The organism is Streptomyces aurantiaciflavus (assembly GCF_049808595.1).
GTDB lineage: Bacteria > Actinomycetota > Actinomycetes > Streptomycetales > Streptomycetaceae > Streptomyces.
The window spans coordinates 230,959-288,629 of the sequence record NZ_JBNCAQ010000006.1 but is presented as its reverse complement, the minus strand read 5'-3'; the positions used below and the strand labels follow the sequence as shown (position 1 = coordinate 288,629).

Genomic DNA, 57,671 nt, shown 5'->3' with positions numbered 1-57,671 from the left:
TCGAAGAACCAGCCGGCGGGCGTGTCCGAGCTGCCGCCCCTCACGTCCCTGAGGCCCACGCAACCGTGGGTGAGGTTGCGCCGCCCGAAGGCGTCCGCCGACAGCCAGTAGTTGCCGTGCAGGAAGGTGCCCGAGTCGGTCAGCCGCATGGCGTGCGGCACGTCCGGGACGTCGTACTCGGCCTTGCCGTCCTTCTTGGTGAAGCCGACCGTGGCGCCGTTCATCCGGGTCAGCTCGTGCATCTCGGTCATCACCATCTTCCCGTTGTACGTCGTCGTCTTGGGCGCACCGGCGGTGATGGGCAAGGTGGCGATCAGCTCACTGCCGCGCCACACCTTCATCGTGTGCTGGGCGACGTCGACGAGGGAGACCTGGTGACGGCCGACGGTGAAGGAGAACGTCTTGTACTGCAGGCCGTACACACCGGGCGCGCCCTCGACGTCCCGCAACCGCAGGGCGACGGTGACCACGGTGCCGGGCCGCCAGTACTCCGCGGGGCGGAAGTCGAGGCGGTCGTCGCCGAACCAGTGCGGCCGGACCTCGACGGCCGGCCTGGACGTCACCTGGATCGCGCGCTCCACGGCCGCGCGGTTCTCGATCTCCCGGTTGAACTCCAGGGAAACGATCATCCCGGTGCCGACGGTGGACCGGTTCTCGGGCGAGACGTATCCGATGAAGCGCTGCTCGGGGACGTCCGTGGTGAAGGTGGCGTGGCGGGCCGAGCGCCGGCCGTCACCGTCGAGGGCCACCACGTCGATCGTGTAACGGGCGGCGAGCGCGAGCCGCTTGTCGTCCGGACTCCAGCTCCGCCCGTCCGCGGAGATCCGGCCCCGCACCACGCTGTCCTGCGCGTCCTGCGACTTGACGACCTTCACCGACTCCAGCCGCCCGTCGGGCACCCGCACCGTGAGCCCCTTCTCCGGCCGCACCTCCTTCGTACCGTCCTCCGGCGTGATGCGGATGACGTCCTCGGGCGCCGGCGGTTTCCCGAGCACCCGGTCCAGCCCACCGCGTCCGTCCCCGGTGCAGCCGGCGGCTCCCGCCAGCAGCCCTGCCCATGTCAGTACGGCGGCCAACACGGCCCCCGCGCGCCGTGCGCGCCGTTGTACGTGCCTCACACGGTGCCCAACGACGGCCCCGCTCCGGGGAAACGTGAGTGCGAGGCACGCTCTGGGCAGAACAGGGGGGAGGACGACGCTACGGGGAGCCGCGGCCGGGACGCCGTTTGCCCTTGGCCGGCGTCGTGCCATGAGCCGCGGGAGGCGGAACGGTGTCCAGCGCAGCCGAGCAGGAGACGGTGGCCAAGGAGCGCACGGCTGCCTCCGCCGTCGTGAACGGGGCACAGCGCAGGACGCCGGGCGTGCCCGTGTGGCCGGGCGCGCCCACACCGCTCGGCGCCCGCTTCCGGGTCGGCCCGGACGGCGTCGCGGGCACCAACTTCGCGCTGTGGGCGGGCGGCGCGGAGGCGGTCGAGCTGTGCCTCTTCGACGAGCACGGCCGGGAGACCCGCGCCCGGCTCACCGAGCTCACCCACGAGATCTGGCACGGCTTCATCCCCGGCGTGATGCCCGGCCAGCGCTACGGCTACCGGGTGCACGGCCGCTGGGACCCCTGGACCGGCAGCCGCTGGAACCCGGCGAAGCTGCTCCTCGACCCGTACGCCCGTGCCGTCGACGGCGCCAAAGGGAATGACTACAGCACCCTGCCGCCCGAGGTGTACGGGCACGTCCGTGACTGGCCCCAGCAGCAGGTCGCGGACACCGTGCGCGACGAACGGGACTCGGCGCCGTACGTCCCGAAGGGCGTCGTCGTCCACGACGACGACGACTGGGCGGACGACCGCCGCCCCAAGACGCCGTGGGCGGACTCGGTCATCTACGAGCTGCACGTGCGCGGCTTCACCCGGCTCCACCCGGGGATCCCGGAGGAACTGCGGGGCACCTACGCCGGTCTGGCGCACCCGGCGGCGATCGAGCACCTGGTGAAGCTGGGCGTCACGGCGGTGGAGCTGCTGCCGGTGCACCAGTTCGCCCACGAGGACCACCTGCTGCGCAAGGGGCTGCGCAACTACTGGGGCTACAACTCCATCGGCTACTTCGCCCCGCACGCCGCCTACGCCTCCTCCGGGACGACCGGCCAGCAGGTCGGCGAGTTCAAACGGATGGTGCGCGCGCTGCACGCCGCCGGGATCGAGGTCATCCTCGACGTGGTCTACAACCACACGGCGGAGGCCGGCGAGCTCGGGCCCATGCTGTCGCTGAAGGGCATCGACAACCGGGGGTACTACCGGCTGCAGCCGGACGCCCGCAGGTACGCCGACTACACGGGCTGCGGCAACACCCTGCACGTGGTCCAGCCGCACGTCCTGCGCCTGATCACCGACTCACTGCGGTACTGGGTGACGGAGATGGGGGTGGACGGCTTCCGCTTCGACCTGGCGGCGGCGCTGGCGCGCTCGATGCACGACGTGGACATGCTGTCCCCGTTCCTCGCGGTCATCGCGCAGGACCCGGTCCTGCGACGGGTGAAGCTGATCGCCGAGCCGTGGGACGTGGGCTCCGGCGGTTACCAGGTGGGCGCCTTCCCACCCCTGTGGACGGAGTGGAACGACCGCTACCGCAACGCCGTACGGGACTTCTGGCGCCACGCGCTGCCCGACGTCCGGGAGATGGGGTACCGGCTGTCGGGTTCGAGCGACCTGTACGCGTGGGGCGGGCGGCGGCCGTACGCGTCGGTCAATTTCGTCACGGCGCACGACGGTTTCACCCTGCGCGACCTGGTGTCCTACGAGCGCAAGCACAACGAGGCCAACGGCGAGGGCAACCGGGACGGCACGGACGACAACCGGTCCTGGAACTGCGGCGCGGAGGGGGAGACGGACGACGAGCGGGTCGGGGCGCTGCGCCGACGCCAGCTGCGCAACCTCATGACGACGTTGTTGCTGTCGACGGGGGTGCCGATGCTGGTCGCGGGGGACGAGATGGGGCGGACCCAGCGGGGGAACAACAACGCGTACTGCCAGGACAACGAGATCGGGTGGGTGGACTGGGGGCTGCTGGAGGAACCGGGCTGGAAGGCCCTGTTCGATCTGACGTCCCGTCTCATAGCCCTGCGTCACCGCCACCCCGTGCTCCGCCGCCGGGCGTTCTTCTCCGGGCGGGCGCACTCGGCGGACGGGCTGCGGGACCTGGCCTGGTTCACGGCGCGGGGCACCGAGATGACGGAAGGGGACTGGTACGCGCCCGCCGCGACGCTGGGGATGTACCTGTCCGGGCGGGACATCCCGGGGCGGGACGAGCGGGGGGCGCCGATCACGGACGACAGCTTCCTGGCCGTCCTGCACGCGGGGGACCGTCCGGTGAGCTTCGTGCTGCCGGGGCCGCCGTGGGCGGAGCGGTACGAGGTGGTCGTCGACACGTCGAGGGAGGAGCAGGGGGAGGCGCCGGGGGTGACGCATCGGGCGGGGGCGGCGGTGACGGTGCCGGCTCGGGCGGTGGTGCTGCTTCGGGTGGCGGGGTAGGGGCGGCGGGGGCGAAAACCCCTCTGTTCTCGACGCCCCTGTCGGCGTCAACCGAGTGAATGGCCTGTTTTTCCACCTATTGCCCCTTAAATGGTGCGGGTGACCTCAACCGACCGCCGTGCCGCGCTACGGGCGGCAGCCGGGATCGTCGCGGGGAGCGCGTTCACGGCCGCGTGCACCCCGGCCGGTCCCGCTCCCGACACCCCCGCCCGCCCCGTCCCCGCTTCCGAGGAGCCCACCGCCCACGAGCCCACCTCCCACGCCCCCACCTCCGCTTCCCGAACCCCGCCCGCCGCCGTCCCCCGGCCCGCCGCCACCCCCCGCGCCTACCCCCACCAGCCCACCCACATCACCCACGGCCCCCGCGACCACCCCCGCGTCGCCCTCACCTTCCACGGCCAGGGTGACCCCGCCCTCGCCCGCGCCCTCCTCGACGAGGCCGAGCGGCACGGCGCCCGCGTCACCGTGCTGGCCGTCGGCACCTGGCTCGAGGCGCACCCGGGCATGGCCCGCCGCATCCTCGACGGCGGCCACGACCTCGGCAACCACACCCACCGCCACGTCGACATCAACGCCCTGCCCGAGGCGGAGGCGGAGCGGGAGATCGTCGCCTGCGCACAGCGGCTGCGCGGGCTCACCGGCTCCATCGGCACCTGGTTCCGTCCCTCCCGAGCGGTCCGGGCCTCGCCGGCCGTCGCGGCCCTGGCCCGCCGTACCGGCTACCCGCACGTCCTCTCGTACGACGTCGACTCGCTCGACTTCACGTCGCCCGGCGGCCCCGCCGTCGCCCGCACGGTCCTCGGCGGGATCCGCAACGGGTCCGTCGTGAGCCTGCACTTCGGGTACGCGGACACGGTCGCCGCGCTCCCCGCCGTCCTGGCCGAACTCCACCGCCGCGGACTGCGCGCGGTCACCACCACGGAGCTGCTCAGCTGATGCACCGCTACCCGCACCGCAACCTCGTGACAGGCACCCTGCTCGCCGGTGCCGCCCTCGCCGTCCTCGCCGCCTGCGGCACCGGGCCCAGGGGCGGCACGGCCAAGGACACCGAGGCCACGGGGGCCACCGCGGCCACCAAGGGCGCGGCCCCGGCCCCGGCGAAGAAGCCGACCGTCCCGGGCCTGCCCGGCATGCCCCCCGTCCTCGACCCCAAGGACGTCTACGCCGCCGACCGACCGGGCCGGCTCTCCCCGGTGGTCAAGGACTTCCCGTCGCGGGTCTACGTCCCCAACACCGAGTCCGACACGGTCACCGTCATCGACCCGAAGACGTACAAGGTGATCGAGACCCTCCAGGTCGGCCGCCAGCCCCAGCACGTCGTCCCGTCCTGGGACCTGAAGACCCTCTGGGTCAACAACAACCGCGGCCACACCCTCACCCCGATCGACCCCAGGACCGGCAGGGCGGGCGAGGAGGTGGAGGTGCACGACCCGTACAACCTCTACTTCACGCCCAACGGCAAGTACGCCGTCGTCATGGCCTCCCTCGACCGCGAACTCGTCTTCCGCGATCCGCACACCATGAAGCGGCTCAGGACCGAACCGGTCACCTGCTACGGCGTCAACCACGCCGACTTCTCCCCGGACGGCCGGTACTTCATCGTCTCCTGCGAGTTCAGCGGCGAACTGCTCAAGGTCGACACCGAGAAGATGAAGGTCGTCGGCCAGCAGAAGCTCCCCTTCGAGGGCGCCATGCCGCAGGACGTGAAGATCTCGCCGGACGGGAAGCGGTTCTACATCGCGGACATGATGGCCGACGGCATGTGGGTCCTGGACGGCGACAAGTTCACCGAGCCCGCCTTCCTGCCCACCGGCAAGGGCTGCCACGGCCTCTACGTCAGCCGCGACTCCCGCGAGATGTACGTCTCCAACCGCGGCGAGGGCTCCGTGTCCGTCTTCGACTTCACCCAGAACAAGCTCACCAAGAAGTGGCACCTCCCCGACGGCGGCAGCCCCGACATGGGCGGCGTCTCGGCCGACGGCAAGGTCCTGTGGCTGTCGGGGCGCTACGACGCCGAGGTGTACGCCATCGACACCCGCACCGGCGAGCAGATCGCCCGCATCCCGGTCGGCAGCGGACCGCACGGCCTCGCCGTCTACCCGCAGCCGGGCCGCTACTCGCTCGGCCACACGGGCATCTTCCGCTGATCCCCCGGCGCACAGGCGCCGATCCGGCTCACGGGCGGGCGGTCAGCAGCGCCTCCGCCCCCACCGGGACGTACCCCGCCGCCTGGAACGCCCGCATGCTGCGGGCGTTCCCCGGTGTGACCTGCGCCCACAGCGGCTCGGCGACGAGATGCCGGGCCGCGGTCACCAGCGACCGCCCCAGCCCCCGGTGCCGTACGCTCTCGTCCACCTCGACCGACACCTCCAGCCGGCCGGCGATGCCGCGCCCCAGCGTCAGCACCCCGCCCTCCGCCTTCCAGACCCGCACGTCGTCGCGTCGCCGGCGGGCGTAGACCACGCGGGGATGCCCGGCGTCCTCGATCTCCTCCAGCGCGAGCGGCGGCTCACCCGGCAGCGGGGAGCCGACCAGGACGGCGTCGACGGTCTCGCAGGTGCGCCCCGTGCGCTCCAGGAAGGCCGCCAGGAACAGCGGGTTCATGGTCGCGGCCAGCGCGTCGCACCGCATCGACGCCAGCGTCTCGTGCACCCACCGCGGGTCCTCGTCGGTGAAGACGACGGAGTGCGCGGTGAACGAGAGCACGCCCGCGTCACGGAAGGACGCCTGGGGCACCACCGTCGTACCGCCGTCCGCCGGCGGGAAGACGCCCCGCGCCGCCGCGTCGAGAATGTCCCGCAAGGTCTCCGCCACGACGGGCTCCCCCCGCTCCTTGAGTCTCCACCCACTGGAAGGCCCAGACTCACACACATGATCGATCACGGCACCGGACTTTTCACCATCGGCGAGCTGGCGCGGGCCACCGGACTGACCGTGCGCACCATCCGCTACTGGTCCGACGAGGGTGTCCTGCACCCGGTGACCCGCTCGGCCGGCGGCTACCGGCTCTACGACGCCGAGTCCGTCGCCCGCCTGGAGCTGATCCGCACGCTGCGCGAGCTGGGCCTCGGTCTGGAGGACGTACGCAAGGTGCTGGCGGGGGAGCGGACGGTGGCCGAGGTCGCGGCCACGCACGTGGCGGCCCTGGACGCGCGGATCCGATCGCTGAAGGTGACGAGGGCGGTGCTGTCGACCGTGGCGAAACGTGGTTCCGGCGCAGAGGAGACGACGCTCATGAACAGACTGGCGCGACTGTCCGCCGCCGAACGGCAGCGGATCATGGAGGAGTTCGTGGAGGAGACGCTGCACGGGCTCGACACCGTTGACCCGGAGATCCGGGAGCGGATGCGGCGTACCGCGATCGACCTCTCGGACGACCCGACGCCGGAGCAGGCCGACGCCTGGCTGGAGCTGGCCGAGATGCTCCAGGATCCGGAGTTCCGGGCGCAGATGCGCAGGGCGGCCGAGTTCAACGCCGCCGACCGGACGCCCGAGGCTTCGCGCGGGCAGGCACAGTGGTTCGCCAGGCGCCTGGTGGACCTGGTGGGCCCGGCGCGCGAGCGGGGCATCGCCCCGGAGGCGCCCGAGGCGGAGGAGGTGCTGCGGGAACTGTTCGGGGACGCCGACCGGGCCGCCGTGCTGGAGCGCATGACGGCGGGGTTCAACGACCGCGTCGCCCGCTACCGCGAACTGCTCGCCGTCGTGAACCGGCAGGCCGCGCCCCCGCACGCCGAGGACTTCGCCTGGGTGGTCACCGCACTGAGGGCTCGAGCGGGCAGCTAATCTGACCCCCGTCAGTTAGGCGCCAAAGCAGGAAAAGCACGAGATGAGGGGCGGATCGGTGGCGGACATCGAAGAAGCACGCAAGCAGTTCCAGCGGATCGACACGGACGGTGACGGCTTCATCACCGCCGCCGAGTTCAAGACCGCCCTCGCCCAGGAGGGCGACTGGAACGTCACCGAGTCGGTCGCCGAGGCCGTCATCAAGACCCGCGACCTGAACGGGGACAAGGTCCTGTCGTTCGACGAGTTCTGGTCGTACCTGAACAAGTGACGCACGCGGAAGGGGCGCCCGGCGTGTGCCGCCGGGCGCCCCTTCCGGCTCACGCACGGGCGGGATCGTCGTACGGATCCGACGGGTCTGAAGCCCACCTATGAGGGGAACCGGTCAGGAACAACCCGCGGGGGCGCCGGGTTGAAGGTGACGAAAGCATGCGTGTGCATGGATCTGAACCGGAAGGACAGGGGCCTGTCATGAAGATCGGCATCATCGGCGCGGGCAACATCGGCGGCAACCTCACCCGACGGCTCACCGCCCTCGGCCACGAGGTCTCCGTCGCCAACTCCCGCGGCCCGCACACCCTCACGGCCCTGGCCGAGGAGACGGGCGCGACCCCGGTCAGGGTGGAGGAGGCGGCACGCGGGGCGGAGATCGTCGTCGTCACGGTCCCCCTGAAGGCGGTCCCGGACCTGCCTTCGGGCCTCCTGGACGGCGCGGCCGAGGATGTGGCCGTCATCGACACGGGCAACTACTACCCCCGTCAGCGCGACGGCAGGATCGCCGCGATCGAGGACGAGGGCCTCACCGAGAGCCGCTGGACGGAACGCCACATCGGTCACCCGGTGGTCAAGGCCTTCAACGGCACCTACGCCCAGGACATCCTGGACCGCCCCCGCCCGGCCGACGCCCCCGACCGCATCGCCCTGCCCGTGGCCGGCGACGACGAGGCCGCGAAGGCGAAGGTCCGCGCCCTCATCGACGAGCTCGGCTTCGACACCGTCGACGCGGGCGGCATCGACGACTCCTGGCGCCAGCAGCCCGACACCCCCGTCTACGGCCTGCGCGCCGGCGCCGCCGAAGTCACCAAGGCCCTCGCGGAGGCAAGCCCGGAGCGCACGGCGGACTTCCGCGGCTAGGGCCTGTCGCGAAAGTGGCGCCTGCCGCGCGACGCCCGGCACGCTCCCCCACTGCCTGAAGGGCGTGGGCGGTGCCCCCACTCGCCGCACCGCCCGAAAGCCCGAGTACGCCCAGTACGAGGGCTTCCGGGCGGCACGCCGAGAGCACGCACCCACGGCGACATCAGCCGCTCCGCGGCGGGCGCGCGGCCGCCCTTCGGGCGACGACGCCACTTTCGCAACCGGCCCTAGACGATCCGCAGAGGCTGGTGCGCCCCGGTCGGCAGTTCGACGGTGATCGGGTCACCGGGCCGCACCACGCCCCCGGTCAGTACGACGCTCATGATCCCGGACCTGAACGCCGGCCGGCCGGCCGCGTCACGCCCGACGACCTCCTTCATCAGCCCCTTCTGGAAACGGTCGATCTGCGCACAGGGATTGCGCAGCCCGGTCACCTCGACCACGGCCCGGTCCCCCAGCCTGAGCCGGGCGCCCACCGGCAGCCCCAGCAGATCGACTCCCCGGGTCGTCACGTTCTCCCCGAGCTCCCCGGCCCGCACCTCGAACCCGGCCTCCCGCACCTCGTCGAACAACTCCTCGTGGATGAGGTGCACCTGCCGAAGATTCGGCTGTGAGGGATCCTTCTCCATCCGGAACCGGTGCTTCACCGTCGCCCCGGCGTGCACGTCCCCCTCCACGCCGAGCCCGGCGATCAGGGTGATGCTGTCGCGGTTGGGCTTGGTGAAGCTGTAGGTGCCGTTACTGCTGACGGCGGTGACCGAGCCACCCATGGGAAAGCCCCCTCTTCCTGTCGCTCGCGACCCGGCGCTCGATGATGTGACCGTCGGCCCGCCCCGGCCGTCTCCTTGTGTTCCACACTCAAGGGGTCGGCTTGATCATGACGCTGACATGGTATTTCCTGTAGATGATCATGTTTGTTCCGTGGCTGGTCCACTGCCGGCGGCGAGGGAGGCGCCGGAGGTCGGCGGCGCTGTTGCTGTGAGCTATGTCACAGAACCCGTTTGTCCCGTCCTGCGGCATCCGGATGTTTTCACCCCCCTAAATCCGCCCGGCGAATCGGCTGATTGCGCTCTACGCTCGCCCTCACTCGAACCACACGACTTGTTCACATTTCCCGGTCTGACCAACCGGGGACGGGGGAGTGGTAGATGACGATCCGTCATGCCTGGAGACGATCGAGAGCGCGCGCCGTCGCGCTGGTGCTCGGGCCGGCGCTGATGCTCGGCGCGATGTCGAGCGGTGCTGTCGCGGAGGAGGGGCAGCCGTCCGGCGCGGTGCCGGACGCCGCGGCGAACGCCTCGGAGCAGGCCCGGGAGACCGGGAAGGTCGTCGAGGTGGCCGAGGAGCGCGGCGTCGCGGAGCGGGTGTTCGCGCTGCCCGACGGGGGTTTCCGCAGTGAGCTGTCGGCCGCGCCCAGGTGGGCGCCGCAACCGGACGGTTCCTGGAAGGACATCGACACCTCGCTGGAGTTCAAGCCCGACGGCTCGGTCGGGCCGAAGACCGCGCTGATCGACGTCGAGTTCTCCGGCGGCGGCGCCGATCCGCTGGTCGCCGTGAAGGACTCCGGGCGTTCCGCGGCGCTCAGCTGGCCCGGGCGGCTGCCCGAGCCGGTGCTGGTCGGCGACACCGCGGAGTACCGTTCCGTTTTGCCTGGCATTGACCTGCACATGACAGCAAGCGCGCAGGGATTCCGGCAGGTGCTGGTCGTACGGACCAAGTCCGCGGCCCAGGACCCGGCCCTCACGCAGATCGAGCTGAAGCAGTCCGTCGACGGACTGCGCGTCAAGGAGAACACCGACGGCGGGATGGCGGTCGTGGACGCCACGACGGGCGCCTCCGTCTTCTCCGGCAACACCCCGCTGATGTGGGACTCCGGCAGCGAGGCCAACGCCAACTCCTCGGCCGATCCCGTCAAGGACGCCCTCCAGGAGGACCCGGCCGCCGCCCCCATGCCGGGCGACAGCCACGCCCAGGTGGACCTGAAGGTCGACGACGACACCGTCACCCTCACCCCGGACCCGGCGCTCCTGGACTCCGTGACCGCCGCCAACCTCCCGCTCTACATCGACCCGCCGCTCAGCGTCGACAAGCCCGACAAGTCCGCGTCCCGCTCCTTCTACACCTGGGCCAACAGCGGTTCGCCGTCGACGACGTACGACAACTTCGACGACGACAAGGGCATCGGCCGCTGCACCAGCGGCGGCTGCGGCACCAACTACGTCGGCCGGATGTACTTCGAGTACAACCTGGACGGCTGGGAGAACCGCAAGATCTACGACGCCACCTTCCACGTCTACGAGACCTTCTCCTACAACTGCACCCCGAGCTGGGTGAACCTGCACCTGGTCGACGCGTCGAAGCTCTCCAAGGACACCACCTGGAACAACAAGCCCTCCGACGGCGACCTGATGGGCGACCGCCACGTCGCCTACGGCAACGAGGAGTACGGCTGCGAGAACGGCGACGTCGCCTTCAACGACAACCCGGACGAGAACAACGAGAACCTGACCAAGACCGTCCGCGCCAAGGCCGGCTCGGGCTCGGCCGTCGCCTTCTCGCTGCGCGCCGCCGACGAGGACGCGGCCGGCGGCTGGAAGCGCTTCAAGGGCAGCACCGGCACGCTGCAGATCTTCTACAACACCCTGCCCAGCAAGCCCGGCAACGAGCGCACCACCAGCCCCACCACCAGCTGTGTCACGGGCTCCGGCCGGCCCTTCATCCGCGACGACACGCCCGTCCTGACCGTCAACGTCACCGACCCCGACCCGCACAACATCCGCACCCTCTACCGGGTCTGGGACATGCTGCCCGGCGCCGACGACGTCCAGGTCGGCGGCGACCTGTGGACCGCGTACAAGGCGGACGGCACCTTCGAGAAGGGCATCCCGGACAACAAGCTCAGGCACGGGCACACCTACCACTGGCACGCGCAGGCCAGCGACGGCATCGACGAGGGCCCGTGGTCGGACTGGTGCGAGTTCTCCTACGACAGCCAGCGGCCCAGCACCAAGCCCAAGGTGACCCTGGAGTCCACCGGTGACATCGTCTCGGGCACGACGGCCAAGTTCACCTTCGCGCCCAACGGCTCGATGGACACCGCCTACGGCAACGACGTGGACCGCTACGTCTACGGCCTGAACACCGACACCCTGGCGGCCTCGGTCGACCCGGCCACCCGTGGCGCCTCCGCCACCGGCGTCTCCGTCCCCGTACCGAAGTTCGGCCTCAACGTGCTCTCCGTCGCCAGCGTGGACGACGCCGGCAACGTCGGACCGGTCCAGGAGTACGTCTTCCAGTCCGGCCGCGCCTGCGACGACCCGCCCGCCGAGAGCTGCGCGGTGGCCTCCTACCGGCTGGACGAGAACAGCGGCACCACGGGCAACGACTCGGCCTCCTCCTCCGGCACCGACAAGGACGCGCTGACCATCTCCGGCGGCACCTGGGTCGCGGGCAGCAACGCCTCCGTCGCCACCGACCGCGCGATCCGCTTCGACGGCGTGGCCACGGACTTCGCCACCGCGGCGAACCTGGTCGACACCCGCCAGGGCTTCACGGTCATGGCCCGCGCCAAGGTCTCCGACATCTCGGCCAACCGGGCGGTCATCAGCCAGGTCGGCGACCACGGCAACGGCTTCGCCCTGTACTGGTCCACCACGTACGGCTGGGTGTTCGGCCGGCACCGCGACGCCGCCACCGGCACCGAGGCGGCCCGCGCCAGGGCCTCCGAGCCGGGGGCGAGCCCGGTGGGCAAGTGGGTCCACCTCGCCGGCGTCTTCGACCCGTCCCGGAACCAGATCACGCTCTACGTCAACGGCGTCGAGCAGGGCAGCGACCAGGTGATCCCCTCCAACGAGGACGGCACCAGCTACGACCCGACGAAGGTCTGGCACGCGGACGGCGGCTTCCAGGTCGGCCGCGCGCGCTGGAACAGCGCCTTCGCCGACCCCTTCAAGGGCGACATCGACGACGTGCGGGTCTACCCGACCGTGCTCGGCGCCCGTGACATCGACAAGGCCGCGAACACCGACTGACGGTGAGGCACCGCCCGCACGGCCGACGCGCCGTGCGGGCCCGCCGTGCGACGGCCCCTTCCCACCTTTTCCCCGACGACTGCTCGCCGAGCAGGGCGTGTGCCGCGCGTTGCCCTGCCCTGCCCCGCGCCGCCCTGCAGAGCCCTAGAGAGAGGTCGCGCCATGCGCATCAGCCGGGGGGCACCCCCCACACCACGAACACGCCGAAGACTGCGGACCGCGGGCCGCTCCCTCGCCGCCGGCCTGGTGAGCGTCCTCGCCCTCACCCTTCTCCAGGGGCCCCCGGCCCACGCGGACGACGTCGACGAGGCGGCCCGCGAGAAGCGCCGGCCGAAGACCCAGACGATGGAGTCCGTCCCGGTCCGGGAGATCCCCTGGGACACCTCCGCCGTGCCACCGGACGACGCGGCCAAGGCCGCCCGCAAGGCCGTACCCGCACCGGTGTGGCCCACGCCCGGCGCGGCCGTGGCCCAACTCCCCGTCGCCGATCTGAAGAAGCAGGCACTCAGCGGAAAGCTCACCGCGCCCCAAGCCGCCGTGGAGGGCCGCGCGGGGACGCTGCCGGTCCGGGTGTCCGCTCCGGCGGCGGTCCGCGCCGGACTGGTCTCGGCCAAGAGCGCGACCCGTGACAGCACGGCCGGCACCCTCGACGCCCGCGTGCCCGGCAAGGTCTCCGTCCGCGTCCTGGACCGCGCGTCCGCACGCCGCGCCGGGATCGACGGCCCGGTGCTGACCCTCGCCCGCGCCGACGGCGGCGCGACGGCCGGCAAGGTCGCCGTCGAGGTCGACTACCAGAAGTTCGCCAAGGCCTACGGCGGAGACTGGGCCACCCGGCTGCGGCTCGTCCAGCTCCCCGCCTGCGCCCTGACCACTCCGCAGGCGGCCGGCTGCACCGCCGGAACGGTTCTGCCGACCGGCAACGACGTCAAGAGCGGCACCCTGACCGCCGAAGTGGCCGTCCCGGCCGCGCCCAGGACGACCGGCGGGGCCAGGACCTCCCTGGCCGCCGCGTCCGCCGCCGCCTCGGTCGTGGCGGTCTCCGCCGGGGCCTCGGGCCCGAACGGCAGCTTCGCCGCGACCCCGCTCACCCCGGCCGGCACCTGGCAGATGGCCGGAAACTCCGGCTCGTTCTCCTGGCAGTACCCGCTGCGGGTGCCGCCGGCGGTCGCCGGTCCCTCACCGCAGCTGCAGCTGTCGTACAACTCGGGTGCCGTGGACGGCCGTACGTCCTCCACCAGCGCGCAGACCAGCTGGGTCGGCGAGGGCTTCGACCTCTCCCAGGGCTACATCGAGCGTTCCTACCGTTCCTGCAAGGACGACGGGCACGACACCAAGGGCGAGGAGAAGTACGACCAGTGCTGGGTCTCCGACAACGCCACCATGTCCTTCGGCGGCCGCAACGGGGAGCTGGTCAAGAAGTCCGGCGCGGACGCGTCGAAGACCCTCGACGGCAACCCGGACATGAAGCTGGAGGGCACCTGGCGGCTGAAGACGGACGACGGCACGAAGATCGAGCGCTGGTCGGGCGGCTACAACTCCGGTGACAGCAAGGAGTTCTGGCTGGTCACCACGACCGACGGGACCCGCTACTACTTCGGCCGCAACAAGCGCTCCGCCGACGACCCCGGCGGTGTGCAGGACTCCGCCTGGCAGACGCCGGTCTACGGCGACGACTCCGGCGAGCCCTGCCACGAGGACACCTTCAAGGAGTCCCGCTGCAACCAGACCTGGCGCTGGAACCTCGACTACGTCCTCGACACCCACGACAACTCCATGACCCTGTACTGGGAGAAGGAGACCAACCGCTACGGCGCCAACCGTGACGACGTCTCCGTCTCCTACGACCGGGGCGGCTACCTCAAGCGCATCGAGTACGGCGAGCGCAAGGGCAGCGACCTGACCACCGAGGCCCCCGCCCGGGTCGTCTTCGGCGTCGCCGAGCGCTGCAAGGCCGCGGCCGAGAACTGCGAGCCCGGCGACCTCAAGGAGTCCACCGCCGCCAACTGGCCGGACGTCCCGTTCGACCAGATCTGCACCGACGACGAGTCCTGCAAGGAGCAGTGGTCGCCGTCGTTCTTCTCCCGCAAGCGGCTGACCTCCGTCACCACCGAGGTCCGCAAGTCCGGCGGCTACACCCCCGTCGACACCTGGAGCCTCGACCAGAGCTACCCCGACACGGGCGACGGCTCCACGGCGTCCCTGTGGCTGCAGTCCATCACCCACACCGGCAAGGCGAACGGCGCGAACAGCGAGCCGCTGAAGACCGTCTTCTACGGCGTCAAGAACAACAACCGCGTCTACGCCAACACCGACGGCCGGCTGCCCATGGGCAAGTGGCGCATCCGGGCCATCCGCTCCGAGACCGGCGGCGTCACCTCGGTCACCTACAAGGACACCGAGTGCAAGTCCGGTGAGAAGCGGACCCCGTGGAACAACACCAAGCTGTGCTTCCCGTCCTTCTGGTCCGAGGAAGGCAGCATCGGGGAGGACGAGGACTGGTTCCACAAGTACGTGGTGGACACCGTCGCCGAGGACGACGCGACCGTCCCCGGCGTCGACAAGATCACCACGTACACCTACTACGGCGGCGCGGCCTGGCGCTACGACGACAGCGAGATCGCCAAGGCCAAGAAGAAGACCTGGTCGCAGTTCCGGGGCTTCGGCACGGTCCGCACCGTCACCGGTGACTCCTCCACCAAGCAGCTGAGTGCCGAGAGCACCTTCCTGCGCGGCATGGACGGCGACCGGGCCGACGAGGACGGCGGCACCGAGGACGTCTGGGTCACCGCCTCCGACGGCACGCGCGTCCAGGACGCCGACCGGCTCCAGGGCTACCTCCTGGAGACCCGCACCTACTCCTCGGTACCGGACCCCACCGCCGCCGACCGCGCGGCCAAGGAGGTCACCGGCTCGGTCAACACCCCCTGGCTGTCGGCGGCGACCGCCACCGAGGGGTCGGACAAGGCACAGCTGACCAGCACCGCACGGGTGGACACCCGCACCGCTCTCGACGGCTCGGCCGTCCGCCGCACCGCGATCGTCCACGAGTACGACTCCTACGGCATGCTCAAGCAGTCCTCGGACCTCGGCGACATCGGCGCGAACAAGGCGAACGCCGACACGTCCGACGACTCCTGCACCCGCTACGAGTACGCCCGCAACGACGACAGGACCCTGCTCACCCTGGTGAAGCGGGTCTCGACGGTCGCCGTCAACTGCGACACCACCGCCTCCCTCCCCGGCGACGCGATCTCCGACGTACGCACCCTGTACGACGGCCTGGCCTACGGCGCCGAGCCCACCCAGGGCGAGGTCTCCGCCTCCCAGCGCGTCACCGGCTACACCGACGGCAAGCCCGTCCTGCAGACGGTCAGCCGCACCGAGTACGACGTCCACGGCCGCGTGACGGCGAGCTACGACACCAAGGACAACAAGACCGTCACCTCGTACACGCCCACCACGGGCGGTCCGGTGACGGGCATGAAGGTCACCACCCCGCCGCCCGCGAGCGGCGGCACGGGCCAGAGCACCACGTCCGCGGTCGACCCGGCCTGGGGCCTGGTCACCAGCACCCTCGACGCCAACTCCCAACGCACCGACCTGGCGTACGACGCACTCGGCCGGCTCACCAAGGTCTGGCTGCCCGGCCACGCGAAGGCCACGGACACGCCCGACACCGAGTACGTCTACGACATCCGCGCCGACGGCCCGACCTCGGTCACCACGAAGACACTGCGCGCCAACGGCAACATCACGGTCGGCCACGCGCTGTACGACGGCCTGCTGCGCGAACGCCAGACCCAGTCCCCGACCCCGAACACCGGCCGCGTCCTGACGCTGACCGAGTACGACTCGCGGGGTCTGGCGATCATCCAGCACGGGCCGTTCTACAACCTGAACGACCCGGACACGAAGCTGGTCGACTCGTCGGCTGCGGTCGGGGGTACGCCTGCGGCCTCTGAGACCGTGTACGACGGCTCGGGCCGGGCGACCGGTGTCGTGTTCAAGGTCGCCGGCGCGGTGAAGTGGCAGAGCAAGACCGTCTTCCACGGGGACCACGTCACCACCATCCCCCCGCCGGGCGGTACGCCGGCCGACGTGTGGAACGACGCGCAGGGCCGCACCACCAAGGTCGTCGAGTACGAGTCCGCCGACACCTCCGGCGTGGCGCGCACCACGAACTACGACTACGACAAGGCCGGCCGTCTCTCCCAGGTCATGGACACCACTGGCAAGAACGTCTGGAAGTGGACGTACGACCTGTTGGGCCGTCAGAAGACCGCCGTGGACCCCGACAAGGGAACCACCACGTCGACCTACGACGAGTTCGACCGGGTCAGGACCACGACCGACGCGCTCGGCCAGACCCTGACCCACAGCTACGACAACCTCGGCCGGACCACCAAGATCGTCAATGGTGCGACCGTGCTCAGCTCCTGGGTCTACGACACCGCGTCCGGCGGCATAGGCCGACTGGGCTCCGCGAGCAGCTTCAGCGGCGGCAACGAGTACAAGTCGACCGTCGAGGCGTACGACGCGGGCGGCAATCCGACCAAGACCACGGTGACCGTGCCGAGCGCCGAGACGGGTCTGGGCGGCTCCTACACCAGCACCGCCGAGTACCGGGCGGACGGCAGTCCGAAGTCCCTCACCGTTCCGGCGGCGGGCAACCTGGCCTCCGAGAAGATCACCTACGGCTACAACCTCACAGGGCAGCCGGTCTTCTCCTACGGCACCACGGACTACGTCCGTGACACGACCTACTCCGACTTCGGTGAGGCGCTCCAGTACACGCTCGGCACCAGCAGCGCCGCCAAGCAGACCTGGCTCACCAACTTCTACGAGGAAGGCACCCGCAGGCTCTCCCGGACCCGGCTCGACCGCGAGTCCGTCACCACGCCCGACTCCGACCTCAACTACGTGTATGACGCCTCCGGCAACGTCACGAAACTCGCGGACACCCCCGAGGGCAAGGCGCCGGACGTCCAGTGCTTCCAGTACGACTACCTGCGCAGGCTCACCGACGCGTGGACGCAGACCTCCACCACCTGTGCGAAGCCGACCCCCGGCAGCACCATCGGCGGGCCGGCCCCGTACTGGCACCAGTACACCTACGACGCGGCGGGCAACCGCACCACGGAGGTCCGCAACCCCGTCAACCCGGCGGCCGGAGGCACCTCCGCACTCCGGATCACCAGCACCTACAAGCCGAACGACCCCGGGGCCTTCCCCGTCCACGCGCTGCGCAGCACCGCGGTCAAGTCGGAGACGGTCAACGCCTCTGGAGCGGTGACGGCGACCACCGACACCACCGACAGCTACGGCTACGACGCGGCCGGGAACACCGTCAGCCGCACCAAGCAGGCCACCGCCGCCGGCCCGGCCGTCAACCAGGTACTGCGCTACGACACCCAGGGCAGGCTCGCCTCCACCTCCAAGGTGGGCGACGAGGGCCACGTCACCGGCCTGTCGGGCAAGTGCCTCGACGTCCAGGGTTCGGCCACCGCCGTCGGCACCCCGGTGCAGATCTACACCTGTGGCACCACCGACGCGCAGAACTGGGAGCTCACCAAGGACGGACAGCTCAAGGCCCTCGGTGTCTGCGCCGAACCCGCGAGCTCTGCCCAGTCGGCGGCCGTCCAGGTCCAGCCCTGCGACACCACCGACGCGGCCCAGAAGTGGAGCATCCGCGACGACGGCAGCCTGAAGCACAACGCCTCCGGCCGCTGCCTGGACATCCCGTCCTCGGCCACGGCCGACGGCACCGACCTGAAGCTCTACGACTGCAACGGCACCGCCGCACAGCGCTGGGTCTTCACCAAGCACACGTCGTACGTCTACGACGCCGCGGGCAGCCGCCTGATCCGGCGCGAGTACGGCAAGTCCACGCTCTACCTGGGCAGCACCGAGCTCACGGTCGACACCAAGAACACCGCTGCCACCACGGACGACGTCAAGGCCGCGGTCCGCTACTACGCGTTCGGGGGCGCGAACGTCGCCATCCGTACCTCGCCCACCCAGGTGTACTGGCTCGGCGGCGGCTACAACGGCACCACCGAGATCTCCGTCGACGCCTCCACGCAGGCGATCGCGCAGCGCCGCACGGCCCCCTTCGGGCAGGTGCGCGGCACCGCCGGCGCCATCCCTGGCCAGAAGGGCTTCGTCGGAGCCACCAACGACCCGGGCTCCGGCCTGGTGCACATGGGGGCTCGTCAGTACGACCCGTCCACCGGACGCTTCCTGTCGGTCGACCCGATGCTCGACCTGACCGACCCCCAGCACCTCAACGCCTACGCCTACGGACGCAACAACCCGATCGCGTTTCCCGACCCGTCGGGCCTGTGGTGGGGCTGGTCCGACATCGGTCACGCCGCACTCGACGTCGTTGGTCTGGTGCCGGTCTTCGGTGAGGCCGCGGACGTCATCAACGGCGCCTGGTACCTCGCCGAAGGCAACTACGTCGATGCCGGGCTCTCCTTCTCCTCGGCCATCCCGCTCGCCGGGTACGCGGCCACGGCGGCCAAGGGCGCGAAGTACGCGGACGAGGCGATCGACGCGGTCAAGACTGTCGACAAGGCAGCCGACGCGGCGTCCGATGCCAAGGCGGCCACCAAGGCCGCGGACGAGGTCGTGCCTCCGGCGGCGCCCAAGCCCAAGGAGGCCCCCAAGCCCGACAAGCCCGCCAAGCCCAAGGAGAACGCCGGCTCCGGTGCCCCGACCAAGGGTGACGGCGCGGGCGGCAAGAAGAGTGGTGGTGACGGCGGCGCCGGCGGCGGAAGCCGTGCCGGCGGTGGCGGTGGCGGTGCGAAGAAGCCCAACATCGTCTTCCGCGCGCTCAAGGAAGGAGAAGGGCCGTCGGGCATCTCGCGGGCCGGATCCGATCCGGACGTGAAGCCGTGGCAGCACGTGATGGGAACGCCGGACGGGACGACGCCCTGGATCTCCACCACCCGGGATCCCAGCGTCATGGTCAACCGCTACGGCGAGGGACATCCCTCGGGGACCCGTGGAGGCTACGGTTACGTGGCGATCGATTTGAATCGGGTCACGGACGAGGTCGCCGACATCGGACGGCATCTCGAGGTCCCGGACTTCGTGAGAGAGATGGGAATGGACCTGGGAGAGACGGCGTTCCGCGACCGGGAAGTGCTCATCAAGAACATGGTGGGCGGGGACGCGATCGTCAAATACTGGGGCCCGGGAACCCCCTTGCAGAGCATCATGGACGACATCGCGGGTGGCCTGTGAAAGGAGGGGAGATGAATTCCGAGAACGACGGTCCTTCCTGGGCCGTGAGCTGCGCCGGTGAGACCGTCGGCAGGCTGACTCTCGAATCGGTGGACCAGCCATGGTTCCTCTGCTCCTTCACCCCTGGCACCTCATGGGAGAGATGGCGCCCCCTCTTCGACGCCCAGGACGAAGCCAGGGAAGCCCTGTTCCCGCCGGACAAGATCGGTGCCGTGGCCGCCGTCCGCGCCCAGGGTTTCACCCTGGTCCCTGAGGCGGAGGGTCCCGTCATCACGCCCGCCTTCCTCTACATCCACGAGGGGAAGGCGAGCTTCCGCTACTGAGGGAGGAGGAGGTGGGGCCCCGCCGGCCCCGGCCGGGGGGGGCCCCCCCCCCGGGCCCCACCCCCCCGGGGGGGGCCCCCCCCCCCCCGGCGGGCCCCCCCCCCCCGCACCCCCCCCCCGGCGGGGGGGGGGCCCCCCGGGGGCGGGGCCCCCCCCCACGGCGTGGGTGTGGACCCGCTCGGCCGATGTCACTCAGCCGGTGTCGCTCAGCCGATGTCGAACGTCGCCGGGTCAGGGCCGATGCGCCGGTCCTCGTTCAGCGCGCTGATCGCGGCCAGGTCCTCGGTGTCCAGGCTGAAGTCGAAGACCTCGATGTTCTCCTTGATCCGGGACGGCGTCACGGACTTGGGGATCACGACGTTGCCCAGCTGCAGGTGCCAGCGCAGCACCACCTGGGCCGGCGTGCGGCCGTGCTTCTGGGCGATGGCCACGATCGCCGGAACCTCCAGCAGGCCCTTGCCCTGGCCGAGCGGCGACCACGCCTCGGTCGCGATGCCCTGCTCCGCGTGGAACTCGCGCGCGGCGTGCTGCTGCAGGTGCGGGTGCAGCTCGATCTGGTTGACCGCCGGGATCACCGACGTCTCGCCGATCAGCCGCTCGAGGTGCTCCGGCAGGAAGTTGGAGACGCCGATGGCCCGCACACGGCCGTCCGCGAGAAGCTTCTCGAACGCCTTGTACGTGTCGACGTACGTGCCCCGGGCCGGCAGCGGCCAGTGGATGAGGTACAGGTCGACGTAGTCCAGGCCCAGCTTCGCCAGCGAGGTGTCGAACGCGCGGAGCGTCGCGTCGTACCCCTGGTCGCTGTTCCAGAGCTTGGTGGTGACGAAGATGTCCTCGCGGGGCACGCCGGAGGAGGTGATGGCCTGGCCGGTGCCCTCTTCGTTGCCGTAGATCGCCGCTGTGTCGATGCTGCGGTACCCGGCCTCCAGCGCGGTCGAGACCGCCTGCTGAGCCTCGTCGTCCGGCACCTGCCAGACGCCGAAGCCCAGCTGGGGCATCTCGACGCCGTTGTTGAGGATGATCGGGGGGACCTTGCTGCTCACGAGCTCTTGATCCTTCGGTTGTCCGTCAAGTGGTGCTCCCATCGTCAACGATCACGAGGCGTGATGCATTCCTGACCCCCGAATTCGTGTCCCGGGGCCTCAGGTGCGGTACAGCGCCTCGACCTCGTCGGCGTACGTGTTCTCGATGGCCTTGCGCTTCAGCTTCAGGGACGGGGTGAGCAGTCCGTGTTCCTCGGTGAACGGCTGGGCGAGGATGCGGAAGGTGCGGATCGACTCGGCCTGCGAGACCAGCGTGTTGGCGGCGACCACGGCCCGCCGCACCTCGGTCTCCAGGTCGGGGTCACGCACCAGCTCGGCCGGTGTCAGCCGCGGTTTCCCGCGCATCTGCAGCCAGTGTTCGACGGCCTCCTGGTCGAGGGTGACCAGGGCGGCGACGAACGGCCTGTCGTTGCCGACGACGATGCACTGGTTCACCAGCGGATGGTCCCTGACGCGTTCCTCCAGCAGCCCCGGCGAAACGCTTTTGCCGCCGGACGTGACCAGGATCTCCTTCTTGCGGCCGGTGATGGTGAGGTAGCCGTCCTCGTCGAGGGCGCCCAGGTCGCCGGTGGCCAGCCAGCCGTCGTGCAGGGTCTCGTCGGTGGCCTTGGGGTTGTTGAGGTAGCCCTGGAAGACGTTGGCGCCGTGCAGCCAGATCTCGCCGTCGTCCGCGATGTGCACGGTCATGCCGGGGATGGGCCGGCCCACGGTGCCGTAGCGGGTGCGTCCGGGCGGATTGGCGGTCGCGGCCGCCGTCGACTCCGTCAGGCCGTAGCCCTCGTAGATCTGCACCCCCGCGCCGGCGAAGAACAGGCCGAGCTTGCGGTCCATCGCGGAGCCGCCCGACATCGCGTGCCGGACCCGGCCGCCCATCGCGGCGCGCATCTTGGAGTAGACGAGTTTGTCGAACAGCTGGTGCTGCACGCGCAGGCCCGCCGAGGGCCCGGGCCCGATGCCCCAGGCCTTCGCCTCCACCGCCTCCGCGTAGCTCACGGCGATGTCGACGGCCTTCTCGAACGGCCCCGCCTTCCCCTCCCGCTCGGCCTTGCGGCGGGCCGCGTTGAAGACCTTCTCGAAGATGTACGGCACGGCCAGGAAGAACGTCGGCCGGAACGCGGCCAGATCGGGCAGCAGGGCCGCCGCCTGCATCTGGGGCTGGTGGCCGAAGCGGACCCTGCCGCGGATCGCGGCGATCTGCACCATCCGCCCGAAGACGTGCGCGAGGGGCAGGAACAGCAGGGTCGCCGCCTCGTCGCCCTTCTTGGAGTGGAACACCGGCTCCCAGCGCTGGATGACGGTGTCCGCCTCGAACATGAAGTTGCCGTGCGAGAGGAGACAGCCCTTGGGGCGGCCGGTCGTGCCGGAGGTGTAGATGATCGTGGCGATCGAGTCCGGTGTGACCGCCTCCCGGTGCCGGTGCACCACGTCGTCCTCGATGGCGGCACCGGCGTCGTAGAGCTCCTGCACACACCCCGAGTCCAGCTGCCACAGGCGCCGCAACCGCGGGAGGCGGTCGATGACGGTGGCGATCGTCATCGCGTGGTCCTCGTGCTCCACCACCGCGGCCGTGACCTCGGCGTCGTACAGCATCCAGAAGCACTGCTCGGCCGAGGAGGTCGGGTAGACGGGGACCACCTGGGCGCCGACGGTCCACAGGGCGAAGTCGAAGAGGGTCCACTCGTAGCGGGTGCGGGACATGATCGCGACGCGGTCGCCGAAGCGGACGCCCTGGGCGAGCAGGCCCTTGGCGAGGGCGAGGACCTCGTCGCGGAACTCGGCGGAGGTCACGTCCCGCCACTCGCCCTGCTCGTCCTTGCGGCCCAGCGCGATGTGGTGGGGGTCGTCCTGGGCGTGCTGGAAGACGACGTCGGCCAGTCCGCCCACCGGCGGTGCCAACGCCAACGGAGGGTTGGAGAACTCGCGCAAAGCCCGCACCCCGCTTCTCATGCCGCGCAGCGCCGTGAAAGCTACCCCACGGCCGGGCGGGGCGGGAGAGGGCCGGAAAGCGAGCGATGCTCTCGTCTGCGCTGGTCAGTGCCGGAAAATGGGCTCACATGCGGAAGGGTCGGACAGAAAACTGACGGTTGAGTAAGTTTCGGTGCCGTAATCTCCACCGAATCTGCCCGACCCGCTTACGCTGCCCAACCCCTGTCGGGAGGGGGGTGGCTTCGTGTCGTACTCCTCTCTGCGAACAGCGCCGGAAGCGTCGGTTCCGTTACGGCGGGCGTCGGTTCGCTCGCCGGGGGAGGGCGACGGTATCCGCTTGCCGCGGGGCGGCGGTAGGGGGCGGCCGGACCGGCGTCGGCTCTGGGGTGGCTGGCGGCGGTTGTGGGGGATCCGGCATTCGGTATGCAATGTGCCGTCTGCCGTCTGCCGTCTGCCGTCTGCCGTCTGCGGTGTGTGGTGCGCCGAGTGCGGTGTGCAATGTGCGGCGTGCGATGTCCCGTACGTCAGTACACGGTCGACCGTGTGGCGTGTGCAGTATGCGGTGGGCCTGCGGCCGGCGGCCGGCGGCTCAGCCGTCGTCGCCGACTGACTGGGGGCCGATCCGTCGGCCGGGCCCCGCCCCACGGCGCCGGTGCAGCCGGTCGCCGCCCGCCAGGATGGCCGCCGCCAGCGCGTCGGCGGCGCCCTGGGCGGACGTACGGCGCGGGCCGTGGACGAGGACGAAGTCCACCCGGCCCAGTTCCGGCAGGCCCGACCGGTCGGGGACCCGGACCAGGCCGGGCGGGATCAGGCCGCGCGAGTGCGCCATCACGCCCAGGCCCGCGCGGGCGGCCGCGATGAGGCCGTTGAGGCTGCCGCTCGTGCACACGATCCGCCACGCCCGCCCCTGCCGCTCCAACGCCTCCATGGCGAGAGCCCGGGTGATGCCCGGCGGCGGGAACACGATGAGCGGGACCGGTCGCTCGCCGTCCAGGCGCAGCCGTTCCGCGCCGATCCACACCAGCTCGTCGTGCCAGACCAGTTCGCCGCGCGGGTCCTCGGGCCGCCGCTTGGCCAGCACCAGGTCCAGTTTCCCGGCCGCCAGCTGTTCGTGCAGCGTGCCGGACAGTTCCACCGTCAGCTCCAGGTCGACCTCGGGGTGGTCGTGACGGAAGCCCTCCAGGATCTCCGGCAGCCGGGTCAGCACGAAGTCCTCGGACGCGCCGAAGCGCAGCCGGCCGCGCAGCCGGGTGCCGGTGAAGAACGCCGCGGCCTGCTCGTGCACCTCCAGGATCCGGCGCGCGAAACCGAGCATCGCCTCACCGTCCTCCGTCAGCTCCACAGAGTGCGTGTCCCGGGAGAACAGCGTCCGCCCGGCCGCGTCCTCCAGACGCCGTACGTGCTGGCTGACCGTGGACTGGCGCAGCCCGAGCCGCCGGGCGGCCTGGGTGAAGCTGAGGGTCTGCGCGACCGCCAGGAAGGTACGCAGGTGGGCGGGGTCGTACATGCCGACCACGGTACCCGGCCATCGCGATTCGTGATGACAGTCAGTGCGGTATGACGGATTCCCGATCAAGCGGGCGAGGAGGACGATGGAGAGGGGCCCCGCGGGCCCCGGCACATTGAACGACGAAGCACATCGAGCAAGTGGAGCACCGTGGAACGCCTGCGTTGGCCGAGTTGGATGCCGATCGACCCGTACATCCTGCTGTTGCTCGGGACAGTGGGCCTCGCGGCGCTCGTCCCGGCGCGCGGTGCCGCCGCCGACGTGGCCTCCGGCGCCTCCACGGCCGCGATCGCCTTCCTCTTCTTCCTGTACGGCGCCCGCCTGTCCACCCGGGAGGCGCTGGACGGCCTGAAGCACTGGCGGCTGCACGTCACGGTCCTCGCCTGCACGTTCGTGATCTTCCCGGTGCTGGGCCTGGCCGCCCGGGGTCTCGTCCCGGTGTTCCTGACCGACCCGCTCTACCAGGGGCTGCTGTTCCTCACCCTGGTCCCCTCGACCATCCAGTCGTCGATCGCCTTCACCTCGATCGCCCGCGGCAACGTGCCCGCGGCGATCTGCGCGGGCTCCTTCTCCTCCCTGGTCGGCATCGTGGTCACCCCACTGCTGGCGGCCGCGCTGCTCGGCAGCAGCGCGGGCGGTTTCTCCACGGACTCCCTCGTCGAGATCGTGCTGCAGCTGCTCGTGCCGTTCGTGGCGGGCCAGCTGCTGCGCCGGTGGATCGGCGGTTTCGTCGCCCGCCACAAGAAGGTCCTCGGATACGTCGACCGAGGCTCGATCCTCCTCGTCGTCTACACCGCGTTCAGCGAGGGCATGGTCCAGGGCATCTGGCACCAGGTGAGCCCGGTCCGGCTCGGCGGGTTGCTGATCGTCGAGGCCGTACTCCTCGCCGTGATGCTGGCGCTGACCTGGTACGGCGCCAAGGCGTTGCGGTTCGGCCGCGAGGACCGGATCGCGATCCAGTTCGCGGGCTCGAAGAAGTCCCTCGCCTCCGGACTGCCCATGGCGAGCGTTCTGTTCGGCGCGCACGCCTCCCTCGCCGTGCTGCCGTTGATGCTCTTCCACCAGATGCAGCTCATGGTGTGCGCGGTGATCGCCAAGCGCCGGGCACGCGACCCGGAGCCGCCGGCCGTCGACGCGCCGGCGCCGGCCGCGGGGTCTCGGACCGCCGTCGACACAGCGCCCCGTTCGCGCTGAGCCCGGCCGTGGCGGCCCTCGCGGTCGCCGGGGTATCAGGCGTGGAGGCGTCGGAGGCGGAAGGCACGCGGATGTGGCACCGCGAGGTGGCCTCCACGGCCGAACGTGGCCGATTGACGGACCCGTTGATCCGGATTTCCGGTACGGAGGGCTGACGGGGGATAACGTTCCGTCATGACCGTACCCCTCGCGCTGGACCCCGCCCGCACCGCTCTCGTCCTGGTCGATCTGATGGACCGGATCGTCGCCCTCCCCCTGGAGCCCCGCAAGGGCGCCGACGTGCTCGCCGTCGCCGAGGAACTGGCGGACGCGTTTCGCGCCGCCGGGGCGCTTGTCGTCCTCGTCCGTGCCGAACGCCCCGGCGTCGCCGAGCAGCCGCCCGGCAGCGGTCTGGTGGCCGGGCTGCTGCACGAGGGCGACATGGAGATCGTCAAGCGGACCGTCGGCGGCTTCCAGGGCACGGGCCTGGACGAACTGCTGCGCCGACGCGGCGTCACCACGGTGGTGTTCGGCGGTGTCGCCACCAACCTCGGCGTCGAGTCCACCGCCCGCGCCGCGGGCGACCTCGGCTACGACCTGGTCTTCGTCGAGGACGCGATGGCCGCGCTCACCGGCGCCGAGCACGAGGCGTCGGTGCGGCTCGACTTTCCCCGGCTGGGGTCGGTCGTACGGGCGGCGGACGTGCGGTTCGTGGCCGGGTAGGTGCGGGCCCGCGGCCGGGGAGCTGTGCGGGGTGGGAGAGGCCGGGGCTCCGCAGAGGCGGGGGAGGACTGAGACGGGGCCCCTGCGGCGCAGGGGGCGCTCCCCGCCGGTCGGGGCCCCGCCGCCGTGCCGCGGGCAGCCGCCTCAGCCCCGGGCGGCCGCGGTCCCCAGGGAGATGCGGCCCTCACCCGCGTACACGTTCATGGAACTGCCCCGCAGGAAACCCACCAGCGTCAGCCCGGTCTCCGCGGCCAGGTCCACCGCCAGCGAGGAGGGCGCCGAGACCGCCGCGAGCACCGGGATGCCCGCCATCACGGCCTTCTGCGCCAGCTCGAAGGAGGCCCGGCCCGACACCAGCAGGATCGTGCGGGACAGCGGCAGCTCCCCGTTCTGCAGGGCGCGACCGACCAGCTTGTCGACCGCGTTGTGCCGGCCGACGTCCTCCCGTACGTCCAGCAGCTCGCCCTCCTCCGAGAACAGCGCCGCCGCGTGCAGACCCCCGGTCCGGTCGAAGACGCGCTGGGCCGCGCGCAGCCGGTCGGGGAGGCTCGCGAGCAGCTCCGGTTCGACCCGGACCGGGGGAGTGTCGGCGATGGGCCAGCGGGCCGTCGTACGGACGGCGTCCAGGCTCGCCTTGCCGCACAGGCCGCAGGACGACGTCGTGTAGACGTTCCGCTCGAGGGTGATGTCGGGGATCTCGACGCCGGGGGCGGTCTTCACGTCGACGACGTTGTAGGTGTTCGAGCCGTCGACCGTCGCCCCGGCACAGTAGACGATATTCAGCAGATCGGATGCCGCGGCCAGGACGCCTTCGCTGACCAGGAATCCGGCGGCCAGCGCGAAGTCGTCACCGGGTGTGCGCATGGTGATGGCGAGCGGCTTGCCGTCCAGCCGGATCTCCAGTGGCTCCTCGGCGACCAGCGTGTCCGGCCGGCTGGAGACCACTCCGTCGCGTATGCGGAGCACCTTGCGTCGTTCGGTGACTCGTCCCATGTCGTGATCAGCCCCGGTTCTGTACGTGCTGGTAGCCGAAGCGGCCCTTGATGCAGAGGTTGCCGTGGGTCACCGGGTTGTCGTGCGGCGAGGTGACCTTCACGATCTCATTGTCCTGCACGTGCAGCGTCAGGTTGCAGCCCACTCCGCAGTACGCGCACACGGTCGTCGTCCGCGTCTGTGCCCCCTCGTCCCAGGTCCCGGCCGCCCGTCGGTCGAACTCCGACCTGAACGACAGCGCCCCCGTCGGGCACACCTCGATGCAGTTCCCGCAGTACACGCACGCCGAGTCGGTCAGCGGCGCGTCGTGCTCGACGGCGATCCGGGCGTCGAAACCGCGTCCCGAGACGGAGATCGCGAAGGTGTTCTGCCACTGGTCACCGCAGGCGTCGACGCACTTGTAGCAGAGGATGCACTTGTCGTAGTCACGGACGTACAGGTCGTTGTCGATCCTGGGTTCCTCGTCGACCCGGGCCGCGTCCGGGCCGAAGCGGTCGGGCTTCGCCTCGTACTCCTTGATCCACTCGGCGACCCGGGGTGTCGTGGACAGGTCGACCGAGGAGGCGAGCAGTTCGAGGACGATTCTGCGGCTGTGCCGGGCGCGCTCGGAGTCGGTGCGGACCTGCATACCGGGAGCCGCCGTGCGGGAGCACGCGGGGACGAGGGTGCGGGAGCCCTCGACCTCCACGACGCAGAGGCGGCAGGCGTTCTTCGGGGTGAGCGTGTCGCCCTGGCAGAGGGTCGGCACATCCTTCCCGGCCGCCCGGCACGCGTCCAGAATCGTCGAACCCTCGGGCGCGCGCACCGGCTCGCCGTCGATGGTGAACTCCAGCAGCCGGCGCGGGATCCCCAGCGGTGTCACGGTCATTCGTACGCCCCCAAGCGGTCGATGGCGGATTCCACGGCGTTCCACGCGGTCTGCCCCAGACCGCAGATCGAGGCGTCCCGCATCGCCCGGCCGACCTCCCTGAGCAGGGCGATGTCATCGGCGGCGGCCGCGCCCGTGCGCTGCGCGATCCGGTGCAGCGCCTCCTCCTGGCGCACGGTCCCGACCCGGCACGGCACGCACTGCCCGCACGACTCGTCGCGGAAGAACTCGGCGATGCGCAGCAGGAGCCGGGGGAGCGGGACCGAGTCGTCGAAGGCCATGACGACCCCGGAGCCGAGGGTCGTGCCCGCCTCACGGGTGCCTTCGAAGGTGAGAGGGATGTCCATCTCGTCGGGTCGTACGAAGCCGCCGGCCGCCCCGCCGAGCAGCACCGCGCGCAGCCGGTCGCGGACACCGGCCCGGGCGAGGAGCTCGCCCAGCGTCGCGCCGAACGGCACCTCGTAGACGCCGGGGCGCGCCACGCTGCCCGACACGCAGAACAGCTTCGGGCCGGTCGACTTCGCCGTGCCGATCGCGGCGTACGCCGACGCGCCCATGGTCAGGACGGGCAGGACGTTGACCAGCGTCTCCACGTTGTTCTCGACCGTCGGCTTGCCGAACAGGCCCTTCTCCACCGGGAACGGCGGCTTCGAGCGCGGCTCGCCCCGGTAGCCCTCGATGGAGTTGAACAGGGCCGTCTCCTCGCCGCAGATGTAGGCGCCCGCACCGCGCCGGATCTCGATGTCGAAGGCATAGCCCTGCCCGAGGACGTCGTCGCCGAGCAGACCACGGGCACGCGCCTGGTCGACGGCATATTGCATACGGTGTGTCGCTCGCGGATATTCGCCGCGGACATACAGGTATCCCTGGTGCGCGCCGATCGCATACGCCGCGATCGTCATCGCCTCGACGAGCGCGTACGGGTCGCCCTCCATCAGCACCCGGTCCTTGAAGGTGCCCGGCTCGGACTCGTCCGCGTTGCAGACCAGGTAGTGCGGATGGTCGGGCTGGGACGCCGTGGCCTGCCACTTGCGCCCGGTGGGGAAGGCGGCACCGCCGCGCCCGACCAGCCCCGAGTCGGTGACCTCGCGGATGACACCGGCGGGGCCGAGCGCGAAGGCGCGGCGCAGGGCCGAGTAGCCGCCGTGGGCGCGGTAGTCGTCGAGGGACGCGGGGTCGACGACACCGACGCGGCGCAGCAGGACGAGGCCCTCGCTCCCGGCCTGCGGGACCGCCGACACCGCGGGCGGTTCCTCCGGCGACGAGTCCGGCGCGGTCGCGGCCAGCACGGCCTCGCGTACCGTCGCCGGCGCCGACACCGCCGTACGCGCCGGATCGCCCGCCCTGATCGTGAGGGTGGCCGGGGCGCGTTCGCACAGGCCGAGGCAGGGGCTGCGGTCGACGTGGACGCCCGGGCCGAGGCCGGACTCGAGGCCGGCGCACAGTTCCTTCGCGCCGGCGGCCGTGCAGGCGAGGTCCGTACAGACGTGGAGGACGGTCGCGGGGCGGGGCTTCACGGAGAACATCGCGTAGAACGTCGCCACCCCGTACGCCTCCGCCGGTGGGACGGTCAGACGCCGGCAGAGGTAGTCGAGGGCGCCTTCGCTGATCCAGCCGACGCGGTCGTTGATCGCGTGCAGCCCCGGCAGCAGCAGGTCACGGCGATCGCGGGCCTCGCGGCCGCCGCGCGCCCACCTCAGGTCGGCGGCCGTCGTCCCCTCGCGGGCCGCCCCCTCCCACGACGACTCGGGAGGCCCCAACAGGGCGTCGACGGCGGCCCGTTCCTCGTCCGTCGGCTTGCTGTCGCCGAAGTGCAGGTCCACGCCGTCACCTCACGTAGGTAGGAGCCGCGAGCTTCTCGATCCGGATCGCCGACGCCTTGAACTCCGCCGTCCCCGCGATCGGGCAGTTGGCCTCGATCGTCAGCTGGTTGGTGTCCACCTCGTCGGGAAAATGCATGGTCATGAAGGCGAGCCCGGGCCGCAGCGCGGTGTCGATCCACACCGGCGCCACCACCGACCCGCGCCGCGACGACACCCGGACCTCCTCGCCGACGACGACCCCGAGGTGCTCGGCGTCCTCCGGGCACAGCTCGACGTACTCGCCGCGCCGCAGCGGGGAGGCGTAACCGCCGCTCTGCACGCCGGTGTTGTAGGAGTCCAGCCGCCTGCCGGTGGTCAGCCGGATCGGATACTCCTCGTCCGTGAGGTCGACCGGCGGATCGTGCTGCACGATCCCGAACGGCGCCCGCCTGCCCCGCCGTCCGGGATCGGTCTCCCACAACCGGCCGTGCAGGTAGCTCGGCTCCAGACGCTCGGTGCTCGGGCACGGCCACTGGATGCCCTGATGCTGCTCCAGCCGGTCGTACGTCATCCCGTAGTGGTCCGGCGACACCGAGCGCAGCTCGTTCCACACGGTCTCCGCGTCGGCGTACTTGAAGTCGTGGCCGAGGCGGGCCGCCAGGTCGCAGAGGATGTCGATGTCCTCGCGGGCCTCACCGGGAGGTGTCACCGCGCGGCGTACGCGCTGGACCCGCCGTTCGCTGTTGGTGGTCGTGCCCTCGGTCTCCGCCCAGCCGGCGGTCGCGGGCAGCACCACGTCCGCCAGCTCGGCCGTCTTCGTGAGGAAGATGTCCTGGACGACGAGGAAGTCCAGCGCCTTCAGCCGCCGTACGGCCTGCTCGCTGTCGGCCTCCGACTGCGCCGGGTTCTCGCCGATGCAGTAGACGGCCTTCAGGGTGCCGTCCTCCATCGCCTCGAACATCTCCGTCAGGTTCAGCCCGTAGTGCGGCTGGATGACGGTGTCCCAGGCCGACTCGAACTTCAGTCGGACGTCCGGGTCGAGGATGTCCTGGAAGCCGGGCAGACGGTTGGGGATCGCGCCCATGTCGCCGCCGCCCTGGACGTTGTTCTGGCCGCGCAGGGGCTGAAGTCCCGAGCCGTAGCGGCCGACGTGGCCGGTGAGCAGGGAGAGGTTGATCAGCGCGCGGACGTTGTCGGTGCCGTTGTGGTGCTCGGTGATGCCGAGGGTCCAGCACAGCTGGGCGCGCTCGGCGCGGGCGTAGGCGTGTGCCAGCTCCCGTATGGCGGCGGCCGGTACGCCGGTCACCTTCTCGGCCAGCGACAGCGTCCACGGCTCGACCAGCGCCTTGTACTCCTCGAAGCCGCTGGTCGCCCGCTCGATGAACGCGTGGTTCGCGAGGCCGGCGTGGATGATCTCCCGGCCGATCGCGTGGGCCATCGGGATGTCGGTGCCGACGTTGAGCCCCAGCCAGCTCTCCGCCCACGCGGCGGTGGACGTCCGTCGCGGGTCGACCGCATACAGTCGACCGCCGTTCCTGATCCCCTTCAGTACATGCTGGAAGAAGATCGGATGCGCGAACCGGGCGTTGGACCCCCACATCACGATGACGTCCGTGTGCTCGATCTCCTCGTACGACGACGTCCCGCCGCCGGAGCCGAAGGCGGCCGACAGGCCCGCGACGCTGGGGGCGTGACAGGTGCGGTTGCAGGAGTCGACGTTGTTGGTGCCCATGACGACCCGGGCGAACTTCTGCGCCACGTAGTTCATCTCGTTGGTCGCGCGGGCGCAGGAGAACATGCCGAACGCCCCGCGCGCGGCGGCCAGGCCCCGGGCGGCCCGGTCCAGCGCCTCGTCCCAGCTCGCCTGCCGGAAGGGTCCGTCGCGGGAGTCGCGCACGAGGGGGTGGGTGAGCCGGGTGTAGGTCTTCGGTCCGCGGTTCCTCGTCCTCTTCATGCGGCGCTCCTCAGCGCGAGCAGGTCCGAGATGGCGTGCACGGTGCGCAGGGTGGGCACCTCCACGCCGGTGATCTCCGCCAACTCGACGACGGCCGCGAGGAGGACGTCGAGTTCGAGCGGCTTGCCCCGCTCCAGGTCCTGGAGCGTGGAGGTGCGGTGGTCGCCGACGCGCTCCGCGCCCGCGAGCCGACGTTCGATGGAGACGCCCACCTCACAGCCGAGGGCCTCCGCGACCGTGAGCGTCTCGCGCATCATCGTCTCGATGACCTGGCGGGTGCCGCCGTGCAGACACATCTGCCGCATGGTGGCGCGGGCGAGCGCGCTGATCGGGTTGAAGGAGATGTTGCCCAGCAGCTTGAGCCAGATGTCGTTGCGCAGGTGGGGCTCGACCGGGCACTTCAGCCCGCCCGCCCGCATGGCCTCGCTGAAGGTGAGGCAGCGCGCGGAGACGCTGCGGTCGGGTTCACCGACCGAGAACCGGGTGCCTTCCAAGTGCCGTACGAGGCCCGGTCCTTCGAGTTCGGTGGCGGCGTACACCACGCAGCCGACGGCCCGTTCGGGCGCGAGCACCGCACTGACCCCGCCGCCGGGGTCCACGCTCTCGACGCGGTGGCCGTCGTAGGGGCCGCCGTGCCGGTGGAAGTACCACCAGGGGATGCCGTTCTGGGCGGCGACCACCGCCGTCGTCTCGTGCAGAAGGGGCTCGATCAGCGGCCCGCACGCCGCGTACGAGTGGGCCTTCAGGCCGAGGAAGACGTAGTCGACCGGGCCGATCTCGGCCGGGTCGTCGGTGGCGTGGGCGCGGGCGGTGAAGTCGCCGCGTGGGCTGAGCACCCGCACCCCGTGCCGCCTCATGGCCGCGAGATGCGGTCCACGGGCGACGAGGTGCACATCGGCGCCGGCGCGATGGAGCGCGGCACCGACGTAGGCGCCGATCGCACCGGCGCCGAGGACTGCGACTTTCATGGTGAGGGAGCTCCGTTCGGTCGAGGGTACCGAGGAACTGCCGAACACTGTCGACGGAATATTGTCTACAGTATGGGGGTTGGGGCGGCAAGGGGTCACGTAGGGGTCGCGTAGGCGGTTGGCGCCGTGCCGTCGGCCCCCCAGGTGACGGTCCCTCATCGGACTTCATCGGAGCGCCGTCACCCGGCGAGGAAAACCCGTCGCGGGTCGACCGCTCGTCGCAGCCCGCATACCGTTCACCGCATACCGTCGACGCGCCGCCTTTTCAACGAGCGTGATCCTTCCTACCGTTCGGGACTCATGAGTCCCCCCATCGCGCCGCCCGGCTGGAGCCGCTGGCTCGTCCCCCCGGCCGCCCTCTCGGTCCACCTCTCCATCGGGCAGGCCTACGCCTGGTCCGTCTTCAAGCCGCCGCTCGAATCCGCGCTCGGCCTCAGCGGCACACAGAGCGCGCTGCCCTTCCAGCTCGCCATCGTCATGCTGGGCTTGTCCGCCGCCTTCGGCGGCACGCTCGTCGAACGCAACGGCCCGCGCTGGGCGATGACCGTCGCCCTTGTCTGCTTCTCGTCCGGCTTCCTGATCTCCGCGCTCGGCGCCGCCACCGAGCAGTACTGGCTGATCGTGCTCGGCTACGGCTTCGTCGGCGGCATCGGCCTCGGCATCGGGTACATCTCGCCCGTCTCCACACTGATCAAGTGGTTCCCGGACCGGCCCGGCATGGCCACCGGCATCGCCATCATGGGCTTCGGCGGCGGCGCGCTCATCGCCTCGCCCTGGTCGGCGCAGATGCTGGAGTCGTTCGGCGCGGACCACTCGGGGATCGCGCTCGCGTTCCTCGTCCACGGGATCTCGTATGCGGTCTTCATGACGCTGGGCGTCCTCCTGGTGCGGGTGCCGCGCGTCACGGGGCCCGCCACGGGCGGCGGGCCGAGCGCCGCACAGGGCGTCCAGGTCTCGGCCCGCAGCGCGGTGCGCACCCCGCAGTTCTGGTGCCTGTGGGTCGTGCTCTGCATGAACGTGACCGCCGGCATCGGCATCCTGGAGAAGGCCGCCCCCATGATCACGGACTTCTTCGCCGACACCTCCACCCCGGTGTCCGTGACGGCCGCCGCGGGCTTCGTCGCCCTGCTGTCCGCGGCCAACATGGCCGGCCGCATCGGCTGGTCGTCCACCTCGGACCTGATCGGCCGCAAGAACATCTACCGCGTCTACCTGGGCGTCGGCGCCCTGATGTACGCGCTGATCGCCCTGGTCGGAGACTCCTCCAAGCCGCTGTTCATCCTGTGCGCGCTGGTGATCCTCTCCTTCTACGGCGGCGGCTTCGCCACGATCCCCGCCTATCTGAAGGACCTGTTCGGGACCTACCAGGTCGGCGCGATCCACGGGCGGCTGCTCACCGCCTGGTCCACGGCCGGTGTCCTCGGCCCGCTGATCGTGAACTGGATCGCCGACCGGCAGGAGGAGGCCGGCAAGCACGGCTCGTCCCTCTACACCCTCTCCCTGTTCATCATGATCGGGCTGCTCGCCGTCGGCTTCGTCGCCAACGAGCTCGTCCGGCCCGTCCCCGCCCGCCACCACCACGTCCCCGCCCCCAGGGAGGCCGCCGATGTCGCACCACAGCAGCCCCACCAGCCCCAGCAGCCCGAGTCCGCCTGACCGGCGGCCGCTGATCGCCTTCGCCTGGCTGTGGGTGGGGGCACCGCTCGCCTACGGGCTGTACGAGCTCGTACGGAAGGCGACGCAGCTGTTCACCGGATAGCCGCGCGGCGGCCGGGCCGGTGCCGTGTCGCACGTCCGGGGGGTGAACCGCTCGGGTGTCCTCGGGTGGCCGTGGGTTAGAGGGAAGCCGACAACCCCGGCACCCGTTTCCTGTCGCTTCACGCGCCCGCGTACCCGTGAGTCACTGACCAGACTGGTGAATCCCGCTACCCACGGCACCGAGGGGATCACCCAATGAACGGCTCGCGCATCGTCGCCGTCGGCCACTACCAGCCCGCCAAGGTACTCACCAACGGGGACCTGGCGGGCATGGTCGACACCAGTGACGAGTGGATCAGGAGCCGGGTGGGCATCCGGACGCGCCACATCGCCGGGCCCGACGAGCCCGTGGACGAGTTGGCCGCGCACGCCGCCGCCAAGGCGCTCGCCGCGGCCGGCCGCGCGCCCGCCGACATCGACCTGGTGCTGGTCGCCACCTCCACGGCCGTGGACCGTTCGCCCAACATGGCCGCCCGGGTCGCCGCGCGCCTCGGCATCCCGCGGCCCGCCGCGATGGACGTCAACGTCGTGTGCGCCGGGTTCACCCACGCGCTGGCCACCGCCGACCACACCGTGCGGGCGGGCGCCGCTCACCGGGCCCTGGTGATCGGGGCGGACAAGATGTCCGAGGTGACGGACTGGAGCGACCGCACCACCTGCGTGCTCGTCGGGGACGGGGCGGGCGCGGCCGTGGTCGAGGCCTGTCCGGCCGGTGCCGAGCCCGGTATCGCGCCGGTGCTGTGGGGGTCGGTGCCCGAGATGGGGCACGCGGTGCGCATCGAGGGGCAGCCGGCCCGGTTCGCGCAGGAGGGGCAGAGCGTCTACCGCTGGGCGACCACCCAACTGCCGCCGCTCGCCCGGGAGGCCTGCGAACGGGCGGGACTCTCTCCCGAGGACCTCGCCGCCGTCGTCCTGCACCAGGCGAACCTGCGCATCATCGAGCCCCTCGCGGAGAAGATCGGCGCCGTCAACGCGGTCGTCGCCCGCGATGTCACCGAATCGGGGAACACCTCCGCGGCCAGTATTCCGCTCGCCTTCTCCAAGCTGGTGGAGCGTGGCGCGATCTCCACCGGCGACCCGGTGCTGCTGTTCGGCTTCGGCGGGAACCTTTCGTACGCGGGGCAGGTCGTACGCTGCCCGTGAGCGGCCGTGTCGTACGGCCGCGAGGTGGCCGAGCGGCGGTGTGACGCGCTCAACTGCGCCCGGCCCTGGCTACAGTGAGCCGTAGACTGTAGACGAAAGACAATCGATACTGGCTTTCCGGCCGCAGGCGCCCGGTGCTGCCCAGGAGGGGGACCGACCGATGTTGTCGACAGGACTGCCGCAGGGTGCGGTGCCCAAGCTCGAACGCCCCGGCCCGCTGCGTGAGCGCGTCTACGAGGCGCTGCTCGAACTCATCACCACCCGTGCGCTGCAGCCCGGCCAGCACCTCGTCGAGAGTGAACTCGCCGGGCACCTCGGCGTCTCCCGCCAGCCCGTGCGTGAGGCGCTGCAGCGGCTGAACACCGAGGGATGGGTCGACCTGCGTCCCGCCCAGGGCGCCTTCGTGCACGAACCCACCGAGGAGGAGGCCGACCAACTCCTCACCGTGCGCACCCTGTTGGAGGCCGAGGCCGCCCGGCTCGCCGCCAAGAACGCGGACAAGTCCGGCATCGAGGCCCTGGACGAGATCGTGGCGCAGGGCATGCTGGCCGTCGCCTCCGACAACGTGGACGGCGCCGTCGCCCTCAACGCCCGCTTCCACGCGAAGATCATGGAGCTCGCGGGCAACGCGGTCCTCGCCGAACTGGCGGCGCAGGTCGACCGCAGGGTGCGCTGGTACTACACGCCGGTCGCGCGACAGCGTGGACACCAGTCCTGGATCGAGCACCGGGATCTGATCGCCGCGATCGTGGAGCGCGACGAGCAGCGCGCCACGCAGCTCATGCGGGAGCACACGGAGCACACACGCCGCTCCTACCACGCGCGTCAGGGGGCGTAGAGGCGCTGGGGCGTCGAGGGATTACATACGGTCGACACGAGCCGGGGAGAGGGCTGCGGGCTGTATGCGGTCGACGGGGTGCAGGCGGATGCCTGCCGGCGGACTGCATACGGTTGCCGGTGATCAGTAGCCGGACCGGCGGCCGTATACACACTCCGGAAACGGGCGCCCGGCCCCCACAAACCCCTCCCCGAGGCGCCCGTCCCCAGAAGCGCACGGCCTCCCCTCTTCCTGGGCCGCCTGGACACTCCTTTGTCCTGTGAGTGGAGAAAGTTCACGGCAATCCGTGCACGACTTCTTCCCACCCCCGGCAACCACTGCTACGTTCCCCTCGAAAGCCCGACAGCAGGCGGCCGATTGAGGCGGGGAGGGGATCGTGAGACGTATGACGGCGCGACCCGCGAACGCGCATCAGGCCCGGCTGCTCAAGCTGTTGCGCGACGGCGGCCCCAACTCCCGTGCTCAGTTGGGCGATCAGATCGACCTGTCACGGTCCAAGCTGGCCGTGGAGGTGGACCGGTTGCTGGAGACGGGACTGGTCGTCGCCGACGGGCTCGCCGCCTCGCGCGGCGGCCGTCGCTCCCACAACGTCCGGCTCCACCCCGGACTGCGCTTCCTCGGCGTGGACATCGGCGCGACCTCGGTCGACGTCGCGGTCACGAACGCCGAACTGGAAACCCTCGGACACCTCAACCAGCCCCTCGACGTGCGTGAGGGACCGGTCGCGGTCTTCGAGCAAGTTCTCGCCATGGCAGCGAAGTTGAGGGCGACGGGACTCGCCGAGGGCTTCGACGGCGCCGGCATCGGCGTTCCCGGCCCGGTCCGCTTCCCCGAGGGCGTACCGGTCGCTCCGCCGATCATGCCCGGCTGGGACGGCTTCCCCGTGCGGGAGGCGCTCAGCCAGGAACTCGGCTGCCCGGTCATGGTCGACAACGACGTGAACCTGATGGCGATGGGGGAGCAGCACGCGGGCGTCGCCCGCTCCGTGGGCGACTTCCTCTGCGTCAAGATCGGCACCGGCATCGGCTGCGGCATCGTCGTCGGCGGCCAGGTCTACCGCGGGACGACCGGCAGCGCCGGCGACATCGGGCACATCCAGGCCGTGCCCGACGGCCGTCCCTGCGCCTGCGGCAACCGGGGATGCCTGGAAGCCCACTTCAGCGGCGCGGCCCTGGCCCGCGACGCGGTGGAGGCGGCCCAGCAGGGCCTCTCGGCGGAACTCGCGACCCGGCTGGAGACGAACGGCGTCCTCACCGCCGCCGACGTCGCCGCCGCGGCCGCCGCGGGCGACGCCACCTCCCTCGACCTCATCCGCGAGGGCGGCAACCGCGTCGGCCAGGTCATCGCCGGACTCGTCTCGTTCTTCAACCCCGGCCTGGTGGTGATCGGCGGCGGGGTGACCGGCCTCGGCCACACCCTGCTCGCCGCCATCCGCACCCAGGTCTACCGCCAGTCACTGCCCCTCGCGACCGGCAACCTGCCCATCGTCCTGGGGGAGTTGGGCCCCACCGCCGGCGTGATCGGCGCGGCCCGCCTGATCAGCGACCACCTGTTCTCACCCGCGTAGACACCGACTCCGTACGGCACGACCGCAGTACACCATCCGCGTACGGCACACCCGCAGATCACCAACCGCATACGGCATACCGCAGACGCTCCGTTTCGCATACGCCATACGGCAGCCCCCCATCGCATACGGCATACCGCAGACACTTCGTCGCATACGACATACCGCAGACCCCTCATCGCATACGACATACCGCGCAACCCCCCACCCGCGCACGGCACCCACACCCCACCAGCACCCTCCTCGCCCCACACCACCAGCACACCAGCACAGCGCCCTGCTCTGCCCTGCCCGGAAACGCCCGACACCCCGCGTTCCGCCCTGACTCCGGCCCGCATGCCCGCCGAGGGGAACCCACATGGCACCAGAACCACCGCTGCTCAGCATGTCCGGCATCACCAAGTCGTTCCCCGGAGTCCGGGCCCTGGACGGCGTCGACCTCGACGTCCAGGCCGGCGAAGTGCACTGCCTGCTCGGCCAGAACGGAGCCGGCAAGTCGACCCTCATCAAGGTCCTGGCCGGCGCCCACCAGCCCGACGGCGGCACCATCCGCTGGTGCGGCGAGGACGTCACCCTGCGCTCACCCATAGCCGCCATGCGCCTCGGCATCGCCACCATCTACCAGGAACTCGACCTGGTGGAGCACCTGTCGGTGGCCGAGAACGTCCACCTCGGCCACGAACCCACGACCGCCGGCTTCGTCGTACGGGGAAAGGCGGCTCGCACCTCAACAGCAGCTCTGCTCCGGCGACTGGGGCACCCGGAGATCGATCCCGCCCGTCTGGTGGGCGAGTTGTCGGCGGCCCAGCAGCAGATCGTGTCCATGGCGCGGGCCCTCTCGCACGACGTCCGGCTGATCGTGATGGACGAGCCGTCCGCCGCCCTCGACCCCGACGAGGTCGACAACCTCTTCCGTATCGTCGGCGACCTCACGGCCGACGGAGTCGCCGTCGTCTACATCTCGCATCGGCTGGAGGAGATCCGACGCATCGGCGACCGGGTGACCGTGCTGAAGGACGGCCGGGCGGTGGCCGGGGGACTGCCCGCGAAGACGACGCCGACCCGTGAGGTCGTCGCGCTGATGACGGGACGCAACGTCGAGTACGTCTTCCCCGAGCGGCCGGTGACCGACGCGGCGACGACCGGGGAGCCGCTGCTGGAGGTGCGCGGTCTCGCCCGGGACGGCGAGTTCGAGGCCCTCGACCTGACCCTGCGCCCCGGGGAGATCGTCGGCCTCGCCGGACTGGTCGGCTCGGGACGCTCCGAGATCCTGGAGACGATCTACGGCGCCCGCAAGGCGACGGCCGGTCAGGTCATCGTGGACGGGAGCCCGTTGCGGCCGGGCAGTGTGCGGGCGGCCGTACGCGCCGGGCTCGGTCTCGCCCCCGAGGAACGCAAGGCCCAGGCCCTGCTGATGCTGGAGTCCGTCACCCGGAACGTCTCCGTCTCCTCCCTCTCCCGCTTCTCGCGTGCCGGCTGGATCGACCGCGGCGCCGAACGCGGCGCGGCCCGGGCGGCCACCCGCGAGCTGTCGCTGCGGCCCGACAACCCGTCCGTGCCGGTGCGCACCCTGTCCGGCGGCAACCAGCAGAAGGCCGTCCTGGCGCGCTGGCTGCTGCGGGGCTGCCGTGTGCTGCTGCTGGACGAACCCACCCGAGGCGTCGACGTCGGCGCCCGCGCCGAACTGTATGCAGTCGTCCGTCGACTGGCTGATGAAGGCCTCGGCGTGCTGCTGGTATCCAGCGAGGTCCCCGAGGTGCTCGGCCTCGCCGACCGTGTCCTGGTGCTCCGCGAGGGTCGCGTCGTCCACACCGCGCCCGCCCGTGAGCTCGACGAACACCGCGTACTCGACCTCGTCATGGAAGGAAGCCCGGCGTCATGACGCAGCCCGTCTCCCCACCGCGGGGCAGCACCGACAAGGTGCCCCAGGTCCACCTCCCCGCCTGGCGCGGCCTCATGGCCCGCGCCGACGTCCGCACCCTCTCCCTCCTCGGGGTGCTGGCCGCGCTGATCGTGATCGGCGGCGTCACCAAGCCCGACGAGTTCCTCGACAGCCGCAACCTCCAACTCGTCCTCACCCAGGCCTCGGTGATCGGTGTCGTGACCGTCGGGATGACCTTCGTCATCACCTCCGGCGGCATCGACCTCTCCGTCGGCGCCATCGTCGCCCTCGCCTCCGTGTGGGCGACCACCGTCGCCACCCAGGAGTACGGCTTCGGCGGCATCCTCTTCACCTCGGTCCTCGTCGGCCTCGGCTGCGGCCTGGTCAACGGGCTGCTCATCGCGTACGGCGGGATGGTCCCGTTCATCGCCACGCTCGCCATGCTCGCCTCGGCCCGCGGGCTCGCCCTGCAGATCACCGATGGCAAGACGCAGATCGTCACCGTCGACGGCATCCTCGACCTCGGTGAGCGCGACGCGTACGTGCTCGGCGTGCCGCCCCTCGTCATGGTGTTCGCGGTCGTGACGGTCATCGGCTGGCTGGTGCTGAACCGCACCACCTTCGGCCGGCGCACCGTCGCCGTCGGCGGCAACGCGGAGGCCGCCCGGCTCGCCGGCATCGACGTACGCCGCCAGCGGCTCTACCTCTACCTGCTGTCCGGACTGTGCTGCGGCATCGCCGCCTTCCTGCTGATCATCCTGTCCGGCTCGGGCCAGAACACCAACGGCAATCTCTACGAACTCGACGCCATCGCCGCCGCCATCATCGGCGGCACCCTGCTCAGCGGCGGCCGCGGCACCATCACCGGCTCCGTGCTCGGCGTCCTGATCTTCACCACGATCACCAACATCTTCGCCCTGAACAACCTGCAGAGCGACGTCCAGCAGATCGCCAAGGGCGCGATCATCGTCGCCGCCGTGCTGGTCCAGCGCCGTACCGCGAGCACGACCTGAGGAAAGGGTTCACCGCCATGCCAGAGCCGACGTTCACGAGCCGCTTCACCAGTCGCAGAGGACTGCTCTTCGGGACCGCCGCCGTCTCGGCCGGTGCCCTCCTCACAGGTTGCACCAGCAATGAGCCCAAGGACGAGGAGCCGGCCGCGAACGACCGGCCGGCCGCCGACGACAAGCCCGGCAAGCAGGTCACCATCGGATTCGCCGGCCCCCAGGCCGACCACGGCTGGCTCAACGCCATCAACGACAACGCCAAGAACCGGGCGAAGAAGTACTCCGACGTGACCCTGGAGATCACCGAGGGTTCGAACGACACCGCCCAGCAGATCGGCCAGATCGAGACCCTCATCAACAAGAAGGTCGACGTCCTGGTCGTCCTGCCCGCCGACGGCAAGGCCCTCACCCAGGTCGGCCTGAAGGCGATGCGCGCGGGCATCCCCGTCATCAACCTCGACCGGATCTTCAACTCCCCGCAGGCATACCGCTGTTGGATCGGCGGCGACAACTACGGCATGGGCCTCAACGCCGGCCACTACATCGGCGAGAAGCTCAAGGGGAAGTCCGACGCGCGCGTCGTCGAGCTCGCCGGCCTGGACAACCTGGAGCTCACCCAGCAGCGCAGCCAGGGCTTCGACGACGCCCTGAAGAACTACCCCAACATCAAGAAGGTGGCCCGCCAGGCCGCCGAGTTCACGGTGGAGTCCGGGCAGGCCAAGATGGCCCAACTCCTGCAGGCGCAGTCGAAGTTCGACGCCCTGTGGAACCATGACGACGACCAGGGCGTGGGCGCGCTGCGCGCCATCGAACAGGCCGGCCGCGACGACTTCCTCATGGTCGGCGGGGCGGGCGCCCTCTCCGCCTTCCAGGCGATCAAACAGGACAGCGGCGTCCTGAAGGCCACCGTCCTCTACCCACCCACCATGGCCGCCTCCGCCATCGACCTCGCCCGCGCTCTCGGTCAGAGCAAGGGCGTCGGCGGCCTCGCCGAGTACGAGATCCCGGCGTCGATCACCCTCTACTCGGCCGTCGTCGACAAGGAGAACGTCGACCAGTACATGTCGACCGGGTTCCGGTGAGGGCCGCGGTCCCCCCGGAGCCGGGCGGCGGCCCCGGGGCCGTGCGAGGGACTGCGGGCAGCCGACCCGGATGGGGCGCGCACGCTGTTCCCGGGCGGCCCGGGCCGCGGCTGCGGGCTTCTGGGGCACGAACTTCCCGCGTACGGCCTCCGCGACGACGGCCTTCCGGGTTCCGGTGCGCTTCGAGCGGTGGCCCCGAGCCCCTCGCCGCGTGGAGGCCAGGCGTGCCGGGTGACGCCACAGGTCCGAGCGAACCCGTGCGGCCCGCCCGGAACACGGCCCCAGCTTCTCGGCCCGCACCTCCCTCGACAACCCGCAGCCACGCACCGGCGAAGGCAGGCGCCGTCCGGCGAGGCGCACCGCCGGGGCGAGCCCGTGCCGTCCACCGGCCGGAGGCCCTCGATCGACCTCGGCCCCGGGCCCGCCCCGCCCCACAGCCTGGGCCCACCCGCGCGACCGCCTTCCCCTGAGGCGCCCGTACACGAACCGCCCGCGCCATCCACCGCGCAGGCCCCACCCCCCACCGCGCCACGACGACGAGGAGGACCCCTGCATGGAACAGCCGCAGCAGTCAGCGGGACCGGAGCAGGCCGGCACCGAGGCCGGCAAGCCACCGCTGCGCGTCGGCATGGTCGGCTACGCGTTCATGGGCGCCGCCCACTCGCAGGGCTGGCGCACCGCGGGCCGTGTCTTCGACCTGCCCCGCCGCCCGGTGCTCGCCGCGCTCTGCGGCCGTGACGCGGCCGCCGTGCGGGCGGCGGCCGACCGGCACGGCTGGGCGGCGACCGAGACCGACTGGCGGGCGCTGATCGAACGCGACGACATCGACCTCGTCGACATCTGCACGCCCGGCGACAGCCACGCCGAGATCGCCGTCGCCGCCCTGGCCGCAGGCAAGCACGTCCTGTGCGAAAAGCCCCTCGCGAACACCGTCGAGGAGGCCGAGACGATGTCCCGCGCCGCCGAAGCCGCCTACCAGCGAGGTCAGTCGGCGATGGTCGGCTTCAACTACCGCAGGGTTCCCGCCATCGCACTGGCCCGGCGGATGGTCGCCGAGGGGCGACTCGGCACGCTACGCCATGTGCGGGTGACGTACCTCCAGGACTGGCTCAACGACCCCGATTTCCCGCTCACTTGGCGCCTGCGCAAGGAACTCGCCGGCTCCGGCTCCCTCGGCGACCTGGGCGCCCACATCGTGGACCTCGCCCAGCATCTGGCCGGGGAGCGGCTGGCCGGCGTCTCCGCGCTCACCGAGACCTTCGTACGACTGCGGCCGCTGCCCGGCGGAACGACCAGCGGACTGGCCGCATCGGGAGCGGGCGCAGGCACCGGCACGGTCACCGTCGACGACGCCGCCCTGTTCACCGGCCGCTTCGCCTCAGGCGCCCTCGCCTCCTTCGAGGCCACCCGCTACGCCACCGGCCGCAAGAACGCCCTGCGTCTCGAACTCAACGGAGAACTCGGCTCGTTGGCCTTCGACCTGGAACGCCTCAACGAGCTGTGGTTCCACGACGCCACCGAACCGGGCACACACGCCGGCTTCCGCCGCATCCTCGTCACCGAACCCGACCACCCCTACCTGGACGCCTGGTGGCCCCCGGGCCACGGCCTCGGCTACGAGCACACCTTCGTCCACCAGGCCCGCGACCTCGTCCACGCCATCGCCGAGGGCCGCCGGCCCGAACCCTCCTTCGCCGACGGACTCCAGGTCCAGCGCGTCCTCGCGGCGGTGGAGGAGAGCGCCGAGAAGAACTCCGCCTACACCCCGATCGCCGACTGAGGAGGGCTCGGAGAATGCCCCGCAGGTTCACGCTCTTCACCGGCCAGTGGGCCGACCTGCCCCTGGAAGAGGTCTGCCGCCTCGCCCGCGACTTCGGCTACGACGGCCTCGAACTCGCCTGCTGGGGCGACCACTTCGAGGTCGACAAGGCCCTCGCCGACCCGGCGTACCTCGACTCCAGGCGGACGTTGCTCGACAAGTACGGCCTGAAGTGCTGGGCCGTCTCCAACCACCTGGTGGGACAGGCGGTCTGCGACGCCATCATCGACGAACGTCACCAAGCCATCCTGCCCGCCCGCATCTGGGGCGACGGCGAACCGGAGGGCGTCCGGCGGCGGGCCGCCGCCGAGATCGCCGACACCGCGCGCGCCGCGGCCGCCTTCGGCGTCGACACGGTCATCGGCTTCACCGGGTCCGCCATCTGGCACCTGGTCGCCATGTTCCCGCCCGCCCCGGAGACGATGATCGAGCGCGGCTACGAGGACTTCGCCGAGCGCTGGAACCCGATCCTCGACGTCTTCGACGCGGAGGGCGTGCGGTTCGCGCACGAGGTCCACCCGAGCGAGATTGCATACGATTACTGGACGACTGTACGCACGCTGGATGCAGTCGACCGTCGACCGGCTTTCGGCCTCAACTTCGACCCCAGCCACTTCGTCTGGCAGGACCTGGACCCGGTCGGCTTCCTGTGGGACTTCCGCGACCGCATCTACCACGTGGACTGCAAGGAGGCCCGTAAGCGCCTCGACGGCCGCAACGGCCGGCTCGGCTCCCACCTGCCCTGGGGCGACCCGCGCCGCGGCTGGGACTTCGTGTCCGCCGGCCACGGCGACGTCCCCTGGGAGGACGTCTTCCGCATGCTGCGCTCGATCGACTACCGGGGCCCCGTCTCCGTGGAGTGGGAGGACGCCGGCATGGACCGGCTCCAGGGCGCCCCCGAGGCCCTGGCCCGTCTCAAGGCTTACGACTTCGAGCCACCGTCGGCCTCCTTCGACGCGGCGTTCGGCAACTGATCCCCACGCGACCGCTCTTCCGTCTCCGGGATGACGGCGCATCCCGGCGCAAGCACCCGCATGTACAACCGGCCCCATTCTGGAGGCACTCGTGCACGGGAACGACCGCACCACCCGCACCGGCACAGAAGCGACCCACAGACGACGTCCCTCGCTGCGCAGAGCGATCGCCCTGCTGAGCGGAGCCCTGCTGGCAGCAGCGTCCCTCACCCTCACCGCACCCCAGGCCGGCGCAGCCGTCGCCGGCCCGGCAGCCGCCCCCGCGGCCGCGGAGGACTTCCAGCAGGTCACCCTCGCCAAGGGCGAGGCCGAGGTCGGCGAGCCCATGTCGCTCGCCGTCCTCCCCGACCGCTCGGTCCTGCACACCTCACGCGACGGCGAACTGCGCCTGACCGACGCCGCCGGGAACACCCGCCTGGCGGGCAAGGTCGACGTCTACTCCCACGACGAGGAAGGCCTCCAGGGCATCGGCGTGGACCCGAAGTTCAGCACGAACCGCTTCATCTACCTCTACTACGCGCCCCCGTTGAACACCCCGGCGGGCGACGCCCCGGAGACCGGTACGGCCGCCGACTTCGCACCCTTCGACGGCGTCAACCGCCTCTCCCGGTTCGTGTTGAAGGCGGACGGCACCCTGGACACCGCCAGCGAGAGGAAGATCCTCGACGTGCCGGCCTCCCGTGGCCTGTGCTGCCACGTCGGCGGCGACATCGACTTCGACGCGGCCGGCAACCTGTACCTGTCGACGGGCGACGACACCAACCCCTTCCAGTCGGACGGCTTCACGCCCATCGACGAGCGCGCGAACCGCAACCCCGCCTTCGACGCCCGGCGTTCCTCCGGCAACACCAACGACCTGCGCGGCAAGATCCTGCGCATCAAGGTGAACGCCGACGGTTCGTACTCCATCCCCGACGGCAATCTCTTCGCGCCCGGCACGGACAGGACACGGCCCGAGATCTACGCGATGGGCTTCCGCAACCCGTTCCGTTTCAGCGTCGACCAGAAGACCGGCATCCTCTACGTCGGCGACTACGGCCCCGACGCCGGCGCCGCCGACCCGGCGCGCGGACCGGCCGGCCAGGTCGAGTTTGCACGTGTCACCGGCCCGGGCAACTTCGGATGGCCTTTCTGTACGGGCGACAATGACCCATATATTGCATACGATTTCGCGACGGGTGTATCCGGTGCGCCGTTCGACTGTGCCGCCCCGAAGAACACCTCACAGCACAACACCGGCCTCACCGACCTGCCCCCGGCCCAGCCCGCCTGGATCCCGTACGACGGCGCCTCGGTGCCCGAGTTCGGCGACGGCTCCGAGTCCCCGATGGGCGGCCCCGTCTACCACTACGACCCGGCGCTCGACTCGCCGGTGAAGTTCCCGGAGGCGTACGACGGGGACTTCTTCGCCGGGGAGTTCGGCCGCCGCTGGATCAAGCGGATCACCAGCGGCGCCGACGGCACCGTGCAGTCGATCAACGACGTCCCGTGGACCGGCACCCAGATTATGGACATGGCCTTCGGTCCCGACGGCGCCCTGTACGTTCTCGACTACGGCGTCTCCTGGTTCGGCGGTGACGAGCACTCGGCCCTGTACCGCATCGAGAACGCCACCGACGGACACTCCCCGGTCGCGCAGGCCGCGGCCGACCGGACCTCCGGCCAGGCGCCACTGCGGGTACGTTTCTCCTCCGCCGGCACGACCGACCAGGACGGCGACGCCCTCACCTACAGCTGGGACTTCGGCGACGGCGGCACGTCGACGGCGGCGAACCCCACGCACCGTTACAGGAAGAACGGCACCTACACGGCGACCGTGACCGCGAAGGACCCGAGCGGCCGCACCGGCAGCGCGAGCGTGCAGATCGTGGTCGGCAACACCGCGCCCAAGGTGACGCTGGAACTCCCCCAGGACGGCAAGCTGTTCGCCTTCGGCGACGCCATCCCCTTCAAGGTCCGGGTCACCGACCCGGAGGACCGGACCATCGACTGCGCGAAGGTCAAGGTCACCTTCATCCTCGGCCACGACAGCCACGGCCACCCCGTGACCTCCGCGAACGGCTGCACCGGCACCATCCAGACCAGCGCCGACGGCGGACATGACGACGACGCCAACATCTTCGGCGTGTTCGACGCCGAGTACACCGACGGCGGAGGCGGCGGCCAGGCCCCGCTCACCACGCACGACCAGAGCGTCCTGCAGCCCCGCCACCGCCAGGCCGAGCACTTCGGCGACTCCTCCGGCGTCACCGTGACCTCGCGCGCGTCGGCGAACGGCGGCAGGACCGTTGGCGAGATCGGCCGCGGCGACTGGATCTCCTTCACGCCGTACGCCCTCGCCGACGCGAAGAAGATCACCGCCCGGGTCTCGTCCGCCGGCGCGGGAGGCACCCTGGAGGTCCGCGCCGGCTCGGCGACGGGCACCCTGCTCGGCAGGGCGACCGTGCCGGTGACCGGCGGCTGGAACACCTTCCAGGACGTCACCGCCGGCCTGTCCCGTGCCCCGCGGGGCACCACCACCCTCTACCTCGTCTTCAAGGGCAGCGGGTCCGGAGCCCTGTACGAGGTGGACGACTTCACCTTCACGACAGGCTGAGGGGAGGCTGTCATGCGCTCAACCGGCCGCCTGGCCACGGTAGTTGCCGGAGCCGCCCTGCTGCTCGGCTCTGTCGTCGCGCCACCCGCCGCCGCACACCCGTCCCCACGGGACGCACGGGTGCTGGTCTTCTCCAAGACGGCAGGCTTCCGGCACGACTCGATCCCCGACGGCGTCGCGGCGGTGAAACAGCTCGGCGAGACCGGCGGCTTCACGGTCGACGCCACCGAGGACGCGGGCGCGTTCACCCCGGCCAACCTGCGGCGTTACGACGCGGTCGTGTTCCTCTCGACGACCGGGGACGTCCTCGACGACACCCAGCAGCGGGCCTTCGAGGACTACATCCGCCGCGGTGGCGGATACGTCGGCATCCACGCCGCCGCCGACACCGAGTACGACTGGCCCTTCTACGGCGGCCTCGCCGGCGCCTACTTCCAGTCGCACCCGGCGATCCAGCCCGCGACCGTCCTCGTCGAGGACCGCGCCCACCCGGCGACCTCCGGGCTGGAGCGGACCTGGAACCGTACGGACGAGTGGTACAACTACCGCTCCAATCCCCGGGACCGGGCGCACGTGCTGGCCTCGCTCGACGAGTCCTCGTACACCGGGGGCACGATGAACGGCGACCATCCGATCGCCTGGTGCCAGAACTACCGGGGCGGCCGCGCCTTCTACACCGGGGGCGGTCATACGAAGGAGTCCTTCGCGGATCCGGTATTCCGTAGACATCTGGTCGGCGGAATCCTGTATGCAGTCGGCGAGGTCCAGGCGGACTGTCGACCGGAGACCGGATACCGTCCGCTTTTCGACGGCAGCTCGCTGGACGGCTGGCAGCAGGCCGGCCCGGGTTCCTTCACCCTGGACGACGACGGCACCCTCACGTCCTCGGGCGGGATGGGCCTCCTCTGGTACGCCGCGTCGGACTTCTCCTCGTACTCGCTGAAGCTCGACTGGAAGATGGCCGGCGCATCGGGCGACGACAACTCCGGGGTGTTCGTGGGCTTCCCGCCCTCCGACGACCCGTGGTCGGCCGTGGACAACGGCTACGAGATCCAGATCGACGCCACCGACGTGCCCGAGAGGACAACGGGGTCCGTCTACGGCTTCCGGTCCGCCGACCTGAAGAAGCGCGACCGGGCGCTGAATCCGCCGGGGGAGTGGAACACGTACGAGATCCGCGTGGAGGGCGAACGCCTCCGCGTCTGGCTCAACGGCGTGAAGATCAACGATTTCACGAACACCGATCCGGCCCGGAGCCTGCGCGACGGGCACCTCGGTCTCCAGAACCACGGAGCCGACGACCAGGTGTCCTTCCGCAACGTCCGGATCAAGGAACTGCCCGTCCGGGGCGACTGAACGGCGGCGGGCGGAGGACGCCGGACCTCCGCCCGCCGTCCCCACCCCTTCCACGCCCTTGCCCGCCCTTTCCCGCAGAGGTTCGCGCACGACAAGGAGGCTGCCCATGTCCGCGCCCGCGCCCCGCTCTCGCCCCCCTCGCGTCGGCGTCTGGCTGATCGGGGCCCGTGGCTCCGTCGCCACCACCGTCGTCGCCGGATGCGCCGCCCTCACCGCGGGCCTGCAGCCGCCGACGGGTCTGGTCACCGAGACCCCCGCCTTCGCCGACAGCGGCCTGCCCGCCCTGTCGTCCCTCGTCTTCGGCGGGCACGACACGCTCGACTGCCCCCTGCCCAAGCGTGCCGAACAGCTCGCCGCCGGCGGGGTCCTCCCGCCCGGTCTCCCCTCCGCCGTCGCGGCCGAACTCGCCGCCGCCGACCGGGAGATCAGACCGGGCGGCCCCCTCCCGGGTGACCTCCGCGACGAGGAACAGCTGATCAGAGCCTTCGCCGCGGACCTGCGCGACTTCGTACGACGCAACGGCCTGGCCCGCGTGGTCGTCGTGAACGTCGCCTCCACGGAACCCGCGCCGACCGGTCCGGCCCTCCCGCCGAGCTCGCTGTACGCGGCGGCCGCCCTGCGCGCCGGCTGCGCCTACGTCAACTTCACCCCGTCCACGGGCCTGCACCACCCCGCCCTCGCCGCCCTCGCCGCGTCCGGCGGTCTGCCGTACGCCGGCCGCGACGGCAAGACGGGGCAGACGCTCCTGCGATCCGTGCTCGGCCCCATGTTCGCCCAGCGGGCGCTCACCGTGCGGGCCTGGTCCGGCACCAACCTCCTGGGCGGCGGCGACGGAGCGGCCCTGGCGGACCCGGCGGCCGCCGCGGCGAAGAACGCCGGCAAGGAACGCGTCCTCGCCGACACGCTCGGCGCCACCCCCGAGGGCCAGGTCCACATCGACGACGTCCCCGCCCTCGGCGACTGGAAGACCGCCTGGGACCACATCGCGTTCGACGGCTTCCTCGGCACCCGCATGATCCTCCAGACCATCTGGCAGGGCTGTGACTCCGCTCTCGCCGCCCCCCTCGTCCTCGACCTGGCCCGCCTCCTCGCCCGAGCTCATGAACAGGGCCTGTCCGGCCCCGGCCCCGAACTCGCCTTCTTCTTCAAGGACCCCGTGGGAGACGCGCCGGCGTCCTTGGCGGAGCAGTACGCGGAGCTGGAGCGGTTCGCCCGGCGATTGAGCGGCGGGGCGGAGTCGAGCGGCGGGGCGGAGGGATGAGCGGGGGAGAGGCGGTGCGCCTCCCCTGCCCCCGCGCCTGGGCCGAACTCCTGCGCCTCCCCGCACTCTGCACCGTCCCGGGAGACGCCCTCGCGGGCGCGGCCGCACTCACGGCTCACCCCAACCGCCGCACCCTGCTCGCCCTCGCCTCCTCGCTCTGCCTGTACGAGGCCGGTATGGCCCTCAACGACTGGGCGGACCGCACGGAGGACGCCGTCGAACGCCCCCACCGCCCCCTTCCCTCCGGCCGCATCCGCCCCGCCGCCGCCTTCACCGCGGCCTGCGCCTTCACCGCCACCGGCCTCGCCCTGGCCGCCCGGGCGGGCCGCCCTGCCCTCACGGTCGCCGTTCCGCTCGCGGCGACCGTCTGGTCCTACGACCTCGCCCTGAAGCGCACGCCCGCAGGACCGTTCGCCATGGCCGCCGCCCGCGGCCTGGACCTCCTGCTCGGTGCCGCGGCCACCGCCGGCCACCTCCGCCCTGCTCTCCCCTCGGCGGCACTCCTCGGCACCCACACCCTCGCGGTCACGACGGTCTCCCGCCACGAAACCCGCGACGGCACACCGGCGGCCCCACTGGCAGCCCTGGCCATGACGGGGACGCTGACCTGGCTGCTGACCCGCCGGCCACCCCGTCGTGGGTCGCCGAGCCATCGGCAATCAGCCCTCTCCACCTCGCTGACCGCGGCACTCTCCGCCACCTACGCCGCGACCACCACCCACCCCTACGTCCACGCCACCCTCAACCCGTCACCCCCTCTCACCCAACGAGCCGTCGGCGCCGGCATCCGCGCCACGATTCCCCTCCAGGCCGCCGTCGCCGCCCGTTCCGGAGCCACCACCAGCGCTCTGCTCCTGACGGCCCTGGCCCCGGTCGCCCGGAAACTCGCGAGGCGGGTGAGCGTCACATGACCCTCCGGCCTCCCGACGCCGTCGGCACCCCGCATCCCCTCCGCTTCGGCTACGGCACCAACGGCCTCGCCGACCTCCGCCTCGACGACGCCCTCGCCCTGCTCGCCGACCTCGGCTACGACGGTGTCGGACTGACCCTCGACCACATGCACCTCGACCCGCTCGCGCCGGACCTCGCCGCCCGCACCCGGCGCGTCGCCCACCGTCTGGACGTGCTCGGGCTCGACGTCACCGTGGAGACCGGAGCCCGCTACGTCCTCGACCCACGCCGCAAGCACGGCCCCTCCCTGCTGGACCCGGACCCGGACGACCGCGCCCGCCGCGTGGACCTGCTGATCCGCGCGGTCCACGTCGCCACCGAGCTCGGTGCCCACGCCGTGCACTGCTTCAGCGGAACCGTCCCGCACGGAACGGACCGGGACACCGCCTGGAAGCGCCTCGCCGAAGTCCTCACCCCCGTCCTGGACGCCGCCGCGACCGCGGGCATCCCTCTGGCCGTCGAGCCCGAACCGGGCCATCTCCTCGCCACCCTCGCCGACTTCCACCACCTGCGCCTCCTTCTCGGCGACCCGGAGCCTCTCGGCCTCACCCTCGACATCGGCCACTGCCAGTGCCTCGAACCCCTTTCTCCCGCCGACTGCGTCCGTGCCGCCGCCCCCTGGCTGCGCCACGTCCAGATCGAGGACATGCGCCGCGGCATCCACGAACACCTCCCCTTCGGCGACGGCGAGATCGACTTCCCGCCCGTCCTCGCCGCCCTGACCGCCACCGGCTACCAAGGCCTGACGGTCGTCGAACTCCCTCGCCACTCCCATGCCGGCCCCCACCACGCCGAACTCTCCCTCCCGTTCCTGCGCCACGCAGCGACCTTGGCACCACCCGGCGAACCCTCCGCCACCCCAGAAGGGAGCACGCCATGACCCACCCCCAGGCCACCCCGGCCACCCCGGCAACGGCACCCAGGGGCACCACCCTCGCCCCCAGCACCTCCCTCGACGCCCTACGGACGCGACTCGCAACGCACCTCCCCCCTGCCGCCCGCGCATGGTTGCGTCAAGCCCTCGACGAAGCGGCCGCACACCCCGGCACCCACGGCCCCATCTCGGTGTGGGAGCTGCGCCTCGCCGAAGCCGGCCGCCGCTGCGGCAGCCCGTTCGCCGAAGCCGCCCGTGTGCTCATCCTCCACGCCGCCCGCGCCGACCCGGCCGCGCTCACCCGGGTGTACTTCCAGGGCACCGCCGACGAACGCCGCGCCGTCCTGAAGGCCCTGCCCCACCTCGTGCCCGGCCCGGATGCCCTGCCGCTCGTCGAGGACGCCCTGCGCACCAACGACACCCGGCTCCTGACCGCCGCAGTCGGCCCCTACGCCGCCCGCCACCTCGACGCCCACACCTGGCGTCACGCCGTTCTGAAGTGTCTCTTCACCGGGGTGCCCGTCGACGAGGTGGCGGACCTGGAACAGCGCGCCCGCGCCGACGCCGAACTCGCCCGCATGCTCGCCGACTACGCCGCCGAACGCATCGCCGCCGACCGCCCCGTCCCCCGAGACCTGGACCGCGTGCTGGCCCTGACCGACTCGTCCGCCCCCACCGAGCCCGCATTCCCACCGCCTGGCAAGAGCCCCGACGGCGCGAACGCCGACGCCACGATCCCCGACGGTGCGCACTTCGACGGCGCGCACCTCGACGGCGCGAACCCCGACGACGGCAGCGCCGACCGCCCGGACCCGCACGGCACGCACCCCCACGGCCCCCACAGCACGGACCACCGCCGCCCAGCCCCCCACGGCACCTCCCACCACCACGGCAAGGAGTCCTGATGCGCATCTTCGACCCCCACATCCACATGACCTCCCGGACCACCGACGACTACGAGGCCATGTACGCGGCCGGTGTCCGCGCCGTCGTCGAGCCCTCCTTCTGGCTCGGTCAGCCCCGCACCTCGCCCGCCACCTTCCTCGACTACTTCGACTCCCTCCTCGGCTGGGAACCCTTCCGCGCCGCCCAGCACGGCATCGCCCACCACTGCACGCTCGCCCTCAACCCCAAGGAGGCGAACGACCCGCGCTGCGCCCCCGTCCTGGACGCACTGCCCCGGTATCTCGTCAAGGACCAGGTGGTGGCCGTCGGCGAGATCGGCTACGACTCGATGACCCCCGCCGAGGACACCGCGCTCGCCGCCCAGCTCCAGCTCGCCGCCGACCACGGACTCCCCGCACTCGTGCACACCCCGCACCGCGACAAGCTCGCCGGCCTGCGCCGCACCCTCGACGCGGTCCGGGAATCCGCCCTGCCCGAGGAACGCGTCCTGATCGACCACCTCAACGAGATCACCGTGAAGGAAGCCAGGGACAGCGGCTGCTGGCTGGGCTTCTCCGTGTATCCGGACACCAAGATGGACGAGCGCCGGATGATCGAGATCCTGCGCGCGAACGGGACCGAGCGCATTCTGGTGAACTCCGCCGCCGACTGGGGCAGAAGCGATCCCCTCAAGACCCGACGCGTCGGCGACCTGATGCTGGCGGTGGGCTTCACCGAGGACGACGTCGACCAGGTCCTGTGGCGCAACCCGGTCGCCTTCTACGGTCTCAGCGGCCGGCTGAACCTCGACGTCACCACCCCAAGTGCCACGCACGAGGGCAACTCCGTCCTGCGCGGCGGGGAGTGACCGATGCGCTTCCGCCACCCCGACGGAACCACCGTCCATCTCGCCTACTGCACCAACGTCCACCCCGCCGAGACCCTCGACGGCGTCCTCGCCCAACTCCGCGACCACTGTGAACCCGTCCGCCGCCGCCTCGGCCGCGACCGCCTCGGCATCGGCCTGTGGCTCGCCAAGGACGCCGCCCACGCCCTCGACACCGACCCGTCCGCCCTGCGCACCCTGCGCACGGAACTCGACCGGCGCGGCCTCGAAGTCGTCACCCTCAACGGCTTCCCCTACGAGGGCTTCGGCGCCGAGCAGGTCAAGTACCGCGTGTACAAGCCCGACTGGGCCGACCGCGAGCGTCTCGACCACACCACCGCACTGGCCCGTGTCCTCGCCGGTCTCCTGCCCGACGACGTCACCGAGGGCAGCGTCTCCACCCTGCCCCTGGGCTGGCGCACCACGTGGAGCGCCGACCGCGCCGAGACGGCTCATACCGCCCTGCTCACCCTCGGCGAGCGCCTGGACGCACTCACGGAGCTCACCGGCCGTTCCGTCCGGGTCGGCCTCGAACCGGAACCCGGCTGCATCGTCGAGACCACCGCCGACGCCCTCGCCCCGCTCACAGCCGTCGGCCACCACCGCATCGGCGTCTGTGTCGACACCTGCCACCTCGCCACCTCCTTCGAAGACCCGCACACCGCCCTGGACGCGCTCACCGCAGCCCGCGTCCCCGTCGTCAAATCCCAGCTGTCGGCCGCCCTGCACGCCGAACACCCCCGTCTCCCCGCCGTCCGCGAGGCACTCGCCGCGTTCGACGAACCCCGTTTCCTGCACCAGACCCGCACCCTCACCGCGGCCGGACCGCACGGCACCGACGACCTCGGCGAGGCCCTCGCCGGCGACGCCCTGCCCGACACCGCGCCGTGGCGTGCCCACTTCCATGTCCCACTCCACGCGGCCCCCGCCGCGCCCCTCACCTCCACCCTCCCCGTACTGAAGTCCGCGCTGACCCGCCTCGTCGGCGGCTCGCATCCGCTCACCCGACACCTCGAGGTCGAGACCTACACCTGGCAGGCCCTGCCTCCCGAGCTGCGGCCCCGTGCCCGCGCCCAGCTCGCCGACGGCATCGCCGCCGAACTGGCCCTGGCCCGCGATCTGCTCACGGACCTCGGCCTCAAGGAGCTGCCATGACACCTCCCCCACCCGAGACCGCGACATCTCCGTCCGGCCGCACACCCCGGGACCGTCCCGTCCCCCTTCTCGTCCTCGACGTCGTAGGCCTCACCTCCCGTCTCCTCGACCACATGCCCCACCTCGCGGACCTGGCCCGGGCCGGCTCCCGGGCGCCGCTGGACACGGTCCTGCCCGCCGTCACCTGCTCCGCCCAGTCCACCTTCCTCACCGGCGCCCTCCCTTCCGAGCACGGCATCGTCGGCAACGGCTGGTACTTCCGCGAGCTCGGCGACGTCCTGCTGTGGCGGCAGCACAACGGTCTCGTCACCGGTGACAAACTGTGGGACGCCGCCCGCCGGGCGCACCCCGGCTACACGGTCGCCAACATCTGCTGGTGGTACGCCATGGGCGCCGACACCGACATCACCGTCACCCCCCGTCCGGTCTACTACGCCGACGGCCGCAAGGAACCCGACTGCTACACCCGGCCCCCGGCCCTGCACGACGAACTCACCGAGCGGTTGGGCACCTTCCCGCTCTTCCACTTCTGGGGCCCGGGCGCGGACCTGGTCTCCAGCCGCTGGATCATCGACGCGACCCGCCACGTCCTGCGCACTCGCCGTCCCGACCTGACCCTCTGCTACCTCCCTCACCTCGACTACGACCTCCAGCGCTTCGGCCCCGACGACCCGCGCTCCCTACGAGCGGCCGCCGACCTGGACACGGCCCTGGCCCCGCTCCTGGACGACGCCCGCGCCGAGGGCCGTACCGTCGTCGCGCTGTCCGAGTACGGCATCACCCGGGTGAGCCGGCCCGTCGACATCAACCGCGCCCTGCGCCGCGCCGGCCTCCTGGAAGTGCACACGCAGGACGGCATGGAGTACCTCGACCCGATGGCGTCACGTGCCTTCGCGGTCGCGGACCACCAGATCGCCCACGTCTACGTACGCCGTCCCGAGGACCTCGCCGCCACCCGGGAGGCGCTCGCAGGACTGCCCGGCGTCGACCAACTCCTCGACGACGAGGGCAAGAAGGCGCACCACCTCGATCACCCGCGCTCCGGCGAACTCGTCGCCGTAGCGGAGCCGGACGCCTGGTTCACGTACTACTACTGGCTCGACGACGCCCGCGCGCCCGACTTCGCGCGGCTGGTCGAGATCCACCGCAAACCCGGCTACGACCCGGTCGAGCTGTTCATGGACCCGCTCGACCCCTATGTGAAGGTCAAGGCGGCCACCGCCCTCGCCCGCAAGAAGCTCGGCATGCGTTACCGCATGGCGGTCGTGCCCCTCGATCCCTCACCTATTCGCGGCAGCCACGGCCGCCTTCCCACGAGCGACGACGACGGTCCGCTCCTCATCTGCTCCACCCCCCGCTCTGTCGGCGACCGCGTCGCGGCCACCGATGTGAAACAACTCCTGCTCCAACTCGCCGGCCTGTCCTGACGGCCCTGCACATCTCGACCATCTCGACTGTCCGACTGGTCACCAGTGAAGCACTCACCACTGACAACGCCCTTCGATCCCGAGGAGTTCCAGGCATGAGCCGCATCTCCCAGCCCGACCCCGAACTCACCCACCGGCTCACCAGACGAGGCATGCTCGGCGTGGCCGCGGGCGCCACCGCCGCCGCCCTCCTGGGCGCAGCCGCGACCCCCGCCACGGCCGCCACCGCGGCCGCGTCCGGCACCTCCGGCCGCGGCCGACCCGTCCTGCCCCCCGGCCGGCTCGGCATCCAGCTCTACAGCCTGCGCGACAAGGTCTCCACCCTCGGCTTCGCCCCCGTCTTCGCCGAGTTGGAGAAGTACGGGTACGACGAGGTCGAGTTCGCCGGATACACCCAGGGCTCCGCGGGCCCGATCACCCTCGCCCAGCTCAGGCGGCTGGCCCGCAACCACGGCCTGACCCCGATCGGCAGCCACGTCGGCTACTACTCCAGCGACCCGAACGCCTACACCTTCGCCCAGAACCTCACCAAGGTCCTGGACGACGCCCAGGCCCTCGGCCTCAAGCACATCGGTACCGCTGCCGGCCCGTTCCGCTACGGCTCCACCGTCGACGCGTGGAAGCGCGCGGCCGAGGAGTTCAACACCTACGGGGCCGCGGCGCGGGCGCGAGGCATGAAGTTCTACCAGCACAACCACTCCGAGGAGTTCTCCTTCGCCACCGACAACCCCGAGGTACGCCTCTACGACGTGCTGCTCGCCGAGACCGACCCCGACCTGGTGTTCCTGGAGATGGACATCTTCTGGGCGTACGTGGGCCAGTTCCGCTTCTCCAAGCGGCCCGACGGCACGCCCGCCCCGTTCGAGCCGCTCGACTACGTCCTTCGGCAGCCCGACCGCTACCCGCTCTTCCACGTGAAGGACGGCGTGAGCGACCCCGCGAACCAGTTCGGCTACCGCATGGTCGACGTCGGCGACGGAGACATCGACTACCAGCGGTTCATCTCCGCCGTGACCCGGCTGCGCGGCCACCGGCCGGCCCACCACTGGCAGGCCGAGCACGACAACCCGGCCGAGTCGTTCACGTTCGCGCGGCGTTCGAGTGAGCATCTGCATTCGCTGCGCGAGAAGTGCTGAGCGCACGCGCGCGTGAGGCGGGGCGCCCCCGCGCGGCAAACCCGCGGGCCCGCCCCACACAAACAAACCACCCCCCCG

41 protein-coding genes and 1 pseudogene (1 of these 42 running past the window's edge) are annotated in these 57,671 nt (G+C 71.3%); 31 read left to right on the top strand and 11 right to left on the bottom strand.

Going from position 1 to position 57,671, the window contains the following annotated elements:
* Window positions 1–1,118, bottom strand: partial view of a L,D-transpeptidase gene (locus ACPT94_RS09290; RefSeq protein WP_425245621.1) — the 5' portion only. The gene continues 127 nt to the left of window position 1, outside the view; only the first 1,118 of its 1,245 coding nucleotides appear in the window; it begins with the start codon at window positions 1,116–1,118; the stop codon falls past the left edge of the window.
* A 152-nt stretch (window positions 1,119–1,270) separates the two neighbouring features.
* On the opposite strand from ACPT94_RS09290, the gene glgX reads away from it, so the two are divergent.
* From glgX to ACPT94_RS09275, 3 genes are all read left to right on the top strand, one after another.
* Window positions 1,271–3,520: a glycogen debranching protein GlgX gene (glgX, locus tag ACPT94_RS09285; protein ID WP_360349694.1), complete on the top strand. Its 2,250-nt coding sequence runs from the start codon at window positions 1,271–1,273 to the stop codon at window positions 3,518–3,520.
* Window positions 3,521–3,619: 99 nt separating this feature from the next.
* Entirely contained in the window at window positions 3,620–4,456 is an 837-nt protein-coding gene (locus ACPT94_RS09280) for a polysaccharide deacetylase family protein (protein WP_425245620.1), read from the top strand.
* A complete protein-coding gene (locus tag ACPT94_RS09275) occupies window positions 4,456–5,667 on the top strand; it encodes a YVTN family beta-propeller repeat protein (RefSeq protein WP_425245619.1) in 1,212 nt (403 codons plus the stop codon). Before ACPT94_RS09280 ends, ACPT94_RS09275 begins: the two co-directional genes overlap by 1 nt.
* A gap of 28 nt (window positions 5,668–5,695) precedes the next feature.
* On the opposite strand, the gene ACPT94_RS09270 is transcribed toward ACPT94_RS09275, so the two are convergent.
* Window positions 5,696–6,334, bottom strand: coding sequence for a GNAT family N-acetyltransferase (locus ACPT94_RS09270; protein WP_360349703.1), 639 nt, complete (start codon window positions 6,332–6,334; stop codon window positions 5,696–5,698).
* A 57-nt stretch (window positions 6,335–6,391) separates the two neighbouring features.
* Here ACPT94_RS09270 and ACPT94_RS09265 point away from each other — a divergent pair, with 57 nt between their 5' ends.
* The 3 genes from ACPT94_RS09265 (at window position 6,392) to ACPT94_RS09255 (ending at window position 8,437) form a co-directional block, all read left to right on the top strand.
* Window positions 6,392–7,303, top strand: a complete 912-nt coding sequence (locus tag ACPT94_RS09265) for a helix-turn-helix domain-containing protein (protein ID WP_425245618.1) — start codon at window positions 6,392–6,394, stop codon at window positions 7,301–7,303.
* 58 nt (window positions 7,304–7,361) lie between these two features.
* Window positions 7,362–7,574: an EF-hand domain-containing protein gene (locus ACPT94_RS09260; protein ID WP_360349708.1), complete on the top strand. Its 213-nt coding sequence runs from the start codon at window positions 7,362–7,364 to the stop codon at window positions 7,572–7,574.
* Between the two features lie 200 nt (window positions 7,575–7,774).
* Window positions 7,775–8,437, top strand: a complete 663-nt coding sequence (locus ACPT94_RS09255; RefSeq protein WP_425245617.1) for an NADPH-dependent F420 reductase — start codon at window positions 7,775–7,777, stop codon at window positions 8,435–8,437.
* A gap of 227 nt (window positions 8,438–8,664) precedes the next feature.
* Here ACPT94_RS09255 and ACPT94_RS09250 read toward each other — a convergent pair whose 3' ends face one another.
* Entirely contained in the window at window positions 8,665–9,207 is a 543-nt protein-coding gene (locus ACPT94_RS09250) for an MOSC domain-containing protein (protein WP_360349714.1), read from the bottom strand.
* Window positions 9,208–9,585: 378 nt separating this feature from the next.
* Here ACPT94_RS09250 and ACPT94_RS09245 point away from each other — a divergent pair, with 378 nt between their 5' ends.
* From ACPT94_RS09245 to ACPT94_RS09235, 3 genes are all read left to right on the top strand, one after another.
* Window positions 9,586–12,468 carry a LamG-like jellyroll fold domain-containing protein gene (locus tag ACPT94_RS09245; protein WP_425245616.1) on the top strand — a complete coding sequence of 961 codons (2,883 nt, stop codon included), beginning with the start codon at window positions 9,586–9,588 and terminating at the stop codon, window positions 12,466–12,468.
* 162 nt (window positions 12,469–12,630) lie between these two features.
* Window positions 12,631–19,716 (top strand): ricin-type beta-trefoil lectin domain protein, encoded by a 7,086-nt coding sequence (locus tag ACPT94_RS09240; protein WP_360349720.1) that lies wholly within the window; start codon window positions 12,631–12,633, stop codon window positions 19,714–19,716.
* 11 nt (window positions 19,717–19,727) lie between these two features.
* Window positions 19,728–20,039 carry a hypothetical protein gene (locus ACPT94_RS09235; protein WP_360349722.1) on the top strand — a complete coding sequence of 104 codons (312 nt, stop codon included), beginning with the start codon at window positions 19,728–19,730 and terminating at the stop codon, window positions 20,037–20,039.
* Between the two features lie 206 nt (window positions 20,040–20,245).
* Here the strand turns inward: ACPT94_RS09235 and ACPT94_RS09230 are convergent, their stop codons facing one another.
* The 3 genes from ACPT94_RS09230 to ACPT94_RS09220 all read right to left on the bottom strand — a co-directional run bounded on the left by ACPT94_RS09230 (window position 20,246) and on the right by ACPT94_RS09220 (window position 24,515).
* On the bottom strand, window positions 20,246–21,082 hold the full coding sequence (locus tag ACPT94_RS09230; protein ID WP_360329910.1) for an aldo/keto reductase: 837 nt from the start codon (window positions 21,080–21,082) through the stop codon (window positions 20,246–20,248).
* A gap of 99 nt (window positions 21,083–21,181) precedes the next feature.
* Entirely contained in the window at window positions 21,182–23,008 is a 1,827-nt protein-coding gene (locus tag ACPT94_RS09225; protein ID WP_425245615.1) for an AMP-dependent synthetase/ligase, read from the bottom strand.
* Between the two features lie 589 nt (window positions 23,009–23,597).
* Window positions 23,598–24,515 carry a LysR substrate-binding domain-containing protein gene (locus ACPT94_RS09220; RefSeq protein ID WP_425245614.1) on the bottom strand — a complete coding sequence of 306 codons (918 nt, stop codon included), beginning with the start codon at window positions 24,513–24,515 and terminating at the stop codon, window positions 23,598–23,600.
* 150 nt (window positions 24,516–24,665) lie between these two features.
* On the opposite strand from ACPT94_RS09220, the gene ACPT94_RS09215 reads away from it, so the two are divergent.
* Window positions 24,666–25,709 carry a bile acid:sodium symporter family protein gene (locus tag ACPT94_RS09215; RefSeq protein ID WP_425245613.1) on the top strand — a complete coding sequence of 348 codons (1,044 nt, stop codon included), beginning with the start codon at window positions 24,666–24,668 and terminating at the stop codon, window positions 25,707–25,709.
* Between the two features lie 174 nt (window positions 25,710–25,883).
* Window positions 25,884–26,411, top strand: coding sequence for an isochorismatase family protein (locus ACPT94_RS09210; RefSeq protein WP_360329898.1), 528 nt, complete (start codon window positions 25,884–25,886; stop codon window positions 26,409–26,411).
* Between the two features lie 144 nt (window positions 26,412–26,555).
* On the opposite strand, the gene fdhD is transcribed toward ACPT94_RS09210, so the two are convergent.
* From fdhD to ACPT94_RS09185, 5 genes are read right to left on the bottom strand one after another with little or no spacing between them, the layout of a single operon-like run.
* Window positions 26,556–27,404: a formate dehydrogenase accessory sulfurtransferase FdhD gene (gene fdhD / locus ACPT94_RS09205; RefSeq protein WP_425245612.1), complete on the bottom strand. Its 849-nt coding sequence runs from the start codon at window positions 27,402–27,404 to the stop codon at window positions 26,556–26,558.
* 7 nt (window positions 27,405–27,411) lie between these two features.
* The gene (locus ACPT94_RS09200) at window positions 27,412–28,272 is read right to left on the bottom strand and encodes a 2Fe-2S iron-sulfur cluster-binding protein (RefSeq protein ID WP_425245611.1); all 861 of its coding nucleotides are present in this window, start codon (window positions 28,270–28,272) and stop codon (window positions 27,412–27,414) included.
* Window positions 28,269–30,095 (bottom strand): NADH-ubiquinone oxidoreductase-F iron-sulfur binding region domain-containing protein, encoded by a 1,827-nt coding sequence (locus ACPT94_RS09195; RefSeq protein ID WP_360329889.1) that lies wholly within the window; start codon window positions 30,093–30,095, stop codon window positions 28,269–28,271. The genes ACPT94_RS09200 and ACPT94_RS09195 overlap by 4 nt, the downstream gene beginning before the upstream one ends.
* A 4-nt stretch (window positions 30,096–30,099) precedes the next feature.
* Window positions 30,100–32,028: a molybdopterin oxidoreductase family protein gene (locus ACPT94_RS09190; RefSeq protein WP_360329886.1), complete on the bottom strand. Its 1,929-nt coding sequence runs from the start codon at window positions 32,026–32,028 to the stop codon at window positions 30,100–30,102.
* On the bottom strand, window positions 32,025–32,996 hold the full coding sequence (locus tag ACPT94_RS09185) for a 2-dehydropantoate 2-reductase (protein WP_425245610.1): 972 nt from the start codon (window positions 32,994–32,996) through the stop codon (window positions 32,025–32,027). Before ACPT94_RS09185 ends, ACPT94_RS09190 begins: the two co-directional genes overlap by 4 nt.
* A 300-nt stretch (window positions 32,997–33,296) precedes the next feature.
* On the opposite strand from ACPT94_RS09185, the gene ACPT94_RS09180 reads away from it, so the two are divergent.
* The 20 genes and pseudogenes from ACPT94_RS09180 (at window position 33,297) to ACPT94_RS09085 (ending at window position 57,593) form a co-directional block, all read left to right on the top strand.
* Entirely contained in the window at window positions 33,297–34,652 is a 1,356-nt protein-coding gene (locus ACPT94_RS09180; RefSeq protein ID WP_360329881.1) for an OFA family MFS transporter, read from the top strand.
* Entirely contained in the window at window positions 34,603–34,755 is a 153-nt protein-coding gene (locus ACPT94_RS09175) for an MFS transporter small subunit (RefSeq protein ID WP_360329878.1), read from the top strand. The genes ACPT94_RS09180 and ACPT94_RS09175 overlap by 50 nt, the downstream gene beginning before the upstream one ends.
* A 194-nt stretch (window positions 34,756–34,949) precedes the next feature.
* The gene (locus ACPT94_RS09170) at window positions 34,950–35,897 is read left to right on the top strand and encodes a beta-ketoacyl-ACP synthase III (RefSeq protein ID WP_360329875.1); all 948 of its coding nucleotides are present in this window, start codon (window positions 34,950–34,952) and stop codon (window positions 35,895–35,897) included.
* A gap of 160 nt (window positions 35,898–36,057) precedes the next feature.
* Window positions 36,058–36,735 (top strand): GntR family transcriptional regulator, encoded by a 678-nt coding sequence (locus tag ACPT94_RS09165; RefSeq protein ID WP_360329872.1) that lies wholly within the window; start codon window positions 36,058–36,060, stop codon window positions 36,733–36,735.
* 385 nt (window positions 36,736–37,120) lie between these two features.
* Entirely contained in the window at window positions 37,121–38,302 is a 1,182-nt protein-coding gene (locus ACPT94_RS09160; protein WP_360329869.1) for an ROK family transcriptional regulator, read from the top strand.
* A 358-nt stretch (window positions 38,303–38,660) separates the two neighbouring features.
* A complete protein-coding gene (locus ACPT94_RS09155) occupies window positions 38,661–40,184 on the top strand; it encodes a sugar ABC transporter ATP-binding protein (RefSeq protein WP_360329866.1) in 1,524 nt (507 codons plus the stop codon).
* Entirely contained in the window at window positions 40,181–41,197 is a 1,017-nt protein-coding gene (locus ACPT94_RS09150; protein ID WP_360329864.1) for an ABC transporter permease, read from the top strand. The genes ACPT94_RS09155 and ACPT94_RS09150 overlap by 4 nt, the downstream gene beginning before the upstream one ends.
* 17 nt (window positions 41,198–41,214) lie before the next feature.
* The gene (locus ACPT94_RS09145; protein WP_360329861.1) at window positions 41,215–42,273 is read left to right on the top strand and encodes a substrate-binding domain-containing protein; all 1,059 of its coding nucleotides are present in this window, start codon (window positions 41,215–41,217) and stop codon (window positions 42,271–42,273) included.
* 553 nt (window positions 42,274–42,826) lie between these two features.
* Window positions 42,827–44,053 (top strand): Gfo/Idh/MocA family protein, encoded by a 1,227-nt coding sequence (locus ACPT94_RS09140; protein ID WP_360329858.1) that lies wholly within the window; start codon window positions 42,827–42,829, stop codon window positions 44,051–44,053.
* A 14-nt stretch (window positions 44,054–44,067) separates the two neighbouring features.
* Window positions 44,068–45,066 carry a sugar phosphate isomerase/epimerase family protein gene (locus tag ACPT94_RS09135; protein ID WP_360329855.1) on the top strand — a complete coding sequence of 333 codons (999 nt, stop codon included), beginning with the start codon at window positions 44,068–44,070 and terminating at the stop codon, window positions 45,064–45,066.
* 91 nt (window positions 45,067–45,157) lie between these two features.
* Window positions 45,158–47,662, top strand: coding sequence for a PQQ-dependent sugar dehydrogenase (locus tag ACPT94_RS09130; protein ID WP_425245609.1), 2,505 nt, complete (start codon window positions 45,158–45,160; stop codon window positions 47,660–47,662).
* 12 nt (window positions 47,663–47,674) lie between these two features.
* Complete coding sequence (locus ACPT94_RS09125; protein ID WP_360329849.1) at window positions 47,675–49,018, top strand: ThuA domain-containing protein; 1,344 nt, start codon at window positions 47,675–47,677, stop codon at window positions 49,016–49,018.
* Between the two features lie 106 nt (window positions 49,019–49,124).
* Complete coding sequence (locus tag ACPT94_RS09120; RefSeq protein WP_425245608.1) at window positions 49,125–50,279, top strand: inositol-3-phosphate synthase; 1,155 nt, start codon at window positions 49,125–49,127, stop codon at window positions 50,277–50,279.
* A complete protein-coding gene (locus ACPT94_RS09115) occupies window positions 50,276–51,190 on the top strand; it encodes an SCO3242 family prenyltransferase (RefSeq protein WP_425245607.1) in 915 nt (304 codons plus the stop codon). Before ACPT94_RS09120 ends, ACPT94_RS09115 begins: the two co-directional genes overlap by 4 nt.
* Window positions 51,187–52,110 (top strand): sugar phosphate isomerase/epimerase family protein, encoded by a 924-nt coding sequence (locus ACPT94_RS09110; protein WP_425245606.1) that lies wholly within the window; start codon window positions 51,187–51,189, stop codon window positions 52,108–52,110. Before ACPT94_RS09115 ends, ACPT94_RS09110 begins: the two co-directional genes overlap by 4 nt.
* Window positions 52,107–52,808: pseudogene (locus ACPT94_RS09105) on the top strand (EboA domain-containing protein); the annotation flags it as partial. The gene ACPT94_RS09110 and the pseudogene ACPT94_RS09105, both read left to right, overlap by 4 nt.
* 200 nt (window positions 52,809–53,008) lie before the next feature.
* On the top strand, window positions 53,009–53,857 hold the full coding sequence (locus ACPT94_RS09100; protein WP_425245605.1) for a TatD family hydrolase: 849 nt from the start codon (window positions 53,009–53,011) through the stop codon (window positions 53,855–53,857).
* Between the two features lie 3 nt (window positions 53,858–53,860).
* Window positions 53,861–55,030, top strand: coding sequence for a metabolite traffic protein EboE (gene eboE / locus ACPT94_RS09095; protein WP_425245604.1), 1,170 nt, complete (start codon window positions 53,861–53,863; stop codon window positions 55,028–55,030).
* Window positions 55,027–56,457 carry an alkaline phosphatase family protein gene (locus tag ACPT94_RS09090; protein WP_425245603.1) on the top strand — a complete coding sequence of 477 codons (1,431 nt, stop codon included), beginning with the start codon at window positions 55,027–55,029 and terminating at the stop codon, window positions 56,455–56,457. The genes eboE and ACPT94_RS09090 overlap by 4 nt, the downstream gene beginning before the upstream one ends.
* A 95-nt stretch (window positions 56,458–56,552) precedes the next feature.
* Window positions 56,553–57,593: a sugar phosphate isomerase/epimerase family protein gene (locus tag ACPT94_RS09085; RefSeq protein ID WP_360329829.1), complete on the top strand. Its 1,041-nt coding sequence runs from the start codon at window positions 56,553–56,555 to the stop codon at window positions 57,591–57,593.
* Window positions 57,594–57,671 lie beyond the last annotated feature (78 nt).

Coding starts and splice junctions, on each gene's coding strand:
- ACPT94_RS09275 (WP_425245619.1), top strand. CDS start 4,456: ATGCACCGCTACCCGCACCGCAACCTCGTGACAGGCACCCTGCTCGCC.
- ACPT94_RS09265 (WP_425245618.1), top strand. CDS start 6,392: ATGATCGATCACGGCACCGGACTTTTCACCATCGGCGAGCTGGCGCGG.
- ACPT94_RS09255 (WP_425245617.1), top strand. CDS start 7,775: ATGAAGATCGGCATCATCGGCGCGGGCAACATCGGCGGCAACCTCACC.
- ACPT94_RS09250 (WP_360349714.1), bottom strand. CDS start 9,207: ATGGGTGGCTCGGTCACCGCCGTCAGCAGTAACGGCACCTACAGCTTC.
- ACPT94_RS09245 (WP_425245616.1), top strand. CDS start 9,586: ATGACGATCCGTCATGCCTGGAGACGATCGAGAGCGCGCGCCGTCGCG.
- ACPT94_RS09240 (WP_360349720.1), top strand. CDS start 12,631: ATGCGCATCAGCCGGGGGGCACCCCCCACACCACGAACACGCCGAAGA.
- ACPT94_RS09235 (WP_360349722.1), top strand. CDS start 19,728: ATGAATTCCGAGAACGACGGTCCTTCCTGGGCCGTGAGCTGCGCCGGT.
- ACPT94_RS09220 (WP_425245614.1), bottom strand. CDS start 24,515: ATGTACGACCCCGCCCACCTGCGTACCTTCCTGGCGGTCGCGCAGACC.
- ACPT94_RS09210 (WP_360329898.1), top strand. CDS start 25,884: ATGACCGTACCCCTCGCGCTGGACCCCGCCCGCACCGCTCTCGTCCTG.
- fdhD (WP_425245612.1), bottom strand. CDS start 27,404: ATGGGACGAGTCACCGAACGACGCAAGGTGCTCCGCATACGCGACGGA.
- ACPT94_RS09200 (WP_425245611.1), bottom strand. CDS start 28,272: ATGACCGTGACACCGCTGGGGATCCCGCGCCGGCTGCTGGAGTTCACC.
- ACPT94_RS09190 (WP_360329886.1), bottom strand. CDS start 32,028: ATGAAGAGGACGAGGAACCGCGGACCGAAGACCTACACCCGGCTCACC.
- ACPT94_RS09185 (WP_425245610.1), bottom strand. CDS start 32,996: ATGAAAGTCGCAGTCCTCGGCGCCGGTGCGATCGGCGCCTACGTCGGT.
- ACPT94_RS09180 (WP_360329881.1), top strand. CDS start 33,297: ATGAGTCCCCCCATCGCGCCGCCCGGCTGGAGCCGCTGGCTCGTCCCC.
- ACPT94_RS09175 (WP_360329878.1), top strand. CDS start 34,603: ATGTCGCACCACAGCAGCCCCACCAGCCCCAGCAGCCCGAGTCCGCCT.
- ACPT94_RS09170 (WP_360329875.1), top strand. CDS start 34,950: ATGAACGGCTCGCGCATCGTCGCCGTCGGCCACTACCAGCCCGCCAAG.
- ACPT94_RS09165 (WP_360329872.1), top strand. CDS start 36,058: ATGTTGTCGACAGGACTGCCGCAGGGTGCGGTGCCCAAGCTCGAACGC.
- ACPT94_RS09160 (WP_360329869.1), top strand. CDS start 37,121: ATGACGGCGCGACCCGCGAACGCGCATCAGGCCCGGCTGCTCAAGCTG.
- ACPT94_RS09155 (WP_360329866.1), top strand. CDS start 38,661: ATGGCACCAGAACCACCGCTGCTCAGCATGTCCGGCATCACCAAGTCG.
- ACPT94_RS09150 (WP_360329864.1), top strand. CDS start 40,181: ATGACGCAGCCCGTCTCCCCACCGCGGGGCAGCACCGACAAGGTGCCC.
- ACPT94_RS09145 (WP_360329861.1), top strand. CDS start 41,215: ATGCCAGAGCCGACGTTCACGAGCCGCTTCACCAGTCGCAGAGGACTG.
- ACPT94_RS09140 (WP_360329858.1), top strand. CDS start 42,827: ATGGAACAGCCGCAGCAGTCAGCGGGACCGGAGCAGGCCGGCACCGAG.
- ACPT94_RS09135 (WP_360329855.1), top strand. CDS start 44,068: ATGCCCCGCAGGTTCACGCTCTTCACCGGCCAGTGGGCCGACCTGCCC.
- ACPT94_RS09125 (WP_360329849.1), top strand. CDS start 47,675: ATGCGCTCAACCGGCCGCCTGGCCACGGTAGTTGCCGGAGCCGCCCTG.
- ACPT94_RS09120 (WP_425245608.1), top strand. CDS start 49,125: ATGTCCGCGCCCGCGCCCCGCTCTCGCCCCCCTCGCGTCGGCGTCTGG.
- ACPT94_RS09115 (WP_425245607.1), top strand. CDS start 50,276: ATGAGCGGGGGAGAGGCGGTGCGCCTCCCCTGCCCCCGCGCCTGGGCC.
- ACPT94_RS09110 (WP_425245606.1), top strand. CDS start 51,187: ATGACCCTCCGGCCTCCCGACGCCGTCGGCACCCCGCATCCCCTCCGC.
- ACPT94_RS09100 (WP_425245605.1), top strand. CDS start 53,009: ATGCGCATCTTCGACCCCCACATCCACATGACCTCCCGGACCACCGAC.
- eboE (WP_425245604.1), top strand. CDS start 53,861: ATGCGCTTCCGCCACCCCGACGGAACCACCGTCCATCTCGCCTACTGC.
- ACPT94_RS09090 (WP_425245603.1), top strand. CDS start 55,027: ATGACACCTCCCCCACCCGAGACCGCGACATCTCCGTCCGGCCGCACA.
- ACPT94_RS09085 (WP_360329829.1), top strand. CDS start 56,553: ATGAGCCGCATCTCCCAGCCCGACCCCGAACTCACCCACCGGCTCACC.